Below are 57,671 nucleotides of genomic sequence, written 5' to 3'. Positions count from 1 at the left end.
CCTGCCGCTGCTGGAGAAAAGCAAAGGCAAAATCATCAACATCGCCTCGATGGCGGCGCTGATGCAAGGCCCGGCCATGAGCAACTACAACGTGGCCAAGGCAGGTGTGGTGGCGTTGTCCGAAAGTTTGCTGATTGAACTGGCCCATGAGGAAGTCAGCGTGCATGTAGTTTGCCCGTCGTTCTTCCAGACCAATCTACTGGACTCCTTCCGTGGCCCGACCCCGGCCATGAAAGCCCAGGTCGGCAAATTGCTGGAAAGCTCACCGATCACCGCTGCTGACATTGCCGACTACATCTATCAGCAGGTCGCCGCCGGCGAATTCTTGATCCTGCCTCACGAGCAGGGCCGTATGGCCTGGGCGATCAAACAGAAAGACCCGCAATTGCTCTACAACGAAATGACTGTGATGGCCGACAAAATGCGCGCCAAGGCCAAACAAAACGCAGGCTGAACTTGCCTGTGCGCAACACCGTCGTTAGGGTGGCCGCCAACCGGCCATCCCAACGAGACGTCTGCATGCTCAATTACCTGTGGTTTTTCCTCGCCGCGCTGTTCGAAATCGCCGGCTGCTTCGCTTTCTGGATGTGGCTGCGCCAGGGTAAAAGCGTGTGGTGGGTCATCCCGGCCTTGCTCAGCCTGACGTTATTCGCGCTACTGCTGACCCGGGTCGAAGCGAGCTACGCCGGTCGCGCCTATGCCGCCTACGGCGGCATCTACATCATCTCGTCGGTTGGTTGGCTGGCGGTGGTCGAGCGGATTCGACCATTGGGCTCGGACTGGATCGGCGTGGCGCTGTGTGTACTTGGGGCGACTGTCATTTTGTTTGGTCCGCGCCTTACCGCTTCCTGACGGATCGGTCCTTCATTCAAGCGGTTTGTCAGACACGTCCGTCAGGGTGATGCAGCCTGCATTGTAGGGCGGGACTGTTTTGCGGTCGTTGCATTGAAGACCCGCTCTGCGCAGGGCATCTTCAGGGACCGGTAACCCTGAAGGATGAATGCCATGCTTGTACTCAGTCGCGTTGTGGGCGAATTGATATCCATTGGTGACAACATTTCCGTGCGGGTGCTCGCCGTCAACGGAAGCAGTGTGCGCTTCGGTGTTGAAGCGCCACAGCAGGTCAACGTACACCGCGCCGAAGTCTACGAGCGCATCCAGATCAAACAGGCAAAAGCCAAGGCTCGTTAAGGGCTTCAGTCGAACAGGTGCTTGGGCACGTCGTGCTTGAGCATCAACTGGCATTGCTCGCTTTCCGGATCGAAGACGATCAGCGCCTGGCCCTTGGTCAATGCCTGACGCACACGCAACACACGGGTTTCCAGCGGCGTGTCATCGCCGTTGTCCGTGCCGTCACGGGTCACGAAATCCTCGATCAGGCGGGTCAGGGTGTCGACTTCAAGTTGGTCGTGGGGGATCAGCATAAGGCACCTCGGTTAAACATTGGCGCGATGCTACGGCGGATATGAACACATCACCAGTGTTCGCCTCAGCTTTCTGTGCGCTGTCCCAGCAGGCTATCCACCGACGGTACCCGGGTATCGCTTTCCATCTGCGTCTCGTGCTCGATCTGGTGACTGAACCGCTCCAGCGATCCCGTGGCTGGTTGTGCATCGCTGGCGAATACCGGCGGGCTGAGAATGTAGGCGCCGAGCAAACGGCTGAGAGCGGCAAGGCTGTCGATGTGGGTACGTTCGTAGCCGTGAGTGGCGTCGCAACCGAAGGCCAGCAGGGCGGTGCGAATGTCATGGCCGGCGGTGACGGCCGAGTGAGCATCGCTGAAGTAATAGCGGAACAGGTCCCGACGTGCCGGCAGTTCGTTGTCAGCGGCCAAGCGTAGCAGATGCCGCGACAGATGATAGTCATAAGGCCCGCCGGAATCCTGCATCGCCACGCTCACCGCGTGTTCGCTGGAGTGCTGGCCGGGCGCGACCGGCGCGATGTCGATGCCGACGAATTCGCTGACATCCCAGGGCAGGGCAGCCGCCGCACCACTGCCGGTTTCCTCGGTGATGGTGAACAGCGGATGGCAGTCGATCATCAACTCTTCGCCGCTGTCGACAATCGCTTTCAGTGCCGCCAGCAGTGCGGCAACGCCAGCCTTGTCGTCGAGGTGACGGGCGCTGATGTGGCCGCTTTCGGTGAACTCCGGCAACGGGTCGAAGGCGACGAAATCGCCGACGCTGATCCCCAGCGAATCGCAATCGGCGCGGGTGGCGCAATAGGCGTCCAGGCGCAATTCGATGTGATCCCAGCTGATCGGCATTTCATCCACGGCGGTGTTGAACGCGTGCCCGGAAGCCATCAGCGGCAACACGCTGCCGCGGATCACGCCGTTGTCGGTGAACAGGCTGACGCGGCTGCCCTCGGCAAAACGGCTGGACCAGCAGCCGACGGGCGCCAGGGTCAGGCGTCCGTTGTCCTTGATCGCGCGAACCGCCGCGCCAATGGTATCCAGGTGAGCGGAGACTGCTCGGTCCGGACTGTTCTTCTTGCCCTTGAGAGTCGCGCGGATGGTGCCGCGACGGGTCATTTCAAAGGGAATGCCCAGCTCTTCGAGGCGCTCGGCCACGTACCGCACGATGGTGTCGGTGAACCCGGTGGGGCTGGGAATGGCGAGCATTTCCAGCAGGACTTTTTGCAGGTAATCGAGATCCGGTTCGGGAATTTTGCTGGTCATGGAAACTCCTGATGGTGTTGGTACAGACAACACATCACTAAGGGACTGCCGGCTGACTATGTGCAAACAACAAATCTACAAACCGCTCGGCCGTCGGCTGCGGTTCATGGTTGGCCAGGCCGGCGCGTTCATTGGCTTCGATAAACACGTACTGCGGCTGGTCGGCGGCCGGTACCATCAGGTCGAGCCCGACCATCGGAATATCCAGCGCTCGCGCCGCGCGCACCGCCGCGTCCACCAAGGCTGGATGCAGAATCGCCGTGACGTCTTCAAGGATGCCGCCGGTATGAAGATTCGCCGTGCGCCGTACGAACAAGTGCTCGCCGGCCGGCAGAATGCTGGCGTAGTCATAACCCGCCGCCTGCAAGGTGCGTTGGGTCTCCTGATCCAGCGGGATTTTGCTTTCGCCGCTGGTTGCCGCCTGACGGCGACGACTCTGGGCTTCGATCAGCGCACCGATGGAATGCTGACCATCGCCCACCACTTCCGCCGGCCGGCGAATGGCAGCCGCGACCACCTCGAAGCCGATCACCAGAATCCGCAAATCGAGGCCTTCGTGAAAACTTTCCAGCAGTACTCGACTGTCGAATGCACGGGCGTTTTCGATGGCTTGCTGGACCTCCTCAATGCTGCGCAAATCCACCGCCACCCCTTGACCCTGTTCACCGTCCAGCGGTTTGACCACCACCCGTTCGTGCTCGTCGAGAAACGCCAGATTGTCGTCCGCGCTTCCCGCCAGTTGTTGTGCGGGCAGTTTGAGGCCGGCGTTTTTCAGCACCTTGTGAGTCAGGCTTTTGTCCTGGCACAAGGTCATGCTGATGGCGCTGGTCAGATCGCTCAGGGATTCGCGGCAACGCACCCGACGACTGCCATGGATCAAGGTAAACAGACCGGCTTGCGCGTCATCCACCTGCACCTCAATACCGCGCCGATGAGCCTCTTCGACGATGATCCGCGCATACGGATTGAACTCGGCTTCGGGGCCGGGGCCGAGAAACAACGGCTGGTTGATACCGTTCTTGCGCTTGATCGCAAAGGTCGACAAGTTGCGAAAACCGAGCTTGGCGTAAAGATTTTTCGCCTGACGGTTGTTGTGCAGCACCGACAGGTCCAGGTAACTCAGCCCACGGCTCATGAAGTGTTCGATCAAGTGCCGCACCAGCACTTCACCGACGCCTGGGCGGGAACATTGCGGATCCACCGCCAGGCACCACAGGCTGCTGCCGTTTTCCGGATCGTTGAATGCCTTGTGGTGATTGAGGCCCATGACGCTGCCGATAATCGCGCCGCTGTCCTCGTCTTCGGCCAGCCAGTACACCGGGCCGCCCTGATGATGGGGCGTCAGCAAACCTGCATCGATCGGCAGCATGCCGCGGGCCTGATACAGCTGATTGATCGCCTGCCAGTCCGCCTCGCTTTGCGCCCGACGAATGCGAAAACCGCGAAACACCCGGGTGGCCTGACGGTAATCGCTGAACCACAGGCGCAAAGTATCGGACGGGTCGAGAAACAGTTGCGCCGGTTCCAGCCCCAGCACTTGCTGGGGGGCGGCGACGTACAAGGCGATGTCCCGCTCACCGGGTTGCTCATTGAGCAACTCTTGGGCGAGGCTCGCCGCATCGGGAAAGGTATGGCCGATTAACAACCGGCCCCAACCGCAGTGCACGGCGATGGGCACGGCGCTCAATGCGCTGCCGTCTTCGGCCAGGCGTGCCTGCAAGCGTTCGTAGGAGGGCGCCTGACCGCGCAACAGGCGTTGGCTGTAAGCCGTGGCGTGGGGTTTCATCGATCAGATTCCTTGTTCACTGAGCCACAGGTTCAGGGCCGCCAATTGCCACAGCTTGGAGCCGCGCAACGGCGTTAACTGGCCTTGCGGATCGGTCAGCAGGCGGTCGAGCATGGCGGGGTTGAACAAGCCGCGATCCTGACTCGGATCGAGCAGCAGTTCACGCACCCAGTTCAGTGTGTCGCCCTGCAAATGCTTGAGACCTGGCACCGGGAAGTAGCCTTTTTTGCGATCGATCACTTCGCTCGGAATCACCCGCCGCGCCGCCTCTTTCAGGACTTGCTTGCCGCCATCCGGCAGTTTGAATTTGCCCGGCACCCGCGCTGATAATTCCACCAGGCGATAGTCGAGAAACGGCGTGCGCGCTTCCAGGCCCCAGGCCATGGTCATGTTGTCGACCCGTTTGACGGGGTCGTCTACCAGCATCACGGTGCTGTCCAGGCGCAGGGCTTTGTCCACCGCCGCGTCGGCACCGGGTTGTGCGAAATGTTCCTTCACGAAGTCGCCGGCGGCATCGTTGGCTGTCAGCCATTTCGGTTGCACTGTGGCGGCATAGTCGGCATAGCTGCGGTCGAAAAACGCATCGCGATATGCCGCATACGGATCGCTCGCGCCGTCCACCTGCGGATACCAGTGATACCCGGCGAACAACTCGTCCGCGCCCTGGCCGCTCTGCACCACTTTGCAATGCTTGGCCACTTCCCGGGACAGCAGGTAGAAGGCAATGCAGTCATGGCTGACCATCGGCTCGCTCATGGCGCGGAACGCTGCCGGCAGTTGCTCGATGATCTCTTGTTCGTCGATACGCAGTTGGTGATGCCGGGTGCCGTAGTGTTTGGCGATCAGGTCCGAATACTGAAATTCATCACCGCGCTCGCCACCGGCGTCCTGGAAACCGATGGAAAAGGTCGACAAGTCTTCGACCCCGACTTCGCGTAACAGCCCGACCAACAGACTCGAATCGACACCACCGGACAGCAGCACACCGACATCCACCGCCGCCCGTTGACGGATCGCCACCGCTTCACGGGTGCTGTCGAGCACGCGATCGCGCCAGTCTTCGAGGGTCAGATTCAGTTCGTCGGCATGTGGGCCGTAGGGCAGGGTCCACCAGGTTTTCTGCTCGGTGGTGCCGTCGGCTTCGATACGCATCCAGCTGGCCGGGGGCAGTTTTTCGATGCCCGCCAGCAAGGTGCGAGGGGCCGGGACCACCGCGTGGAAGTTCAGGTAATGATTGAGCGCCACCGGATCGAGGATCGGGTTGATGTCGCCGCCCTTGAGCAATGCCGGCAATGCCGAGGCAAAGCGCAGGCGCTGGCCGGTGCGCGACAGGTACAGCGGCTTCACACCGAGACGGTCGCGGGCGATGAACAGACGCTGGGCGTCACGTTCCCAAATGGCGAAGGCGAACATGCCGTTGAGCTTGGGCAACAGCGCTTCACCCCAGGCGTGATAGCCCTTGAGCAGCACTTCGGTGTCGCCACCGGAGTAGAAGGCATAACCGAGGCTTTCCAGCTCGGTGCGCAGTTCCGGGAAGTTGTAGATAGCGCCGTTGAAGGCCAGGGACAGTCCCAGTTGGTTATCGATCATCGGCTGCGCCGAGCCGTCCGACAGGTCCATGATTTTCAGGCGCCGATGGCCCAGGGCAATCGGGCCTTGGCTGTGGAAACCCCACGCATCAGGGCCGCGAGGGGCCAGGTGATGGGTGATTCGTTCAATGGCTGCGAGGTCCGCAGGTTGATGGTCGAAACGTAATTCTCCAGCTAATCCGCACATAAGTCCTTACCGGTTTTTCCGTTGGGGAGGGTCAATCGATACCCGCCAAAAACGGCGGGTACCCGGAAACTGACCCGGCTGAATCCCTGGAGTTTTAGACCGATAAGTTATAAGTCGGTGTGTCAGACTTTTCCGCGAATCAACTGGCGCAAGGCAAAACGGTTGGGATGGCAGGCCTCGGCCACGGCTTTGGGCAAGGGCAAAGGCTCGTTTTCAAGCCATGCCGCCAGCAGCTCTCCGGACAATTGCGCGGTGATCAAACCGCGAGAGCCATGACCGCTGTTGACGTAAAACCCATCAAGCCACGGGCAGGGCACGTCGGGCACTTGCCGGGCATCTTTGCTCAGCGCGGCATAGGCATTGGCGAAGCTGGTCTGATCGGCCAACGGTCCGACGATCGGCAGGTAATCGGGACTGGTGCAGCGGAACGCCGCGCGCCCTTCAAGCTGCTGCGTGTCCAGGTCTTGAACATGCAGGCGGGTGACCAGGTCGGTGGAGATTTCTTCGAGCAACGCCAGGTTACCGAGGTGCTCGGCGACAGTCGGGGTCAGATCGTCACTCTTGAAATCGAAGCTGGCGCCAAGCGTGTGTTCGCCCAGACGTGCCGGTGCCACATAGCCTTCGGCGCAGACGACGGTCGCCAGGCTCTGGCTTTCAGGGGTTTGCGCCAGTCGGGTGATCTGGCCGCGAATGCGTTTGAGGGGCAGCTCGGCGCTCTGGGGAAAACGCTTGATCTCGGCGGCGCCGGCGAGAATCACCACAGGCGCGCTGGCCAGCAGTGTCTCGCCGTCCCAGGCCTGCCATTGATCCTCCACCTTGCGCAGTTCCAGCACCTCGCGATGGGGCAGCCACTGAATGTTCGTTGAAGACGCCTGCCACTGGCACAACGCAGGAGGATGAACCCAGCCGCCTTCGGGGAAGAACAGGCCGCCGTGCTCCAGTTCGATGCCGGCCCGGGCCTGTGCTTGCGGTTGATCGAGCAGGTGTACCAGGCCTGGCGAAAAAGCCGCGGCCAATTGCGCCTGACGTTCGGCTTCCTTGGCATTGAAGGCCAGTTGCAAGACCCCGCAATCGTCCCAGTCGACGCCGCGCTGCAACTGTTCCAGCAGGCGCCGGGTGTAACCAAAACCGCTGACGATCAATTGCGACAGCGCGGTGCCGTGGGCCGAAAGCTTGAGGTACAGCACACCCTGAGGGTTGCCCGAGGCTTCCTGCGCCAGTGCTTCGTGGCGCTCCAACAGGCTCACTTGCCAACCCCGCGCGGCGAGACTGGCGGCGCTGGCGCAACCGGCCAGCCCGGCACCGATCACCAGGGCGCGGCGCTCGCCGGTCGGCGGGGTTGGGCGAGCGAACCAGGGTTTAGTCGCGGCAGGTGGTGCGGTCTCTTCAGGCCAGCCAAGAAAGGTGCCCCGCAGGATCTCCCACTTGTGACCGATGCCCGGCGTGCGTTTCATCTTGAAGCCTGCGGCGTTCAACAGACGGCGTACCCAGCCGGTGCTGGTGAAGGTGCTGATGGTCGAGCCGGGTGCTGCCAGACGTGCCAGTTCGGCAAACAGCTCGGCAGTCCACATGTCGGGGTTTTTCGCCGGGGCGAAACCGTCGAGAAACCAGGCGTCGATCTGCGCGTCCAGTTGCGGCAACTGCTCCAGTGCATCACCAATCAGCAGGGTCAGTGTGACGCGGCCATTGCCCAGCACCAGGCGCTGGAAACCTTGATGAATCGCCACGTATTGCGCCAGCAATTGATCGGCGAACGGCTTGAGATCCGGCCATAACGCCAGGGCCCGTTGCAGATCGGCGGTGCTCAGCGGGTACTTTTCGACACTGACAAAATGCAGCCGCGCACCGGCCACTGCGTGCTGTTCGAACAACTGCCAGGCACAGAGAAAATTCAGTCCGGTGCCGAAACCTGTTTCGCCAATCACCAGTCGCCCACCCGCCGGCAATGCGGCGAAGCGGTCGCGCAAATCGTTTTGCTCCAGAAACACGTAGCGGGTTTCTTCAAGGCCCGACTGGTCGGAAAAGTACACATCATCGAACACCCGCGAACGCGGGCGACCTTGGTCGTCCCAGTCGAGCTGGGCGTGGGGCAATACAGGTTTCATGGCAGGCTCGGCAACGGCAAGACCGCCATTCTAGCCGATCGCCACGGTGGTGCTTGATCCGTGGCAAGTGGCACATTCGGGGGGCAGGGAGAATCGTCGTTTTGTGGCGAGGGAGCTTGCTCCCGCTCGGGTGCGAAGCAGCCGCAAGTTGGTTGTCTATGTACCCCCGGAGTATAAGTTTTTTGATATCGGGACGGCTTCGCCGTCCAGCGGGAGCAAGCTCCCTCGCCACAGGGTTCGTATCAGTCTCAAAGGTGGATTTGTCCTGCGCATGAGACGTCAATCCGCTAGTCTTGCTCAATCCTGGAAGGAGCGTCTCCATGTTCGAATCCGCCGAAATCGGTCATGCCATTGACAAAGAAACCTATGAAGCCGAAGTGCCGGCCCTGCGTGAAGCCTTGCTCGAAGCGCAGTTCGAACTTCGGCAGCAACACCGTTTTCCAGTGATCATTTTGATCAACGGCATCGAAGGGGCCGGCAAGGGCGAGACGGTCAAGTTGCTCAACGAATGGATGGACCCGCGCCTGATCGAGGTCCGCACCTTCGACCAGCAGACTGACGAAGAGCTGGCTCGACCACCCGCCTGGCGCTACTGGCGGATGCTCCCGGCCAAGGGGCGCATGGGGATTTTCTTCGGTAACTGGTACAGCCAGATGCTGCAAGGGCGGGTTCATGGTTTGTTCAAGGATCCGCGACTCGATCAAGCCATCAACGGCGCCGAGCGGCTGGAGAAGATGTTGTGCGACGAAGGCGCGCTGATCTTCAAATTCTGGTTTCACCTCTCCAAGAAACAAATGAAAGCGCGGCTCAAGGCGCTGAACGACGATCCGCTGCACAGCTGGCGCATCAGCCCGCTGGACTGGCAACAATCCGCGACCTACGACAAGTTCGTGAAGTACGGCGAACGGGTACTGCGCCGCACCAGCCGCGACTACGCGCCGTGGCACGTGATTGCTGGCCTGGATGCGCGTTATCGCAGCCTGGCGGTCGGCAAGATTCTGCTCGAGGGCCTGCAGAGCGCGCTCAAGAGACCCAGGATTCACCCGCACAAAGTCAGTGCCGCGCCCTTGTCTCCCAGCGTCGATCACGTGAATCTGCTCGACAGCCTGGACCTGACCCTGAACCTGGACAAGGACGATTACGAAGAGCAACTGATTACCGAGCAGGCACGGTTTTCCGGGCTGATGCGCGACAAACGCATGCGTCGTCACGCGTTGATCGCGGTGTTCGAGGGCAACGACGCGGCAGGCAAGGGCGGGGCGATCCGTCGGGTGGCCGCGGCACTCGACCCACGTCAGTACAACATCGTGCCGATCGCCGCGCCTACCGAAGAAGAACGGGCGCAGCCGTATCTCTGGCGGTTCTGGCGGCATATTCCGGCGCGGGGAAAATTCACTGTGTTCGATCGTTCCTGGTATGGCCGGGTGCTGGTGGAGCGCATCGAGGGTTTTTGCAGCGAGGCGGACTGGTTGCGTGCCTACAGCGAGATCAACGACTTCGAAGAGCAGCTCGACGATGCCGGGGTGATCGTGGTCAAGTTCTGGCTGACCATCGACAAACAGACTCAGATGGAGCGCTTCCAGGAGCGCGAAGAGATCCCCTTCAAGCGTTTCAAGATTACTGAAGACGACTGGCGTAACCGCGACAAGTGGGACGATTACCGCGCTGCGGTTGGCGATATGGTCGACCGCACCAGCACCGAGGTATCGCCCTGGACCCTGGTGGAAGCCAACGACAAGCGCTGGGCGCGGGTCAAGGTATTGCGCACCCTCAATGAGGCGCTGGAAGCAGCATTCGAAAAGTCCGACAAACGGGAGAAGAAACTGCAAAAGCGCAAGCGCTGAGCCGATGGTTACGCATACGCGGGGTGAATGATTGTCGCGGTCAGTCATGAGTCGGACTTATGCTCGGTCCAACTCCCGACTGACAACAACAATGAGGTGTATGCCATGCGTGAAGTGGTGATCGTCGACAGCGTGCGGACCGGCCTGGCCAAATCCTTTCGCGGCAAGTTCAACATGACCCGTCCCGACGACATGGCGGCCCACTGTGTCAACGCGCTGCTCACGCGCAATGACGTCGACCCGTCCAGCGTCGAGGATTGCATCGTCGGCGCCGGTTCCAACGAAGGTGCCCAGGGTTACAACATCGGTCGCAACGTCGCGGTGCTGTCGCACCTGGGCATCGGCACGGGTGGCATGACCCTTAACCGCTTCTGTTCGTCGGGCTTGCAGGCCATCGCGATTGCCGCCAATCAGATCGCTTCCGGTTGCAGCGACATCATCGTCGCCGGCGGTGTCGAGTCGATCAGCCTGACCATGAAAAGCGTCAACACCGACCACCTGATCAACCCGCTGCTGAAAGAGCAGGTGCCAGGTATCTATTTCCCCATGGGCCAGACGGCCGAGATCGTCGCGCGTCGTTACAGCGTCAGTCGTGAAGAGCAGGATCTGTACGCCCTGCAAAGCCAGCAACGTACCGCTCTGGCGCAGGCCGCCGGGTTGTTCAACGATGAAATCGTGCCGATGGCGGTGAAGTATCGCGTTGAAGACAAGGCCACCGGCCAGGTGCAGATCCTCGACGGCATTGTCGATCACGACGACTGCAACCGCCCCGACACCACCCTGCAAAGCCTGGCGGGATTGAAACCGGTGTTTGCCGAAGACGGCTCAGTAACGGCCGGCAACTCTTCGCAGCTGTCCGACGGTGCTTCGATGACCCTGGTGATGAGCCTGGAAAAAGCCCTGGCGCTGGGGCTCAAGCCCAAAGCCTTCTTTCGCGGTTTCACCGTGGCCGGGTGCCAGCCGGACGAGATGGGCATCGGCCCGGTGTTCTCGGTGCCGAAGTTGCTCAAGGCCAAGGGGTTGCAGATTGCCGACATTGATTTGTGGGAGCTCAATGAAGCGTTCGCCTCGCAATGCCTGTACAGCCGCGATCGGCTGGAAATCGACAACGACAAATACAACGTCAATGGCGGCTCGATTTCCATCGGCCACCCGTTCGGCATGACCGGTTCGCGTCAGGTGGGGCACATCGTGCGCGAGTTGCAGCGACGCAACTTGCGCTACGGCATCGTCACCATGTGCGTGGGCGGTGGGATGGGGGCTACGGGGTTGTTTGAGGCGGTGCGGTAATTCCGTAAGGTCGCCTTCGCGGGCAAGCCTCGCTCCTTGTATGTTGCGCTTACACCCCGCGAGAGCAGTTATGCTCGCGGGTGTTGTCATCTCGATGACATGTTCATGCTCAAAACCTGCATCCGCTCGATATAAGCCTGGATCTCCTTCTCGGCCGTCGCCGGATTATCGAACGGCCCCTCCAGGGTCTGTTCCCGGGTGGTGAAATACAGCTCCCCATTGACACGACACAACCGCTCACAGCGAAAGTGCGTGGCGGGGGCGGTGTCCTGGGCGCGCATGCCGTACATGGGCGATCTCCTGCAGAGGGCGGTTTCAATGAGCTTATGCATGAACCCTTTGCAACGCCTGGCGAGCTGATCGACGGCATCCCATCAATGTCATGGTGCGACCCGCACAGTTTCATTCGCGGCCCGAGGGCAACTGTCCCTGTGTCGCGCTTCGGTCTGAGCCTAGAATGAGCATTCTTGCCAATGGGCTTCGGGGGCAGCATGCATATTTCATCGGGTCGCTGGGTGTACGGTTTATTCCTGGCCTTGCTGACCGCGTTGTTGTGGGGAATTCTGCCGATCAAACTCAAGCAAGTGCTGCTGGTGATGGACCCAGTGACAGTGACCTGGTTTCGCCTGATGGTGTCCGGCGGATGCCTGTTCATATATCTGGCGGCGACCAGACGCTTGCCGAGTCGCAAAGTCCTCGGCCCGCGCGGTGGCTGGTTGGTGTTGATGGCGGTACTCGGACTGGTCGGCAACTACGTGCTGTACCTGATGGGCCTGAACCTGCTCAGCGCCGGCACCGCACAACTGGTGGTGCAGATGGGCCCGATCATGTTGCTGATCGCCAGTCTGTTCGTGTTCAAGGAGCGTTTCAGCGTGGGGCAGGGGATTGGCCTGCTGGTGCTGCTGATCGGCTTTGCACTGTTCTTCAATCAGCGCCTGGGCGAGTTGCTCACCTCCCTGACCGATTACACCGCGGGTGTGCTGATGGTGCTGTTGGCGTCGACGGTCTGGACCTTCTATGCCTTGGGCCAGAAGCAGTTGCTCACGGTGTGGAATTCGTTGCAGGTGATGATGGTGATTTACCTGTTCTGCGCGCTGTTGCTGACGCCGTGGGTGCATCCGCTGGAAGCACTGCAACTGAGCCCGCTGCAAGGCTGGCTGCTGCTGGCGTGCTGCTTGAACACCCTGATCGCGTATGGCGCCTTCGCCGAAGCCCTGGCCCATTGGGAAGCGTCGCGGGTCAGCGCGACGCTGGCGATCACGCCGCTGGTGACCTTTGCCGCGGTGGCCGTGGCGGCCTGGTTATGGCCTGATTTTGTGCATGCCGAAACGATCAACGGTCTGGGTTATGGCGGGGCGGTGCTGGTGGTGCTCGGGTCGGCGCTGGTGGCGTTGGGGCCATCGTTGATCGCCGGGCTTCGTGCCAGAAAGATCAAAATGGCGGTTGAGTGATCGTTCCCACGTAGCGTGGGAAGGATCAGGGATAATCAGCCCTTGGCCCCTGCCTCCAGCATATTCTCCGGCCTCACCCACGCATCGAACTCTTCATTGGTCAGATACCCCAACTTCAACGCCGCCTCACGCAGTGTCAGCCCCTCGCTGTAGGCCTTCTTGGCAATCTCGGCTGATTTGTCGTAGCCGATGTGCGGGTTCAGCGCCGTCACCAGCATCAAGCCTCGTTCCAGATGCTCGGCCATTTTCTCGGCATCCGGTTCCAGGCCGGCGATGCAATGCTGCTGGAAGTTGCTGCAGCCGTCGCCCAGCAAGCGGATCGATTGCAGCAGGTTGTGGATGATCACCGGTTTGAACACGTTCAATTGCAGGTGCCCCTGACTGGCGGCAAAACCTATGGCGACGTCGTTACCCAACACCTGACAGGCCAGCATCGACAGGGCTTCGCACTGAGTCGGGTTGACCTTGCCGGGCATGATCGAGCTGCCCGGCTCGTTGGCCGGCAGTTTCACCTCGGCAAAACCGGCTCGTGGTCCGGAGCCCAGCACGCGCAGGTCGTTGGCGATTTTCATCAGGGTCACAGCGAGGGTTTTCAGGGCGCCGGACAGCGTGGTCAGTGGCTCATGACCGGCCAGTGCGGCGAATTTGTTCGGCGCGGTGACGAACGGCAGGCCGGAGAGGGCGGCCAGTTCGGCGGCGATCGCTTCGCCAAAACCGTGGGGTGAGTTCAACCCGGTGCCGACCGCGGTGCCGCCCTGGGCCAGTTCACAGACCGCCGGCAACGCGCTGCGGATTGCCCGCTCGGCGTAATCCAGTTGTGCGATGAACGCCGAGAGTTCCTGACCGAAGGTAATCGGCGTGGCGTCCATCATGTGGGTACGACCGGTCTTGACCAGTTTCATGTGCCGCGCGGACAGCTCCGCCAAGCCGCCGGACAACTCAGCGATCGCCGGCAGCAAATGCTGTTGCACCGCCTGAACCGTCGCGATGTGCATAGCCGTGGGGAAGCAGTCGTTGGAACTCTGGGAGCGGTTGACGTGATCGTTGGGGTGCACCGGGCTCTTGCCACCGCGCGGGTTGCCGGCCAGTTCGTTGGCGCGACCGGCGATCACTTCGTTGACGTTCATGTTGCTCTGGGTGCCGCTGCCGGTCTGCCAGACCACCAGCGGGAACTGGTCGTCATGTTGGCCGTCGAGCACTTCGTCGGCCGCTTGTTCGATCAGGCGGGCGATGTCGGCGGGCAGGTCGCCATTACGATCATTGACGCGTGCCGCGGCTTTCTTGATCAGGGCCAGGGCATGCAACACAGCCAGCGGCATGCGTTCGTTGCCAATGGCGAAATTAATCAGCGAGCGTTGCGTCTGAGCGCCCCAGTAAGCGTCATCCGGGACTTCCACCTGGCCCAGGCTGTCGGTTTCGATACGGCTCATCATGCACACTCCTGTAGGTCTGATAGCGCAGTTTAGGCTGTGATCGCCGGTCGTGGTTCCATCAGTCTGGAATTTGACCGTTCAACCCCTCAAAATCAGTCGCGACAAGGCTTGGGGTTGAGCGACACACTTTTTTAGGCGCAGAATGGGCGCCCTTGGGGTTATACCTCGCCTGCTAGAAAAGGAAACTCGATGACTCGTCTTCGTGCCATCTGTACCGCGGTTGCACTGGTTTGCGCCAGCGGCCAGGTTTTTGCCGATACCGCCAGCCACAACGCCAGTGCCGAAGCTTTCCTGACCCTGGCGCACGCTGACAAACTGGGCACTCCGGTGTACATGCAAGTGCAGCAAATGTTCGCTCAGCGCTTTGAACAGACCAAAGCCCCTGAGTCGAAAAAAGCCGTTCTGGAAACTTATCAGGCCAAGGCCAACGCAGCGCTGGACGCAGCCATTGGCTGGAACAAGCTGAAGCCGGACATGGTCAAGCTCTACACCACCAACTTCAGCGAATCCGAGCTCAAGGATCTGGTGGCGTTCTACCAGTCGCCACTGGGCAAGAAAGTCCTGGAAAAAATGCCGCAGCTGACTCAGCAATCGGCCCAGATGACTCAAGCCAAGCTGGAAAGCGCGGTGCCTGTGGTCAACAAACTGCTGGCAGACATGACTAACGAGCTGGATCCTAAAGCCGGCGCCGCTGCTCCTGCAGCCAAGAAAAAGCCTTAAGCGGAGCCGGGTATGACCATGCAACAACGCATCGAATCGACGCTGGGGCTGCTACAGCCCGAGCACCTGCAAGTGCTGGATGAAAGCCATATGCACAGCCGTGGGTTGCAGACCCACTTCAAGGCGGTGGTGGTCAGCCGGCAGTTCGAAGGGCTCAATCGCGTCAAGCGTCACCAGAAGGTGTACGGCACTTTGGGCGAACTGATGGGCGAGTTCCATGCGTTGGCGCTGCATACCTACACGCCGGAGGAATGGGCGCAGATCGATGCGGCTCCGGCCTCGCCGACCTGTGCTGGCGGCAGCAAGCATTAACCCTTGGTTTTTTGCTAGAATCCGCAACGCGCCGCTTACCCGGCGCGTTTTTTTTCGCATCCGGTTCACCCCTTACGAGGGTAGCCACCTGGAGAATCACCCATGACACAACAGATTGTCGTGGCGGCACTGTATAAGTTCGTCACCCTGGAAAATTACGTTGATCTGCGTGAGCCACTGCTGCAAGCGATGATCGACAACGGCATCAAAGGCACGCTGCTGATCGCCGAAGAAGGCATCAACGGCACCGTGTCCGGCAGCCGCGAAGGCATCGACGGGCTGATGGCCTGGCTCAAGAACGACCCGCGCATGGACGACATCGACCACAAAGAGTCGTACTGCGACGAACAGCCGTTCTACCGCACCAAAGTCAAACTCAAGAAAGAAATCGTCACCCTGGGCGTTGAGGGCGTGGACCCGAACAAAAAGGTCGGCACCTATGTGGATCCGCAGAACTGGAACGCGCTCATCAGCGATCCGGAAGTGCTGTTGATCGACACCCGTAATGACTACGAAGTCTCGATCGGCACCTTCGAAGGCGCCATCGATCCGAAGACCACCAGTTTTCGCGAATTCCCCGACTACATCAAAGCCAACTTCGACCCGGCCGTGCACAAGAAAGTCGCGATGTTCTGCACCGGTGGCATTCGCTGCGAGAAGGCGTCGAGCTACATGCTCAGCCAGGGTTTCGACGAGGTCTATCACCTCAAGGGCGGCATCCTGAAGTACCTCGAAGAGGTGCCGCAGGAAGAAACCAAATGGCAGGGCGACTGCTTCGTGTTCGATAACCGCGTGACCGTTCGTCACGATCTCAGCGAAGGCGACTACGATCAATGTCATGCCTGTCGTACGCCCGTCAGCGTTGAAGACCGCGCATCCGAGCACTATGTGGCCGGCATCAGTTGCCCGCATTGCTGGGATAAGCTGAGCGAGAAAACCCGTCGCAGTGCCATCGACCGGCAGAAGCAGATCGAACTGGCCAAGGCGCGCAACATGCCGCACCCGATCGGTTACAACTACAAGCAATCCGCTTCCGAGGCTTGAACCATGTCTGCACGCCTGCTCTATGTGATGGATCCGATGTGTTCCTGGTGCTGGGGCTTCGCTCCGGTGGCCAAAGCGCTGGTTGAGCAGGCGCAGGCGGCGGGTGTGGAGTTGCATCTGGTGGTGGGTGGTTTGCGCACCGGCAGTGGCGCGGCGCTGGAGCCGACCACCCGGCGCTATATTCTTGAGCACTGGCAGGCGGTTCACGAGGCCACCGGCCAGCCGTTCAAGTTTGAAGGCGCGTTGCCCGACGGGTTTGTCTACGACACCGAGCCTGCCTGTCGGGCGCTGGTGACTGCGCGCAGCCTGGCGCCGGATTGCGCCTGGACACTGCTCGGGCTGATCCAGCATGCGTTCTATGCTGAAGGTCGCGACGTTACCCGTGCCAGCGTGTTGGTGGAACTGGCGGAGCAGGCCGGTTTGCCACGCATCGAATTTGCCGCAGCCTTCGATCGTGCCGATCAGCACGCTGCGACCGCCGCCGATTTCACTTGGGTCCAGGACCTGGGTATTGCCGGTTTTCCGACCTTGCTGGCAGAGCGCAATGGTCAATTGGCGCTGCTGACCAATGGCTATCAGCCCTTGAGCGAGTTGTCACCGTTGCTCGGCCGCTGGCTGGAGCGCGCTGCCTGTGCATGATCTGCCCGATGATGCAGCAGCTCCCAAACGTGTCGATCGGCTGAGCTGGGCGGAAGTCCGCCGCCTGGCCCTACACCATAAAAAATCCCTGTGGATTGCCAACGGCGTTGCGGTATTGGCAACGCTGTGCAGCGTGCCGATCCCGTTGCTGTTGCCGTTGCTGGTGGATGAAGTGCTGCTGGGGCATGGTGACGTTGCGCTGAAAATCATGAACCACGCGCTGCCCGACGTCTGGCAGAAAGCCGCGGGTTATATCGGCCTGATGCTGCTGGTGACCCTGGCGCTGCGTTGCGCCGCGTTGTTGTTCAACGTGGTGCAGGCGAAATTGTTTGCGGCGCTGGCCAAGGACATCGTGTATCGGATTCGGGTGCGGTTGATCGACCGGCTCAAGCGCATCTCGCTGGGCGAATACGAAAGCCTGGGCAGTGGCACGGTGACCACGCATCTGGTCACCGACCTGGACACGCTGGACAAATTCGTCGGCGAAACCCTCAGTCGTTTCCTCGTGGCGATGCTGACACTGGTGGGCACCGCATCGATCCTGATGTGGATGCACTGGAAACTCGCGCTGCTGATTCTGCTGTTCAACCCGCTGGTGATCTACGCCACGGTGCAGTTGGGCAAGCGGGTCAAACATCTGAAGAAGCTCGAGAACGACAGCACCTCACGCTTCACCCAAGCCTTGACCGAAACCCTGGACGCCATCCAGGAAGTGCGTGCCGGTAATCGTCAGGGTTTTTTCCTCGGACGGTTGGGGCAGCGAGCGCGGGAAGTGCGCGATTACGCGGTGAGCTCGCAGTGGAAAACCGATGCATCGAATCGGGCCAGCGGTTTGCTGTTCCAGTTCGGCATCGATATTTTCCGCGCCGCGGCCATGCTCACCGTGCTGTTTTCCGACCTGTCCATCGGCCAGATGCTGGCGGTGTTCAGCTACCTGTGGTTCATGATCGGTCCGGTGGAACAGCTGCTCAATCTGCAGTACGCCTTTTATGCCGCTGGTGGTGCGCTGTCGCGGATCAACGAGTTGCTGGCCCGTGCCGACGAGCCGCAATACACCGGCAGCGTCGACCCGTTTCAGGGGCGCGACACGGTGGGCATCGAAGTTCAGGGACTGAGTTTCGGCTACGGCGACGAGTTGGTGCTGAACCAAATGAACCTGTCGATTGCCCCCGGTGAAAAAGTCGCGATTGTCGGCGCCAGCGGTGGAGGCAAAAGTACTCTGGTGCAGTTGCTGCTGGGCTTGTACACGCCGCTGGCCGGGACTATCCGTTTCGGTGGTTCGACTCAGCAAGAAATCGGCCTGGAAACCGTGCGCGAAAATGTCGCCGTGGTCCTGCAACATCCCGCCCTGTTCAACGACACCGTACGCGCCAACCTGACCATGGGCCGCGAACGCAGTGACGAGGCCTGCTGGCAGGCACTGGAAATTGCTCAGTTGCAACACACTGTGCGTGAACTGCCCAATGGCCTGGACAGTATCGTCGGGCGATCCGGCGTGCGTTTATCCGGCGGGCAGCGTCAACGCCTGGCGATTGCCCGAATGGTGTTGGCCGAGCCCAAAGTGGTGATCCTCGACGAAGCCACGTCCGCGCTGGACGCGGCCACTGAGTACAACCTGCACCAGGCGCTGGCGCGGTTCTTGAGCCACCGCACCACGTTGATCATTGCGCATCGATTGTCGGCCGTGAAGCAGGCCGATCGGGTGCTGGTGTTCGATGGCGGGCAGGTTGCCGAGGATGGCGACCATCAGCAGTTGATTGCCGATGGTGGTTTGTACGCCAAGCTGTATGGGCATTTGCAGCAGCACTGATAAAGTCGCGAAGTCATTTCCAGGTCACTTGCAGTGCACCAGGGCTACCGTCATAACCAAATTGCTTCATGACGACGGCGCATGAGTCGCAAGGCGCCATAGTGGTGGCTATCGTGATGGAATCAAGATCTTTAGGGTCAGGGTATTTGGTTCGTATGACGCTGATGAGCTTGCTTTCGGTGTCCAGCGAAGTGGGGCGAGATGTGAGCGCAGGCGTGTACGTCTCAATATTGTCGATGGTGTGGGGGATCGCCTGTAGCTTGCCTTGGGGAGTTACGCTAAGTGCCGTCTCCGGGAAGCGCATTCCATTATCTATATTGAAGTAACTCGTACTGCCGACTTTTACTTCATCCATATTTCTGTTTTTGGCAAACAACGGCAAAAAGCCGGTGTCACGCTTGCTACCGGATACGCTGACATACACTTCACGCACCCCTGCCTTGGTCTTGATTTCGACGAACGCAATGTTCCTGGGGTTGTGCAAAGGCCGACCGGTTTTTTGCCTGATAAGTTCTTGTAGTTGCCGCATTGTGTCATCGATTTTTAATGCCTTGGGTCCGCCCTGAACCGACGACTCCAAGGTTATGACGGTTTTCTGAAACAGTGTGTTGAAAACCTCCGCAGTCGTATCCCGCACGCTGTCCGGCGTAGCCTTGGACAAGGACCAGGTCGCGGCGCCATCGGTGGAGTTCCTGATGATCATTCTTGTGGAGTGATCGAACAGGGCCGCTTCTGCTGGGCTGGTATCGACCTTGAGCAATCTGAGCGTATCGGGCGGATTGGCATGGCTACCGATCGAAATGGCAATTTCATCCATGGCTCTCAATGCGCGCTCCACCGCTTCCTGGCCATGGATTCTTACCATGTTATTGGAGTTCAGTGAGCCGGTGTACACCACCATTAACTCTTTCCTCAGTTCGTCAGGAAGGGTGTCGGCTTTTCTGAAGGTCAGGAGGTCTTTAACGCTTTGGCCCTTTGCGCGCGAGGTAACGTAAAAGTCTCCCGCGCTCAGCCGCGTGAACACATAATGTTTTGAGCCGTCGATTGACTCTACGATAGTTGCGCCCACGCGAAATTTATCGACGAGTTTTTGCCCGGATACGGGAACGCTGACCATGACCCGCCCATACATCCCTTTCTGAAACTCCAGTACGGCCTTGAGGGATGAATTGGCAGCTATTGAGGACACTTGCATCGGTGTCCTGCCTGTTGCGGGGGTGTAAATGGCGTCTCCGAACCAGGGGGCCCAGCCTTTGGTTTCATCGAAAGTAGCGATAGCAGGGGTAGGAGCCGGGTCGCGAGTGACGTAGCTTGTTTGACACAGCTCGGGACCAGGGGCGCGACGTACCCGGCAAGGCAAGGATCTGAACATTGCCTGATCATCAATCAAGTCGGCACGGCGCAGTTGGTTGCCGTCCAGACGATAGGGAATGTCATCAACGAACAGCGTGGTTCGACCATCGACCTCAAGTACTTCACGGACATGGGCGTCTTTCGGAAGTTCTACCAGGACGTGGGATTCGGTAGGAGATAACGTTTTGAAGGTTGACCGGCCCTGTACGAGGTTTTTGCTGTGATTGTGCAGGCGGGGGCCGTAGGGCAAGGATGTCACTGGATCGACGGGGTGGAATCGGGTCAGGTCCGATGGGCTGGTATTGCGCACAAGTACATCATCGACACCGTTGACCGTTGCCAGTCGATCACCGCTTGCCAGCGGCTTCCAGCGCCCCGGATCGGTTGTCTGGGGCAGGTTGTGCACCAGTCGGTAGCTGTCGGCGTGTCCTGTCAGTTTCTTGAACCCGCTAACACCAATGCGTCCCGCCGTATGCAGTCCTTTCCACGCACCGCTTCCCAGTGTCTTGAGTAGTGTCGGGACCCCATCCAGCGGATTGAGGTTGCTCAGGGAAGCGGTCAGGAGTTTTCGGGTCAATGTTGAAAAGGAAGGCAGACTTGCTTTGACGGTCATTTGCGAGGCTTTGGCGCCCGCCTTGATCAGCCGCACCGAACCTGACATGAATTTCCCGACAGGGGTGAGGAATGAAGCCAGGTCCAGCACGACTCCGGCTACGCCTATGAGTATCTGCTCAATTTTGCCCGACAAAATGTCCTCGATACTGCCCCAGAAGGGTACAAGCCCTTTGGCTATTTCCAGGGTCGTACTGATCCTTTGTTCGCTTCTGGTCCTGATGGTGTCGAATGCCGTCACGCCGCGAGACTGGGTACGCAACAGCTGTTCGTCGACGAACAGGAAGTTCGTTGCAATGTAGTGGGCCACTGCATTCAAACGGGAGGATGCCAGCGCTGTTACTTCGCTATCGTTAACGGCTGCGATTGGCGATACAACTGTGGGCACGTCGCCTACCACGCCGAGGATCGCCACGCAGTACGCTCTGTCAGCAGGCTGCGTGCCATTTAAGTGAGCGGCCCAATCGAGAAGCAGCGTAGTGCTGATTTCAGGAGTATATGTTTGTCCGGGGATCGAGGCGTGCAATGGAAACGTGGTGCGAACCCCGTTGACTGTTGAAACTCTCAGGTGGGGTCGACGACGAATGACGCCAGCACTCGGGATCAGTTCGTAATAGGTAATTTCATGATTGTGGGTCACCTGTAGAACGAAACCTTTTCTTGGCCGGATGTCTCCCCTTGCCTTGATGAGTTTTTCGTCCAGGTGCAGGCTCAGCAAGCGGACGTCACCCCGTTCAAGGGCCTGGCGGTCGGTCAGTGGCAGTGAGGTCAGCAAACTGGCGATCAGGGGCTGATAGGCCGTCCTGATTTTCGAGAGGTAGTTTGTGAAGTCTGTTTCAAACTGCGTGTTGATATCGGGCAACGTCTTGCCTCCGTATCTGGTAATCACACGCCTTTCGATCCCCTCATGATCCTTGCGAAAGAGTTCCTCATGACGCAGGATTCGCTTGTCGTCGATCTTGATCCAGTGACGGGTTCGTGTTTTTCCGTCGGACCGGGTTACAAACCATTTTCTCTTGTCATCGAATTGGCCGTCGGCATAGACATCCAGGAATGCATAGCCTGGCAGCTTCAATGAGGGCGTGTCTTTGGGGCCGCCGCTCGGTGGATCATCGCGCAGCAACTTGAGCCCGTCCGATTCGAACATGGCCTCGCCAAACAGATCATCCTTTACCCGTTTGGCCATCTTCAATCTTTCAGGGGGTGGCAAGTCCAGTGCCATAATGGCGTTGTTCAGGCTCTTGCTGTGGCTTTCCAGCGCCGCCATCGCCCGCTTCATATCGTCCTCATCGTAATCGGATTTTGTTCGCGATTGAACGATGCCGCAGCAGACCGCCCATTCCAGTGCCGGCCCCATCCTCAGTCGAGTTATCTGCTCAAGTTGTTCGGGCGAGGCGTCGGCGCTCCGGCTCAGGGGCAAGTCGACGAGTTGTTGAAAGGACAGCGCTTGCAATCGATCAAGGCCGAGTTCATCTGCCAGCAGCACGCCGTGCATGAAGTTCACCCACACCACCGAACTTTTGTAAGGAAGGTCGGACGGGATATCGCGCACAGCGAAGTCCTTTGAGAGGCGGGTCTCGAACACCCGCGCGAGAAAGGCCGCCTCTTTTGCATCGGTCACCCGGTTGGTGCGCAGCAAGTGCTGTTCAAAATCGCTGCGCAGGGCCTGGTAGCTTTTGCCCCAGTGAGCCGTGTCTTGCCAGCGGAATCCGGCGACTTCCTGCGGCTCATCCGCTGACGGGGCTTGCAAGTAAAGGCATATGGCTTTGCATACGAGCTGATGGCGCACGGACGCCGAAGTTTGTTCGCCAGGGCCTGCGCCATACCACCTGAGCATCTTGAGCAGCCTGTCCCCCAGCTCTTTCGCTTCGACTGTGTTCAGTATTCGCTGGAGGAATACTGACGGCGTTGCTCGCAGTTGATCCATGGAGGTGGAAGCCAGTACCGAGGCGCCGAGATGACCGATTAACGAACGCTTGCCATTCAGGAAAGCCTTCACGATGTTGGTGATTTGAACATCGATGCGTTTTGCCTTGTAAGTGTCGATGGTCATGTGTTGCGCGAGGTTGGGGGCCCCGCGTTGAATAAGCTTGAACCCTCGTCGATCCTGGGCGGTGGTGCGCAGGCCGAAGTTTTCGATATCCGGGCCGTCGTCGAGTCCCAGAGCCTGTCTGGCGCGAAATTCTTCGTCTGCCGGTGACAGCGCCGGTTGATCGGGTGAAGGTGAAGACGTCTCTGTCATGTTGCACTCCTTTGAAAGGGATCCCGTAACGGATAGGGGGAGCCCGAAGTGCCCAGTAAACAGATCTCCAAACTGGCCTTGGCGGTATATATCTATATGGGGCGCACGTGTACGGCGTTGAGGTCGATCCTCTGCTTGCCGGTTTCGAGAACGCACCCTAGTCTAGCTGTAGCGATCACGTTGGATGATGATCTGGCGGTGCTAAAACAAGGGACCTCATGAATCAAGCGCGGACTCTCGGAACGCCACGGCTGTTGGGCATCGTCTGGCCATTTATTGCCGTTGTGTTGTTTCAGGCACTGTTGGGCGGCGTCAGTCTTTACGTTCTTTCAGCGGTTCGTGGCTACGTCGGCGGTGAGAGCCTGTGGTCCAAGGGCCAGAAAGACGCCATCTATTACCTCAATCTCTACGCCGACAGTCGCGACGAGACGATTTTTCTCAAATACCAGAACGCGATTGCCGTGCCTCAGGGCGGCCATGAGTTGCGTATGGCGCTGGATCATCAGCCACCGAATATCGAGGCCGCGCGGCTCGCGATTCTCAAGGGCGGCAATCACCCGGACGACGTCCCCAGCCTGATTTGGCTGTACCTCAATTTCCGGCATTTCAGTTACCTGGAAAAAGCCATCGAGCTCTGGACGATCGGTGACGCGTATCTGGTGCGGCTCGATGACGTCGCGCGGGAAATGCATCAGGGTATCGTCGATAACCAGGCCACCGATGCCGACATCAAGCGCTGGAAGGTGCAGATTTTGGCCATCAACGATGGTGTGACGCCCCCTGCCAAAGCGTTCAGCGATGCCTTGGGCGAGGGCTCGCGCATGATTCTCCGGCTGCTGCTGGCGACGAACCTCGCCACCGCGCTGGGCCTGATCGTGCTGGCGTTGCTGCGTACCCACAAACTGCTCGAACAGCGGCATGCCTTCGCCGATGCCTTGCAGTTGGAGAAAGACCGGGCGCAGATCACCCTGCAATCGATTGGCGACGGGGTGATCACCACCGACGTCGAGGGCGCGATTGCCTACATGAACCCGGCCGCCGAGGCCTTGACTCACTGGAAGGCCGAACAGGCGACGGGGTTGCCATTGGCGGCGCTGTTCAATCTGCTGGACGAGAACGCTCAGGCCGACGGTTTTACCTTGATCGAACACATTTTGAGCGGCCAGCTCAGCGGCGGCAGCGAACATTCCAAACTGATCCAGCGACTGGATGGCAGCACGGTTTCGGTCACCCTGGTCGGTGCGCCGATCCGTAACGCGGGCAAGGTCAGTGGCACCGTGCTGGTGCTGCATGACATGACCCAGGAGCGGCAGTACATCGCCAATCTGTCCTGGCAGGCGACCCATGACGCCTTGACCGGGCTGGCCAACCGCCGCGAATTCGAATATCGCCTGGAACAGGCCCTGCATGGCCTGATGCGACAAGCGGGACGTCACGCCTTGATGTTCCTCGATCTGGATCAATTCAAACTGGTCAACGACACCTGCGGTCATGCTGCCGGCGATGAGTTGTTGCGGCATATTTGTGCGTTGCTGCAATCAGGATTGCGCGAAGGCGACACCCTGGCCCGATTGGGTGGTGACGAGTTCGGCATTCTGTTGGAAAACTGTGCGCCGGAAGCGGCTGAGAAAATTGCCGAAGTCCTGCGCCAGACTGTGCAGAACCTGCATTTTGTCTGGAAAGGCCGACCGTTCGTGACCACGGTGAGCATTGGTCTGGTGCACGTCACTCAGAGTCCGGCCACCCTCGAGGCCTCGCTGCGAGCCGCTGATATGGCCTGTTACATGGCCAAGGAAAAGGGCCGCAACCGGGTTCAGGTCTATCACGCCGACGATTCGGAACTGTCCCTGCGCTTTGGCGAGATGGCCTGGGTGCAGCGCCTGCACATGGCGTTGGAGGAGGACCGTTTCTGCCTGTACTCCCAGGAAATCGCGCCTCTGGGCCTTGGCGAGCGAGACGGCGGACATATCGAAATCCTGCTGCGCCTGCATGACGAAGCCGGGCGCATGATTCTGCCGGACAGTTTCATTCCGGCCGCCGAGCGTTATGGTTTGATGACGTCGCTTGACCGCTGGGTGGTGCAGAACGTTTTCAAGGTCATTGCCCAGGCCATCGCCCAAGAGGGCGAAGAGCCCCTGGCCATGTGTGCGATAAATCTGTCAGGTATTACTATCGGAGATGAGGCGTTTCTGGACTTCCTTCGTGAACAGTTTGTTGCATATTCAATTCCGCCTGAAATGATTTGTTTTGAAATTACAGAAACCAGCGCGATTTCCAACTTGCCTAGCGCGATTAGATTTATTAATGAACTCAAAGGCTTAGGTTGCCACTTCTCATTAGATGACTTCTGCGCCGGTATGTCCTCATTCGCTTACTTGAAACATTTACCTGTAGACTTCCTGAAGATCGACGGGAGTTTCGTAAAGGATATGCTGGACGACCCGATTAACCGCGCCATGGTCGAAGTGATCAATCACATCGGGCATGTCATGGGTAAGCGTACGATTGCCGAGTTCGTTGAAACACCTCAGATCGAGCAGGCATTGCTGGAGATCGGGGTGGATTACGCTCAAGGGTATCTGATTGAACGCCCGCATCTGTTTACCTGCGACAGTTTACAAAGTCGTCCTGCCAGGCCCCGGCCTTTGTTATTCAAGGCGCCCGGCACGTTCCGTTGAAATCTCTTGTTGATCTGAAAATCACAATCAAAAGGAGCGCGACAGTGATCGACACATTCAACAGAACCGGACCCCTCATGGAAGCTGCAAGTTACCCCGCCTGGGCTCAGCAATTGATTCAGGATTGCAGTGAGAGCAAGCGCCGCGTCGTCGAACATGAACTGTACCAGCGGATGCGCGATAACAAGCTCAGCGCAAAAACCATGCGTCAGTACCTCATTGGTGGCTGGCCGGTGGTCGAACAGTTCGCCTTATACATGGCACAGAACCTGGCCAAGACCCGTTTTGCACGCCACCCCGGCGAAGACATGGCGCGTCGCTGGCTGATGCGCAATATTCGCGTCGAACTGAACCATGCCGATTACTGGGTGCACTGGAGCCGTGCTCACGGTATCAGCCTGGAAGATCTGCAGGCGCAACAGGTTGCCCCTGAACTTCACGCCTTGAGTCACTGGTGCTGGCACACCAGTTCGTCGGACTCGCTGATCGTGGCTATCGCCGCCACCAACTATGCCATCGAGGGTGCTACCGGGGAGTGGTCGGCGCTGGTCTGTTCCAGTGGTGTCTATGCGGCATCGTTCCCCGAGGAAGATCGCAAGCGGGCCATGAAGTGGTTGAAGATGCACGCCCAGTACGACGATGCCCATCCTTGGGAAGCGCTGGAAATCATCTGCACCCTGGCGGGGCTGAACCCGAGCAAATCCCTGCAAATGGAATTGCGTCAGGCAGTCTGCAAAAGTTACGACTACATGTACCTGTTCCTGGAGCGATGCATGCAGTTGGAACTGGCGGCAAAAGCCCCGGTAGTCCGTGAGCGGATGGCGTTGGCCGAGAGCTAAAAGACGCAGCCTACGGCAGCTCGTAGGAGCTGCCGTAGGCTGCGATCTCTTCAAAAATATCTACCCCGCCATCGCCAACCGGTTACGCCCCTCGCGCTTGGCCACATACAGCGCACTGTCGGCTCGTCGCAACAGGCTCTCGGCAGACTCGCCGGGCAGCAGGGTCGAGCAACCCAGGCTGACCGTCAGTTCGATGGTCTTGCCTTCGGCCACATAGTCCTGGGCCTGCGCAGCGAACCGCAGTCGTTCGCCGACCATGGCCGCGGCTTCCCGGCTGGTGTTGGACAGCAGGATCATGAATTCTTCGCCTCCAAACCGGAACACCATGTCCACGTTACGCAACTGGCTTTTGATCGAGGCCGCGACGGCCTTGAGCACTTCATCGCCGGCGCTGTGCCCGTAGGTGTCGTTGATCTGTTTGAAGTGATCGATGTCCAGCATCAGCAGCGACAGGGGCTGTGAGTGTCGGCGCGACATCTCGATTTCCCGTTGCAGCGTCTGATCCATCGCGATGCGATTGCCGGTGTCGGTCAGCGGGTCGCGCAAGGCGCTTTGGGTGGCGGCACGGTAGAGCAGGGCATTGCGCATCGGGTAGAGAAGCGCTGATAACAGCGATTCCAGATGGCCTTGCTCTTCATCGCTGAAACGCTGATTGCGACGGAACACCAGTTCACCCAATTGCTCGCCTTCATGACTGAGGCTGTAGCTGATCGAATGATGACCTCGCTGGCCGAACTGCAGGCGCAAGTCGCTGGGCTGATGCTCATAATTCAAGGCATCCAGCGGTACAAGGCGCTGAATTTCACGGAAGAAAAGTCCGAGAATGCGTTGCGGCTCAAGACTGGTTTGCAGTTGCAGGCCCAGCTCCTGACGCAACTGCGCAAGACTGACGGGCCGCTCCAGAAGGGGAGGCTGCTGACCAAAGCCCAGGCGTTGCAATTTGGCGCTGTCGAAGTCAATTGCGTTGGTCTGGGAAGGCGATTTCATATGGCGTGAGCCCCTAAACAGTAAGACTGTCTTACAGGCTGGGTGAGAGCGGCTTTGGGCTGCGCGTCATACTGGTCCATCAGTCCCGTAGGACATTTGGCACGAGTTTAGTCCGCTTTGCCGAAGATTAGTAACCTCTCGGCTCGAGCTCTGCCCCGTCTGCTTTCACACGGCGTGTCTGAGCAAAATTAGAGCGAAAGTCGTGCCATTCGGTTCAGTCGGTTAAAAAGCGTTCTAAATCAACAAGGTTTGGGAGGTTGCGAAGGATGGTGTCGGGGGTATTGGCATTTATTTGACTTGAAACAGCAACAGTTATCACGGGCTTTGCGTGCCGCGACGGGAAGTCGTCGCGGCACAAAAGCGACGCACGGGCATTACTGAGCGTCGAACGCCTGACCGTTGATGCCGGTACTGTCCGGCCCCATCAAGTAAAGGTAGACCGGCATGATCTCCTCGGGTGTCGGGTTGTTCAGCGGATTTTCCCCAGGGTAGGCCTGAGCGCGCATGCTGGTGCGGGTGGCGCCGGGGTTGATGCTGTTGGAGCGCACGGGGGCGACGGTGTCTACTTCGTCGGCCAGGGTTTGCATCAGGCCTTCGGTGGCGAACTTGGACACGCCGTAAGCGCCCCAATACGCACGACCCTTGCGACCGACGCTGCTGGAGGTGAACACCACCGAGGCGTCCTGCGATAGCTTGAGCAGCGGCAGCAGGGTGCTGGTGAGCATGAACATGGCGTTGACGTTGACCTGCATGACGCGCATGAAGTTCTCGCCGGACAACTGCTCGATCGGTGTGCGTGGGCCGATGATCGACGCGTTGTGAAGCAGGCCGTCGAGGTGGCCGAATTCGGTTTCGATCATGGCCGCCAGTTCATCGTATTGGTGGGGCAGGGCGGTTTCCAGGTTGAACGGGATCACCACCGGTTGTGGATGCCCGGCCGCTTCGATTTCGTCGTATACCTGAGTCAGATTGGCTTCGGTCTTGCCCAGCAGCAACACGGTGGCGCCATGAGCGGCGTAGGTTTTCGCGGCGGCAGCACCGATGCCTCGGCCAGCGCCGGTGACCAGGATGACCCGGTCCTTGAGCAATTCAGGACGGGCGGAATAATCAAACATAAAAAACCTCAACACAATTCAACAGGCAGGCATCGTATTTGTGGCGAGGGAGCAAGCTCCCTCGCCACAAAAGCCTCTGTAATCAGCAACTGCACAAAGCGCTATCCAGCACCAGGCGCAACTCCATTGGATGATCGACCACCACATCCGCGCCCCAATGCCGCGGGTTATCCTCCGGATGAATGTAGCCGTAGGTCACGGCGGCTGTTCTGGTGCCGGCATCGCGGCCGGATTCGATATCGCGCAGGTCATCGCCGACGAACAGCACGCTGGCCGGATCGAGGTCGAGCATCTTGCACGCCAGGATCAACGGCTCCGGGTCCGGTTTGCTGTTCTTCACATGATCCGGGCAGATCAGCAGCGCCGAACGCTCGGCCAGCCCCAATTGCTGCATGATCGGCTCGGCGAAGCGCAGCGGCTTGTTGGTGACCACGCCCCAGATCAGGTTGGCCTTCTCGATGTCGGCCAGCAATTCGCCCATGCCGTCGAAGAGCTTGCTGTGCACCGCGCAACCTTTGACATAGCGCTCCAGAAACTCCAGGCGCAGCTCCTCGAAGCCCGGCGATTCCGGGTCCATCGAGAAAGTCACTGCAACCATCGCCCTGGCGCCGCCGGAGATCTCGTCACGGATGTGCTTGTCGTTCATCGGCGGCAAACCGCGCTCGGCACGCATCGCCTGGCAGATGGCGATGAAGTCCGGCGCAGTGTCGAGCAGGGTGCCGTCCATGTCGAAAAGAACTGCTCTGATACGCATCGGCTTACTCCTCGCGCAGGGTCTGGATCATGTAGTTGACGTCGACATCGGATGCCAGTTTGTAGTGCTTGGTCAGCGGGTTGTAGGTCAGGCCGATGATGTCCTTGACGGTCAGGCCGGCCATGCGACTCCAGGCACCGAGCTCGGAAGGGCGGATGAATTTCTTGAAGTCGTGAGTGCCACGCGGCAGCAGCTTCATGATGTATTCGGCGCCGACGATGGCGAACAGATAGGCCTTCGGGTTGCGGTTGATGGTGGAGAAGAATACCTGGCCGCCAGGCTTGACCATGCGGAAGCAGGCGCGGATCACCGAGGACGGATCCGGAACGTGTTCAAGCATTTCCAGGCAGGTAACGACGTCGAACTGCTCAGGCATTTCTTCGGCCAGCGCTTCGGCGGTGATTTGCCGGTACTCGACGTTTACGCCGGATTCCAGTTGATGCAATTGCGCGACCGCCAGCGGCGCTTCGCCCATGTCGATGCCCATCACGGTGGCGCCGCGCTGGGCCATGGCTTCGCTGAGGATGCCGCCGCCGCAACCGACGTCGAGGACTTTCTTGCCGGCCAGATTGACGCGCTCGTCGATCCAGTTGACCCGCAGGGGGTTGATGTCGTGCAGCGGTTTGAACTCGCTTTCGCGGTCCCACCAGCGATGGGCCAGGGCTTCGAATTTGGCGATTTCGGCGTGGTCGACGTTGCTCATGGTGTCAGTCCTCTAAAACTTGAAAAATTCTGTTGCCCCGGTTTTGGTCCAGGGTGCTTACGATTCGGTGTGGCCGCTGATGCGCCTGCCCCAGGCCTTGGCGGTGGCGCACAGTTGCGCTTCATCCAGGCGGGTCAGGCGGCGGTCGTCGAGCAGTTGCTTGCCGGCGACCCAAAGGTGTTTCACGCAGTCGCGGCCAGTGGCATATATAAGTTGCGAAACCGGGTCGTAGACCGGTTGCTGCGCCAGGCCCGACAGGTCGAATGCGACGATGTCTGCCGCCTTGCCGACTTCCAGCGAACCGGTTTGCGCTTCGATTCCCAGCGCGCGGGCGCCATTGAGCGTGGCCATGCGCAGGGCGCGATGGGCGTCCAGCGCGGTGGCCGAGCCGGCGACAGCCTTGGCCAGCAATGCGGCGGTGCGGGTTTCACCGAGCAGGTCCAGGTCATTATTGCTGGCCGCGCCATCGGTGCCGACTGCCACATTCACCCCAGCCTGCCACAAGCGCTCGACCGGGCAGAAGCCACTGGCCAGCTTCAGGTTCGACTCCGGGCAATGAATCACATTGGTGTTACTTTCTACCAGCAGCGCCAGGTCTTCATCGCTGATCTGGGTCATGTGAACGGCCTGGAAGCGCGGCCCGAGCAGGCCCAGGCGGCCGAGGCGGGCCAGCGGGCGTTCGCCGCGCTGCTCCACCGACTGCTGCACTTCGAAGGCGGTTTCGTGGACATGCATGTGAATCGAGGCGTCCAGCTCTTCGGCGATCACCCGGATTTTTTCCAGGTTTTCGTCACCCACGGTGTACGGGGCATGGGGGCCGAAGGTGACTTTGATCCGTTCGTGATGCTTGAGATCGCCGAATAATTCGACGCCCTGACGAATGGCTTCATCCGCCGTGCTGGCGCCTGGAATCGGGAAATCGAGGATCGGAATGGCGATCTGGGCGCGAATGCCGCTGTTATGTACGCGTTCGCTGGCGACCTTCGGGAAGAAATACATGTCAGAGAAGCAGGTGATGCCACCTTTGATCTGCTCGGCGATGGCCAGGTCCGTGCCGTCGCGTACGAACGCCTCGTCGACCCATTTGGCTTCGGCCGGCCAGATGTGGTTTTCCAGCCAGGTCATAAGCGGCAGATCGTCGGCCAGGCCGCGGAACAGCGTCATTGCTGCATGCCCGTGGGCATTGATCAGGCCCGGGCTGAGCAGCATGCCCGGCAATTCGCGCACTTCGGCTGCGTTAAGCTTCAAGGCTGCTGCGCGTGGGCCGATAAACACGATACGACCGTCGCGGATACCCAGGGCATGCTCTTTAAGGACCACGCCAGCCGGTTCGACGGGTACCAGCCAGGTTGGCAGCAATAATAGGTCGAGCGCAGCGGTGGGGGTCGGCATCGAGAGTCGGTTCCAGTGCTTTTGTAAAGGATGGCGAAGTATACCCGAGCGTCTTCGCGGGGGGATCGCTATAATCGGCGGCTTTTGTTCATGAGTGCGGGGTGTGGGATGCGCGATCGACTGTTGGCTGCGGAGAAGGTGAAGGCCATCGATTGGCGTGATGGCGCACTGTACTTGCTGGATCAGCGTATTTTGCCGTTCGAGGAAACCTGGATCGCCTACACCAGCGCTGCGGGTGTGGCCGAAGCCATTCGCTCGATGGTGGTGCGCGGTGCGCCGGCTATTGGCATCAGTGCGGCCTATGGCGTGGTGCTGGCGGCCCGTACCCGTTTTGCCGAAGGTGGCGACTGGCAAGCGGCGCTGGAAGAGGATTTCGCGCTGCTGGCCGACTCCCGTCCGACCGCGGTCAATCTGTTCTGGGCCTTGGGTCGCATGCGTGAGCGGCTTGAGCGCCTGAGGGAGCACGCCGATCCGTTGTCGGTGCTGGAAGCCGAAGCCATCGCCATCCACGAAAGTGATCGCGAAGCCAACCTGACCATGGCCCAGTTGGGCGTCGACCTGATCCGCAAACATCAAGGCAACGCCCAGGCGATCCTTACGCATTGCAACACCGGTGCACTGGCCACCGGTGGTTTCGGCACGGCGCTGGGGGTGATTCGCGGGGCGTTCATCGAAGGCATGGTCGAGCGCGTCTACGCCGACGAAACCCGGCCATGGCTGCAAGGTTCGCGATTGACTGCGTGGGAATTGGCCAATGAGGGTATTCCGGTGACCCTCAATGTCGATTCCGCTGCCGCGCACATCATGAAAACCAAGGGTGTGACCTGGGTGATCGTCGGCGCCGACCGGATTACCGCCAATGGCGATGTGGCGAACAAGATCGGTACCTACCAGTTGGCGGTCAACGCCATGCACCACGGCGTGCGCTTCATGGTGGTGGCACCGAGTTCGACCATCGACATGAACCTGGCCAGTGGCGACGAGATTCCTATCGAAGAGCGTGATGGCCGCGAGTTGCTGGAAGTTGGCGGCAAGCGGGTGGGGGCAGATGTGGAAGCGTTCAACCCGGTTTTCGACGTGACCCCGGCCGACCTGATCGATGCGATCGTCACCGAAAAAGGCATCGTCGAGCGCCCGGACACCGCGAAAATGGCTCAATTGATGTGCCGCAAGCGTCTGCATTAAATCATTCAGGCTGCACGAAATCGGTGTTTACAAGTGAAAAATACGGTTGAATGCCGGTTGATCACGCCTCTAAGCCCCTCTCGTCTCCTTCAAGCCTGTCACCGGTCAACTAACTATGCTCCATGCGCATCTGGGGGATAGGTGCGTGGCGGCTCTTGTGATAACATCCGGCGGTTTCCAGGGTAGCCTGATGTGGCTGCCTTTACTGCGCAGATCCATGGCATAACTCGTTGATTTGTCGTAAGTCGGTGCATGGCACTCAGTCTGTACCGGCGAGCTTCGTTCGTCCCATATGGATGTGACGAAGTTTCACCAGAAAAAGGAATCAGGCTTCTCATGGGCGAACTGGCCAAAGAAATCCTCCCGGTCAATATCGAAGACGAGCTGAAGCAGTCCTACCTCGACTACGCGATGAGCGTTATTGTCGGGCGGGCACTGCCGGATGCGCGCGATGGCTTGAAGCCCGTGCACCGGCGTGTGCTGTTCGCGATGAGCGAGCTGGGCAACGACTTCAACAAGCCGTACAAGAAATCTGCCCGTGTTGTCGGTGACGTGATCGGTAAGTATCACCCGCACGGTGATACCGCGGTGTACGACACCATCGTTCGGATGGCGCAGCCATTCTCGCTGCGTTACCTGCTGGTGGACGGTCAGGGCAACTTCGGTTCGGTGGACGGCGACAACGCCGCGGCCATGCGATACACCGAAGTACGCATGACCAAGTTGGCGCACGAGCTGCTGGCCGACCTGCATAAAGAAACCGTGGACTGGGTGCCGAACTACGACGGCACCGAAATGATTCCCGCGGTCATGCCGACCAAGATCCCCAACCTGCTGGTCAACGGCTCCAGCGGTATCGCCGTGGGCATGGCGACCAACATTCCGCCGCACAACCTCGGTGAAGTCATCGACGGTTGCCTGGCACTCATCGACAATCCGGAGCTGACTGTCGATGAGCTGATGCAATACATCCCCGGTCCGGACTTCCCGACCGCCGCGATCATCAACGGTCGCGCCGGCATCATCGAAGCCTACCGCACCGGTCGCGGGCGCATTTACATGCGTGCCCGCTCAATCATCGAAGACATCGACAAGGTCGGTGGCCGTCAGCAGATCGTCATTACCGAACTCCCTTACCAGCTGAACAAGGCCCGTCTGATCGAGAAGATCGCCGAGCTGGTCAAAGAGAAGAAGCTTGAAGGCATCACCGAGCTGCGCGACGAGTCCGACAAGGACGGTATGCGCGTCGTGATCGAGCTGCGTCGCGGCGAAGTGCCTGAGGTGATCCTCAACAACCTCTACGCCCAGACTCAGCTGCAAAGCGTGTTCGGCATCAACATCGTTGCGCTGATCGACGGCCGTCCGCGGATCCTCAACCTCAAGGATCTGCTGGAAGCCTTCGTTCGTCACCGTCGCGAAGTCGTGACCCGCCGTACCGTGTTCGAACTGCGTAAAGCGCGCGAACGTGGCCACATCCTGGAAGGTCAAGCGGTTGCCCTGTCGAACATCGACCCGGTCATCGCCCTGATCAAGGCTTCGCCGACCCCGTCGGAAGCCAAGGAAGCGCTGATCAGCACGCCGTGGGAGTCCTCCGCGGTGGTTGCAATGGTTGAACGTGCCGGTGCCGATTCGTGCCGTCCGGAAAACCTCGATCCACAATACGGCCTGCGCGACGGCAAGTACTTCCTGTCGCCAGAGCAGGCGCAAGCCATTCTGGAACTGCGTCTGCACCGTCTGACCGGTCTGGAGCACGAGAAGCTGCTGGCCGAGTATCAAGAGATCCTCAACCAGATCGGCGAGCTGATCCGCATCCTCAACAGCGCCACGCGCCTGATGGAAGTGATCCGCGAAGAGTTGGAAGTGATCCGTGCCGAGTACGGCGATGTGCGTCGCACCGAGATTCTCGATGCCCGTCTCGACCTGACCCTGGGCGACATGATCCCGGAAGAAGAGCGCGTCGTGACCATTTCCCACGGTGGCTACGCCAAGACCCAGCCTTTGGCTGCGTACCAGGCTCAGCGTCGTGGCGGTAAAGGTAAATCGGCTACCGGCGTGAAGGATGAGGACTACATCGCTCACCTGCTGGTCGCCAACAGCCACACCACGCTGCTGCTGTTCTCCAGCAAAGGTAAAGTGTACTGGCTGAAAACCTACGAAATCCCGGAAGCCTCCCGCGCGGCCCGTGGTCGTCCGCTGGTCAACCTGCTGCCGCTGGACAGTGATGAATACATCACCACCATGCTGCCGGTCGAGGAATACACCGAAGGTCACTTCATCTTCATGGCCACTGCCAAAGGCACCGTGAAGAAGACCCCGCTGGAATCCTTCAGTCGTCAACGCAGCGTCGGTCTGATCGCGCTGGAGCTGGATGAAGGCGACGTACTGATCTCTGCGGCCATTACCGATGGCGATCGCGAAGTCATGCTGTTCTCCGACGGCGGCAAGGTGACTCGCTTCAAGGAAACCGACGTTCGCGCCATGGGCCGTACCGCTCGCGGTGTCCGCGGTATGCGTCTGCCGGAAGGCCAGAAGCTGATTTCCATGCTGATCCCTGAAGAAGGCAGCCAGATCCTCACCGCTTCGGCGCGTGGTTTCGGCAAGCGCACCGCGATCACCGAGTTCCCTGAGTACAAGCGTGGCGGTCAGGGCGTTATCGCCATGGTCAGCAACGAGCGTAACGGTCGTCTGGTCGGCGCGGTCCAAGTGCTCGACGGCGAGGAAATCATGCTGATTTCCGACCAGGGTACGTTGGTTCGTACCCGCGTCGACGAAGTGTCCAGCCTGGGCCGTAACACCCAGGGCGTGACCCTGATCAAGCTGGCCAACGATGAAACGCTGGTGGGCCTGGAGCGGGTTCAGGAGCCGTCGGAAGTCGAAGGCGAAGAGCTGGAAGGCGAAGGGCTTGCAGGTGAAGAGGGTGCAGTGTTCGAGGGTGAGGTCGTGATCGACGATGTTGCCGACGACCAGCAACTCGACGCCGCCGCCGACGAAGAGCCGCAGGAGTAAGCGGGCAAGCAGGGGGCGGATGAAGATTCGCCCCCTTGTTGTTTGTCCTCAGGGAGCTGTGGAATTGTTTTTTATGTAGGAGTTGTCGAGCGAAGCGATGCTGCGATCTCTTGATCTGGCTCTTGCTTTCGCTCAGCACTAAAAGATCGCAGCCTCGCTCTGCTCGACAGCTCCTACAGATTTATTGCGTGATACCACCAAATCAGAGCGAGATTGGATGTGAGCAAGAGAGCCTATAACTTCTGTGCCGGTCCTGCGGCGCTTCCCGAAGCTGTCCTGAAGCGCGCCCAGGCTGAACTCCTTGATTGGCACGGCAAGGGCCTGTCGGTTATGGAAATGAGCCATCGCAGCGATGAGTTCGTGTCCATTGCCACCAAGGCCGAGCAGGATCTGCGTGATCTGCTGAATATCCCCTCGAACTATAAAGTGCTGTTTCTGCAAGGTGGCGCGAGCCAGCAATTTGCTCAGATTCCGCTGAACCTGTTGCCGGAAAGCGGCACCGCCGACTATATCGACACCGGTATCTGGTCTCAGAAGGCGATCGAAGAAGCCTCGCGCTACGGCCACGTCAACGTTGCCGCAACCGCCAAGCCTTACGACTATTTCGCTATTCCCGGTCAGAACGAATGGAACCTGTCGAAAGATGCGGCCTACGTTCACTACGCGCCGAACGAAACCATCGGCGGCCTGGAATTCCAGTGGATCCCGGAAACCGGTGATGTGCCGCTGGTCGCCGACATGTCCTCGGACATTCTTTCGCGCCCGGTGGATGTCTCGCGTTTCGGCATGATCTACGCCGGGGCCCAGAAAAACATCGGTCCGAGCGGCATCGTCGTCAACATCGTTCGCGAAGACCTGCTGGGTAAAGCCCGCTCCATCTGCCCGACCATGCTCAACTACAAGGTCGCGGCCGACAACGGCTCGATGTACAACACGCCGCCAACCCTGGCCTGGTACTTGTCCGGCCTGGTGTTCGAGTGGCTGAAAGAGCAGGGCGGCGTCGAAGCCATCGGCAAGCTCAATGAAGTGAAGCAGCGCACGCTGTACGACTTCATCGACGCCAGCGGCTTGTACAGCAACCCGATCAACAAGTCGGACCGCTCGTGGATGAACGTGCCGTTCCGTCTGGCCGACGATCGTCTCGACAAGCCGTTCTTGGCCGGTGCCGACGAACGTGGCCTGTTGAACCTCAAAGGTCACCGTTCCGTGGGCGGCATGCGTGCCTCCATCTATAACGCCGTCGATATCGTTGCGGTCAACGCACTGGTTTCGTACATGGCAGAGTTCGAGAAGGAACACGGCTAATGTCTGAGCAAGAACTCAAGGCACTGCGCCTGCGCATTGATGCTCTGGACGAAAAGGTCCTGGAGCTGATCAGTGAGCGCGCACGCTGCGCCCAGGAAGTTGCGCGAGTAAAGATGGCCTCGCTGGCCGAAGGCGAAGTGCCGGTGTTCTATCGTCCTGAGCGTGAAGCTCAGGTGCTCAAGCGCGTGATGGAGCGTAACCAGGGGCCGCTGGGCAACGAAGAGATGGCGCGGCTGTTCCGCGAAATCATGTCCTCGTGCCTGGCCCTCGAGCAGCCGCTGAAAGTGGCTTACCTCGGCCCTGAAGGTACCTTCACTCAGGCTGCGGCCATGAAGCACTTCGGTCACGCGGTGATCAGCAAGCCAATGGCGGCGATCGACGAAGTGTTCCGTGAAGTGGCGGCCGGTGCGGTGAACTTTGGCGTGGTCCCGGTGGAAAACTCCACCGAAGGCGCGGTCAACCACACCCTCGACAGCTTCCTCGAGCACGACATGGTGATCTGTGGCGAAGTCGAGCTGCGTATTCACCATCACCTGTTGGTTGGCGAAAACACCAAGACCGACAGCATCAGCCGCATCTATTCCCACGCCCAGTCCCTGGCCCAGTGCCGCAAGTGGCTGGACGCCCATTACCCGAATGTCGAGCGCGTGGCGGTGTCCAGCAACGCCGAAGCGGCCAAACGGGTCAAGGGTGAGTGGAACTCGGCAGCGATTGCCGGCGACATGGCTGCCGGCCTCTACGGGTTGACCCGTCTGGCTGAGAAAATCGAGGATCGCCCGGACAACTCCACGCGATTCCTGATGATCGGCAGCCAGGAAGTGCCGCCGACCGGTGATGACAAGACCTCGATCATCGTTTCCATGAGCAACAAGCCCGGCGCTCTCCACGAGTTGCTGGTGCCGTTCCACGACAATGGCATCGATCTGACACGGATCGAGACCCGTCCGTCGCGCAGCGGTAAATGGACCTACGTGTTCTTCATCGACTTCGTCGGCCATCACCGCGACCCGCTGGTCAAAGGTGTGCTGGAAAAGATCAGTCAGGAAGCGGTGGCACTCAAAGTGCTGGGTTCCTACCCGAAAGCAGTTCTCTAAGGGCGGTAGCAAATGAGTGGCAACTTCCTCGCTCTGGCACAGCCGGGCGTGCAACAACTTTCGCCTTACGTTCCGGGTAAGCCTGTGGACGAACTGGCCCGTGAGCTGAACCTCGATCCGGCCAGCATCGTCAAGCTGGCGAGCAACGAAAACCCGTTGGGCGCCAGTCCCAAGGCGCTGGCGGCGATTCGCGAAGCGCTGGCCGAGCTGACCCGCTATCCGGACGGCAATGGTTTTGCGCTCAAAACCCTGTTGGCCGATCAGTGTCGCGTCGAGCTGAACCAAGTGACGCTGGGCAACGGCTCCAACGATATTCTGGAGCTGGTGGCGCGTGCCTATCTGGCGCCGGGCCTGAACGCGGTGTTCAGCGAGCATGCGTTTGCGGTCTATCCGATCGCGACCCAGGCCGTTGGTGCCCAGGCAAAAGTGATCCCGGCCAAAGACTGGGGTCATGATCTGCCGGCGATGCTGGCCGCGATCGATGCCGATACCCGCGTGGTGTTCATCGCCAACCCGAACAACCCGACCGGGACCTGGTTCGATGCCGAGGCGCTGGATGAATTCCTGCAGGACGTTCCGGCCCATGTGCTGGTGGTGCTGGACGAGGCCTACATCGAGTACGCCGAAGGCAGCGACTTGCCGGATGGCCTGGACTATCTGGCGGCCTATCCGAACCTGCTGGTCTCGCGCACCTTCTCCAAGGCCTATGGTCTGGCGTCGCTGCGGGTCGGCTACGGTTTGTCCTCGGCCATCGTCGCCGATGTGCTCAATCGCGTGCGTCAGCCGTTCAACGTTAACAGCCTTGCGCTGGCCGCCGCTTGTGCCGCGCTGCAAGACGTCGAGTACCTGGCTGAAAGCCGTCGCCTGAACCAATCCGGCATGCAGCAGCTTGAGGCGGGTTTCCGTGAGTTGGGGCTGAGCTGGATTCCATCCAGAGGCAACTTCATCTGTGTCGATCTGGGTCGCGTTGCTGCCCCGGTTTTCCAGGGGTTGCTGCGCGAAGGCGTGATCGTGCGTCCGGTGGCCAACTACGGCATGCCGAATCACCTGCGCATCACCATCGGTTTGCCAGCGGAAAACAGCCGCTTCCTCGAGGCGCTGACCAAGGTTATGGCTCGTGGTTGATGTCACTGCACTGCAATCTGCTGAACCTATGATCGGTCGCCTGGTGGTGGTCGGTCTGGGTTTGATCGGCGGTTCGTTTGCCAAAGGCCTGCGTGAAAGCGGTCTGTGCCGCGAAGTGGTCGGGGTCGATCTCGACCCGCAGTCGCGCAAGCTGGCGGTCGAGTTGGGTGTGGTGGATCGCTGCGAAGAAGACCTGGTGGCGGCTTGCCAGGGCGCGGACGTGATTCAGTTGGCGGTGCCGATCCTGGCCATGGAGAAACTGCTCGCGCTGTTGGCGGGCATGGATCTGGGACAGGCGATCCTGACTGACGTCGGCAGTGCCAAGGGCAATGTGGTGCGCGCGGCGACCGAGGCGTTTGGCGGTATGCCGGCGCGTTTCGTGCCAGGGCATCCGATTGCCGGTTCCGAGCAGAGCGGGGTGGAAGCCTCCAATGCTGACCTGTTCCGTCGCCATAAAGTGATTCTGACGCCGCTGGATCAGACCGATCCGGCCGCGCTGGCGGTGGTCGACCGGTTGTGGCGCGAATTGGGCGCCGACGTCGAGCACATGCAAGTCGAGCGTCATGACGAAGTGTTGGCGGCGACCAGCCATTTGCCGCACTTGCTGGCGTTCGGTTTGGTCGATTCATTGGCCAAACGCAATGAAAATCTTGAGATCTTCCGTTACGCTGCGGGCGGTTTCCGCGATTTCACAAGAATCGCCGGTAGCGACCCGGTCATGTGGCACGACATCTTCCTCGCCAACCGCGAAGCTGTCCTGCGCACACTCGATACATTTCGCAGCGACCTCGACGCCTTGCGCGACGCGGTCGATGCAGGGGATGGGCACCAATTGTTGGGCGTGTTCACTCGCGCCCGGGTTGCCCGCGAGCATTTCAGTAAAATCCTGGCCCGCCGGGCCTATGTGGACGCTATGAATTCCAACGATCTGATTTTCCTGGCACAACCTGGTGGCCGCCTGACTGGGCGGATTCGTGTACCGGGCGACAAATCGATTTCCCACCGCTCGATCATGCTCGGTTCCCTGGCCGAAGGCGTCACTGAAGTGGAAGGTTTCCTCGAGGGCGAAGACGCCCTGGCGACCCTGCAAGCTTTCCGCGACATGGGTGTCGTCATCGAAGGTCCGCACCATGGTCGCGTGACCATTCACGGCGTCGGCCTGCATGGCCTGAAGCCTGCGCCGGGCCCGATCTATCTGGGTAACTCCGGCACTTCGATGCGTCTGCTGTCTGGCCTGCTGGCTGCGCAGAACTTCGACAGTACCCTGACCGGCGACGCTTCGTTGTCCAAGCGTCCGATGAATCGCGTGGCCAATCCGCTACGTGAAATGGGCGCTGTGATCGAGACCGCCGCTGACGGTCGTCCACCGATGACCATTCGTGGCGGCAACAAGCTCAAGGGCCTGACTTACACCATGCCGATGGCCAGTGCCCAGGTTAAATCCTGCCTGCTGCTGGCGGGTCTGTATGCCGAAGGCAAGACCACGGTCACCGAGCCGGCACCGACTCGCGACCACACTGAGCGCATGTTGCGCGGCTTCGGCTACCCGGTGACCGTTAACGGGGCGACCGCCTCGGTCGAGTCCGGCCACAAGCTGACCGCGACCCACATTGAGGTGCCGGGCGATATCTCGTCGTCGGCGTTCTTCCTGGTGGCGGCGTCGATTGCCGAGGGTTCGGAGCTGGTGCTCGAACACGTCGGCATCAACCCGACCCGTACCGGCGTAATCGACATCCTGCGTCTGATGGGCGCTGACATCACTCTGGAAAACCAGCGTGAAGTCGGCGGCGAACCGGTAGCGGACTTGCGCGTACGGGCAGCTAAACTCAAAGGTATCGAGATTCCCGAAGCGCTGGTGCCACTGGCTATCGACGAGTTTCCGGTGCTGTTCGTGGCGGCTGCATGTGCCGAAGGTCGCACTGTGCTGCGTGGTGCCGAAGAGCTGCGCGTGAAGGAATCGGACCGGATCCAGGTCATGGCGGACGGTCTGCTGGCGCTGGGCGTCAAGTGCGAGCCCACTCCGGACGGCCTCATCATCGACGGCGGCCAGATCGGCGGCGGCGAAGTGCACGGTCACGGCGACCACCGGATTGCCATGGCCTTCAGCGTGGCTTCACTGCGCGCCACTGCGCCGATCCGCATCCATGATTGCGCCAACGTCGCGACCTCGTTCCCGAACTTCCTCGCGCTGTGCGCGCAGGTCGGTATCCGTGTTGCACAAGAGGCTCAGTCGTGATCAGCATTGCACCGGTCATCACTATTGATGGGCCAAGCGGCTCTGGCAAAGGTACTGTCGCCGGGATTCTGGCCAAGCGCCTGGGCTGGAACCTGCTGGATTCCGGTGCACTTTATCGATTGCTGGCTTTCGCCGCGCATAACCATGGCGTCGACCTGACCAATGAGGAATTGCTCAAGAAGCTCGCCGCTCATCTGGATGTGCAGTTCATCGCAGCGACCGACGGTCAGTTGCAGCGCATTATTCTGGAAGGTGATGAAGTCAGCGATGTGATCCGTACCGAGAGTGTCGGCTCGGGTGCCTCGCAGGTCGCCGCGTTGCCTGCGGTTCGCGAGGCGTTGCTGCAGCGTCAGCGGGCTTTTCAGGAGGCGCCGGGTCTGGTGGCCGATGGTCGCGACATGGGTACGGTGGTATTTCCCGACGCGCCCTTGAAGATTTTCCTCACTGCCAGTGCCGAAGAGCGTGCGCGCCGACGTTACTTGCAGTTGAAGGGCAAAGTCGATGGTGTTAGTCTGTCGAGTCTGCTAGATGAGATACGTGCGCGCGATGAGCGTGACACCCAGCGAGCGGTAGCCCCGCTCAAACCGGCGGCTGACGCCATACAGCTGGATTCCACGGAATTATCCATCGACCAGGTGCTGGAACGCATCATGAGCGAGATCGCCATTCGCGATATCGCCGGGTGACCAAGAGGGCCGCAGGGGACCAGTCATAGTCCTGCGGAGCTTCTTTTAAATGAAACTAACCCACATCGTCTGGGATGTGGAGATGGGCGTATTCTTCGCCCTTATCAACAGGAATTAAAATGAGCGAAAGCTTTGCGGAACTCTTTGAAGAAAGCCTAAAAACCCTGAACCTTCAGGCAGGCTCCATCATCACCGGTGTTATCGTTGATATCGATTACCAAGCTCGCTGGGTAACCGTTCACGCTGGCCTGAAGTCTGAAGCACTCATCCCGCTTGAGCAGTTCTACAACGACGCTGGCGAACTGAACATCAACGTCGGTGACGAAGTTCACGTTGCTCTGGACTCGGTTGAAGACGGCTTTGGTGAAACCAAGCTGTCCCGTGAAAAAGCCAAGCGCGCTGAATGCTGGATTGTTCTGGAAGCAGCCTTCGCAGCCGAAGAAGTGGTCAAGGGCGTTATCAACGGTAAGGTTAAAGGCGGCTTCACTGTCGACGTTAACGGCATCCGTGCGTTCCTGCCAGGTTCTCTGGTTGACGTCCGTCCAGTGCGCGACACCACGCACCTGGAAGGCAAAGAGCTGGAATTCAAGGTCATCAAGCTCGACCAGAAACGCAACAACGTTGTCGTTTCCCGTCGCAGCGTCCTCGAAGCCGAGAACTCCGCCGAGCGTGAAGCTCTGCTGGAATCCCTGCAGGAAGGCCAACAAGTCAAAGGTATCGTCAAGAACCTCACCGATTACGGCGCATTCGTCGATCTGGGTGGCGTCGATGGCCTGCTGCACATTACCGACATGGCTTGGAAGCGTATCAAGCATCCTTCCGAAATCGTCAATGTTGGCGACGAGATCGATGTCAAGGTTCTGAAGTACGATCGCGAGCGCAATCGTGTTTCCCTGGGCCTCAAGCAACTGGGTGAAGATCCATGGGTTGCTATCAAAGCCCGTTACCCAGAAAGCACTCGCGTTACCGCTCGTGTAACCAACCTGACCGACTACGGCTGCTTCGCTGAGCTGGAAGAAGGCGTTGAAGGTCTGGTGCACGTTTCCGAAATGGACTGGACCAACAAGAACATCCACCCTTCGAAAGTCGTACAAGTCGGCGACGAAGTGGAAGTTATGGTTCTGGACATCGACGAAGAGCGTCGTCGTATCTCCCTCGGCATCAAGCAGTGCAAATCTAACCCATGGGAAGATTTCTCTGGCCAGTTCAACAAGGGCGATAAAATCTCCGGCACCATCAAGTCGATCACCGATTTCGGTATCTTCATTGGTCTGGACGGCGGCATCGACGGTCTGGTTCACCTGTCCGACATCTCCTGGAACGAAGTGGGCGAAGAAGCCGTACGCCGCTTCAAGAAAGGCGACGAGCTGGACACCGTTATCCTGTCGGTTGACCCAGAGCGCGAGCGCATCTCCCTGGGTATCAAGCAACTGGAAAGCGATCCGTTCTCCGAGTACGTTCAAGAGAACGACAAAGGCGCCATCGTTAAAGGCATCGTGAAAGAAGTTGACGCTAAAGGCGCCATCATCACTCTGGCCGACGATATCGAAGCGACTCTGAAAGCCTCCGAAATCAGCCGTGACCGCGTTGAAGACGCGCGTAACGTTCTGAAAGAAGGCCAGGAAGTAGAAGCCAAGATCATCAGCGTTGATCGCAAGAGCCGCGTAATCCAGCTCTCCATCAAGTCGAAAGATGATGCTGAAGAGAAAGAAGCAATCCAGAGCTTGAAAGACAAGCCTGCTGCTGACATCGCTGCTGGTCCTACCACTCTGGGCGACCTGTTGCGTGCACAAATGGAAAAACAGAACTGAGTTCTGTCAGACCATAGAAAAAGGGCGACTTCGGTCGCCCTTTTTTGTGTCTGCGATTTGGTGAATCCCAGACGTGCTGACGCTGCAATATTTCTTTCGTGAAACCAATGATCTACATAAGTTGTCTGTAACTTCATACAGGTCAATCGTCTATTCAAGGCTAGGCTTAGTCTGAAGTGAACGACCGCCGGGTTGCGTATCCGGCATAAGGAAGTGAATGAATAAGCTCATTGTCGTGATAGCAGTAATGACATTGGCAGGTTGTACCACCAGCGCCAAGACTCATGTGGTGCGCGGCGTCAGTGGTATAGAGGTCGATTGTTCGGGATTGGGCTCAGGATGGGAGAGGTGTCACAAGCGAGCGGCCAAGGAGTGTAAAGGGGCAGGTTATAAAGTCATCGTAAGGTCTGATGACGCCAAGGAGGAAGATGTATTCCCTTTCGGCTTCAATCCCGCGGGCTATCTGACGCGCACCATGCTGGTTATCTGCAGGTGAGTGTGTGGGTTCGATCAGAGTTCCGGTGCCTTGAAATCGGGCATCTCGCTGCTGGGGACGATATGTCAACACACGGGCTGTTCAAATTACTCGGGGCATGCTAAAACCTTTGAAGCGCTGATCTAGCTGCTTGAAAAAGAAGGGAAAAATATGACGAAGTCGGAGTTGATCGAACGAATTGTCACCCATCAAGGGCTACTCTCATCTAAAGATGTGGAGCTGGCCATCAAGACCATGCTTGAGCAAATGTCCCAATGTCTGGCCACTGGTGATCGAATCGAGATCCGTGGTTTTGGCAGCTTTTCACTGCACTATCGCGCGCCGCGCGTGGGGCGTAATCCAAAAACCGGTCAGTCCGTCAGCCTTGACGGCAAGTTCGTTCCACATTTCAAGCCAGGCAAAGAACTGCGTGATCGTGTGAACGAGGATGAGGAGGAAGGGCTTTGACGGCTGTTGCACTCCAGGGAGCCGCTGATGCGTAACTTCAAGCGCGTACTCCTCGCTGTATTTGTCCTGTTGCTTGTTCTGGCGATCCTGGCGTTCGTTCTTGAGAATCAGCAGGCCATGTCACTGCTGTTCCTGGGGTGGGCGAGCCCGCAGTTGCCAGTGTCGTTGATCATGGTGATTACGTTGCTGATCGGTATGGTGATAGGGCCGGTTCTCGGCTGGTTTCTGGGGCGTACGTCCAGAGCCTCACGCAAGCGCCTTGTCTGATTGCGACAAACCCATGGTGAGCATCGGATTTGCATCACAGCTTGTCTATATCCATTAGTAAAACCTTCATTTAGCTGTAAAATGCTGCGCTTATCCGATAGTGGCATATTCCCACATCGGTTCAGACTGACTCTGTCAGAAGCCTCAGCGAATTTGATGGCTTTTGCATTCATGGATTCGACAGTGCTCGGTTGGCGGCCCTGTCAGCAACTCAAGGGTATGGTTTCGCGTGAAAATTCTAGTTACCGGCGGCGCCGGGTTTATTGGCTCGGCGGTCATCCGTCATATCATCTCCAACACCACTGACGCTGTCGTTAACGTCGATAAGCTGACTTATGCCGGCAATCTTGAGTCCTTGGCCGAAGTCAGCGAAGACCCGCGCTATGCGTTCGAGCGCGTCGATATCTGTGACCGCGATCAAATTGACCGTGTCCTGCGTGAACACCAACCGGATGCCATCATGCACCTGGCCGCAGAGTCCCACGTTGATCGCTCGATCTCCGGCCCGTCCGAATTCATCCAGACCAACATTATTGGCACTTACACCCTGCTTGAAGCTGCGCGCCACTACTGGGCGGCGCTGGATGACGCGCGTAAAGCCAGCTTCCGCTTCCACCACATTTCGACTGACGAAGTTTACGGAGACCTTGAAGGTCCGGAAGACCTCTTCACCGAAACAACGCCATATCAGCCAAGTTCGCCTTACTCCGCGAGCAAGGCCAGTTCCGATCACCTGGTTCGCGCCTGGAGCCGTACTTATGGCTTGCCGACCCTGGTCACCAACTGCTCGAACAACTACGGTCCTTGCCACTTCCCTGAGAAGTTGATCCCGCTGATCATTCTCAACGCGCTGGAAGGCAAGCCGCTGCCGGTCTACGGCAAAGGCAATCAGGTCCGTGACTGGCTCTACGTCGAAGACCACGCCCGCGCACTCTACAAAGTCGTGACCGAAGGTGTTATCGGCGAGACCTACAACATCGGCGGCCATAACGAGAAACAAAACATCGAAGTGGTGCATACCCTTTGTGCACTGCTCGACGAGCTGCGTCCAGACTCCGCTCATCGTCCACACGCCAGCCTGATCACCTACGTTCAGGATCGCCCGGGCCACGACCAGCGTTACGCGATCGACGCCAGCAAGATCCAGCGTGAGCTGGGTTGGACGCCGGAAGAGACTTTTGAAACCGGCATCCGCAAAACCGTCGAGTGGTATCTGAACAACGCTGAGTGGGTCGCTCACGTGAAGAGCGGCAGCTACCAGCAATGGATCGACCAGAACTACACGGACCGTTCGGACAAGGCATGAAAATCCTCCTGTTGGGAAAAAACGGTCAAGTGGGCTGGGAGCTGCAACGCTCCCTGGCGCCTCTTGGTGAACTGATCGCATTGGATCGTCACCCGGTTGATGGTTTGAGCGGTGACTTGTCTGATCTCGATGCGTTGCGCACGACGATTCGTCAGGTCAAACCAGACGTCATCGTCAACGCAGCGGCCTACACGGCGGTCGATAAAGCTGAGTCCGAGACAGAGTTGGCCGACCGCGTGAACGGTCAGGCGAGTCAGGTCATGGCTGAAGAGGCGGCATCTCTAGGGGCGTGGCTGATTCACTACTCGACCGATTACGTGTTCAGCGGTGAAGGCCTGACGCCATGGCAAGAGACAGATGCTGTCGCGCCGGTGAATCACTACGGTGCCAGCAAACTTGCCGGCGAGCAGGCGATTATCGCCTCCGGCTGCAAGCACCTGATCTTCCGCACCAGTTGGGTCTATGGCGCACGCGGCAACAACTTCGCCAAGACTATGTTGCGCCTGGCCAAGGATCGCGAAACCCTGAGCGTCATCGCCGACCAGATCGGCGCCCCTACCGGCGCAGACCTGATCGCCGACGTGACGGCGCTGGCTATTCAGCAAGTCTTGCAGCGTCCTGAGCTGGCGGGCCTGTATCATCTGGCGGCCGCTGGCGAAGTGTCCTGGCACGGCTATGCCAGCCATGTGATTGGTTTTGCCAAGGCCAACGGTGAAGAGCTTGCTGTCACGGCAATCAATCCGATCGACACGACCGCTTATCCAACACCGGCACGCCGCCCTCTGAATTCCCGGTTGAACACTCAGAAGCTGCGCGAAAATTTTTCTCTACACTTGCCGGATTGGCAAAGTGGTGTCACCCGAATGCTTATGGAAGTCCTGAATAAATGACCACGACAAATCGTAAAGGCATCATCCTCGCTGGCGGCTCGGGCACTCGTCTGCACCCGCTGACCCTCGGCGTATCCAAGCAAATGCTGCCAATCTACGACAAGCCGATGATCTTCTATCCGCTGTCGGTGTTGATGCTCGCCGGTATGCGCGAAGTCCTGATTATCTCCACGCCTGAAGACCTGCCATGTTTCCAGAAGTTGTTGGGTGACGGCAGCCTGTACGGCATCAAGCTGACTTATGCCGAGCAACCTAGCCCGGATGGTCTGGCTCAGGCTTTCATCATCGGCGAAGAATTCATTGGCAAGGATCCTTGCTGCCTGATCCTGGGCGACAACATCTTTTACGGTCAACACTTCTCGGACAACCTGCGTTCGGCTAGCACTCAAGAACGCGGCGCGACTGTATTCGGCTATCACGTGTCGGATCCAGAGCGTTTTGGTGTCGTCGAGTTCGACGCTGCCGGCCGTGCCTTGAGCATCGAAGAGAAGCCGCTGAAGCCAAAATCCAGCTACGCGGTGACTGGCCTGTACTTCTACGACAACCAGGTTGTCGAGATCGCCAAGAACATCAAGCCATCCGAGCGTGGCGAGTTGGAAATCACCGACGTTAACCGCGCCTACCTCGAGCAAAACACCCTCAATGTAGAAATGCTCGGACGCGGTTTTGCCTGGCTGGACACGGGGACTCACGACTCGTTGCTCGAGGCCAGTCACTTCGTGCACACGATCGAGCAGCGTCAAGGCTTGAAAGTGGCCTGCCTGGAGGAGATCGCCTACAACAACGGTTGGATTACCGCTGAACAGTTGGGCGCTCAGGCCGATAGGCTGAAGAAGACTGGCTATGGTCAGTACCTGCAAAAACTGCTGGATTTGGATTCCCTCTGAGTCGAGAGGGTTTACTTTCAAACCTAGCGTTTAATCCGAGCAAGCAGGAATAGCATGCCAGTAAAACATCCCAAGGTTGCAGTTTTGCTGGCTGCGTACAACGGAATGCAGTGGATTGAGGAGCAATTGGTCTCGATTCTCGGCCAGTTATCGGTCGACGTTACCCTGCACATTAGCATCGACCCCTCTACTGACGGCACCGAGGCGTGGTGCAGAGCTTATGCGGCTGAGCATCCAGCAGTTGTAGTGCTTCCGGATGCCAATCGCTTCGGCGGAGCATCGCGCAACTTCTTTCGGCTGATCCGGGACGTTGACTTCGATGGCTACGACTTCGTCGCCTTTGCCGACCAGGACGACATCTGGTATCCCGATAAGCTGCACAGAGCAACCCAGGCGTTGCAGGCACGAGGAGTGGATGCCTACTCCAGTAACGTGACGGCGTTCTGGCCAAATGGCAGAACCCTGCTGCTGGACAAGGCGCAACCTCAGGTCGCCTGGGATTTTTTGTTCGAGGCAGCCGGGCCTGGCTGCACCTATGTCTTTAGAAAAAGCCTGATAGAAGCCTTGAAAGGCTCGATGCTCGCCAACTGGCAGCAACTGCAAGGTGTAACTTTGCATGACTGGTATTTCTACGCCTTTGCGCGCAGTCATGGTTACCGTTGGTATATCGACCCGTTACCCAGCATGGATTACCGGCAGCACGAGCGTAATCAGGTGGGTGCCAACACAGGCCTGAGTCCGTTGATCGCTCGTTACAAAACCATTCATGACGGTTGGTGGTTCGGTCAGGTTCACCTGATTGCAGATCTGGTGGGGCAGGGGGCGAAGCCCTTTAAAGGCGTCTTGTTGCAATTACGGCGTACGGAACTGATGAAACTGTCCTTCAGTGCCTGGCAATGCAGGCGCCGGGTGCGGGACAAGATTTTTTTCTTTTTTATCTGTTGGTTCACCGCATTGATGGGAAACAAAGCTCAATGACAGCCCCAAAGGTATTGGTCACGGGGGCAGGCGGTTTCGTGGGTGAGGCGCTGGTTTTCAGGATGTTGGTGGACAAACAGTTCGCTCCGATCGCGGCCGCTCGCAGTCTCACCCGGTTGCAGGGTTTATGCCCGGTTGTACCCTTTGATCTGAATGATCCTGAAGCCTTGCCTGAGTTGAAGGAAGTCAGTGCGGTCGTCCACGCGGCGGCCAGAGTTCATGTGATGAACGAAATCGCTTCTGATGCCTTGGCCGAGTTTCGCAAGGTTAATGTGGAGGGCACTCTTCGGTTGGCAAAGCGCGCCGCTGAATCGGGAGTCAAACGCTTCATCTTCATCAGTTCGATCAAGGTCAATGGCGAAAGCACCCAGCCAGGCAAGCCGTTCAAGGCTGATGATACACCGGCCCCGGCGGATCCTTATGGCGTGTCCAAGCACGAGGCTGAACAAGGCCTGAGAAAACTTGCTCGCGAAACCGGAATGGAAGTGGTGATTATTCGCCCGCCATTGATCTATGGGGCGGGTGTTAAAGCCAATTTTCTGAGTATGCTGCGCTGGCTGAACAAAGGTATTCCGTTACCGTTGGGAGCGGTTCGGAACCAGCGTAGCCTTGTGGCGATCGGAAACCTGGTGGACCTTGTAATCACCTGTATCGATCATCCTGCCGCAGCGAACCAAACCTTTCTGGTCAGTGATGGCCAGGACTTGTCCACAACTGAAATACTACGTCGCCTGGGCAATGCGCTCGGGACGAAGGCCTGGCTCTTGCCACTGCCAAAGTGGTTGCTGGTAATGGCAGCTTCGGCATTGAGAAAGCAATCCGTTGCTCAACGGATCTGCGGGTCATTGCAGGTCGACATCAGCAAAAATCGTGAATTATTGGGGTGGACCCCCCCCATCAACATGGATGAAGCCATGCGCCAAACCGCAGGTCACTATCTGGACGCGCAGACGAAATGACTTTTTTGTGGCTGCTACTAGCAGTATTCGTTGTTTCCTGGGGGCTGACGTTTGTTTTACGTCGTTATGCTTTGGCCAATAGCTTGATGGATACACCAAACGAGCGCAGCTCTCACTCTGTGCCTACTCCTCGGGGTGGAGGTGTAGCTATTGTTGTCTCCTTTCTGTTGGCGCTTCTGATCCTTCGGGGGCTTGATTTGATGAGCCTGGCGACGCTCGTCGGTTTACTGGGGGGCGGCTTGTTGGTCGCGCTTATCGGTTTTGCCGATGATCACGGGCATATCGCCGCAAGGTGGCGCCTATTAGGCCATTTTGCAGCCTCGATATGGGCGTTATATTGGCTGGGAGGCTCTCCTGGCGTCACGCTCTTTGGAGTCACCCTTGATCCAGGGTGGATTGGGAATATTTTGTTTGTGCTGTATTTGGTCTGGATGCTGAATCTTTACAACTTCATGGATGGCATTGACGGCCTGGCCAGTGCTGAAGCGATCAGCGTCTGCCTCGGAATGTTGCTGGTCTATTGGTTTAGCGCAAACCTCGAACTGGCCTGGGGGCCTCTGGCTCTGGTAGCTGCGGTCGCGGGCTTTCTCTGTTGGAACTATCCGCCGGCGAAAATTTTCATGGGAGACGCAGGCAGCGGTTTTTTGGGGATTGTATTAGCAGGGATGTCGATTGAGGCAGCCTCCAAGTCGCCCGAGTTGCTCTGGAGCTGGTTGATCATGCTTGGCGTTTTCATTGTTGATGCGACGTGGACCCTGATGCGCAGGCTTTTACGAGGTGAAAAGGTATATGAAGCCCATCGCAGTCATGGTTATCAATATGCCTCTCGCAAGCACCGTAGCCATAAAGCAGTAACGCTGGCATCGATCACTATCAATTTTGTATGGCTCATGCCGTTATCGATTGCTGTAGCAAGTGGCTGGATTTCCGGATTTTTTGGTATGGTCGTAGCTTATGCGCCACTGCTGTTTATCGCACGTACCTACAAAGCAGGAGAGTCGGAGCAAGTAGTGTAATTAAAAAGCGTCAAAAACACATATCAACACGGGTTTGCATGGTCGCCTCTCTTATAGAGCATCTAGGGATGTACCTGCCGCTGATGTTGTGATATTTGCAGGTCGCTAAGTTGCATTGGTTAGGGAGTTCGATTTGATGAGTGGTTTATTCAGTATGGTTGCTTCAAAAATCTGGCAAGTCATAACGCGTTTTTCACGAGGGCTGCGCTCTTTTTTGGCTAAGTCTAAAGCGTTTATTCGGCCCTTTTACCAAAAGTTTCCTTTCCTTGTGTGGATTCGTGTTCGTATACATTTGTTTTTCAAGCGTTTGCGCGAAAACATAATGTTAGTGATTAATTCGCGGAATAATACCAAGGCTATCCAGGCTATATTGAATCGTCGTTTCTCACGGTTCCAGAGCTCGTCGATCGCTCAGGCGCAACCAGTTATTGATGTGTCGGTGGTGACGTTCAATAGTGGCAAGTGGATTGATGGTTTTTTTGAATCGTTAAGAGCGCAAAATTACCCGCTCAGCAAATTGAATATGTTCTTTGTTGATAACGGGTCTTCGGACAGCACCCTCGAAGCATTGCAGCGTTGGCAGACATTGCTTGGTCAGGAAGTGGCTGGTTTCGACATTATGGAAGGCGACAATGTCGGGTTTGGTGCCGGGCATGAAAAGGCAATCCGTAAAGGACGCTCTGAATATTTTCTTGTTAGTAATGTGGATATCGTTTTTGCCAAAGACTCTATAACCAAAGTGGTGGCTGCTGCTCTGGCTGATGCCAAGGCTGAGGTGGCATCCTGGGAGTTGAGGCAGGCACCTTATGAACACCCTAAATATTATGATCCGGTAACGTTGGAAACCAACTGGTCGTCCCATGCTTGCGTACTTGTAAGAAGGTCGGCTTACGTTGAAGTCGGTGGATACGAGCGCGAGATCTTCATGTATGGCGAAGACGTCGAGCTTTCCTATCGCTTCAGGTCCTATGGATACCAACTCAAGTATTGCCCATCCGCCGTCGTCTATCATTATACCTATGAGCATGAGCATCATATAAAACCGATTCAGTATACCGGCAGCACGCTGGCCAATGCTTATATCAGGCTGCGCTATGGGAATTTGAGCGATAGAGTGGGTGGCTTTATCTTGCAATGCCTGCTTTTGCTCCGTCCAGAACCCTATGCTGGCGCCCGTCGCGATGTGTTCAGAAACTTCGGTGTGATATTCAAGAAGGCTCGGTATTTTATGCGGGGCAAGGGACCGAGTGAAAACTGCTATTTCCCTTTCAGGGGCTTTGATTATGAAATGATCAGGGATGGGGCGTTCTGGGAGGTGGGCGAATCATTGGCTGATTACCCTCTTGTTACTGTGGTTACTCGAACTTACAAGAATCGAGGAGAGTTTCTCAGACAGTCCATGATGTCTGTGTGTAATCAGACGTACCCGAATATCGAGTTGATAGTCGTTGAGGATGGCGGTTCTACGATGAGCTCGGTTGTGTCTGATTTTGAATTTCCGGAGGGAATGAGTGTTAGTTACTACTCCCTCGATAAAGTCGGTCGTTCGGTGACCGGTAATTATGGTTTGGAAAAGGCTGCCGGAAAATATTGCATGTTTCTCGATGATGATGATTTGCTTTTCGCGGATCATGTCGAGGTGCTTGTTGGTGCGTTGGCGAAAAATGCTGACGCGGTAGCGGCCTACTCATTGGCGCTGGAAGTCGGTACTGTTGCCAGTGGCGTGGAAGGGCAATATTTTGAGGTTAGCCATGCGGTACCTCCGATTCTCAAGCAAGAATATGACTATGAGGTTCTGCTGGATCACAACTATATAGCTATCCAGTCTCTCCTTTTTCAAAAGGATCTCTTCTTGCAACGAGGCGGATTTCAAACCGATATGAGCAGTCTCGAAGACTGGAATCTTTGGTTGCGGTATGGTTATGGCAATAAGTTTGTTTATGTGCCAAAAACCACGTCTTTGTTTAGAACTCCAGGTGACCCCACTGTACGGGTAGAGCGGCATATGCAGTTGCATGACGCATATTATATTGCCAAGAATCACGCGCTGAAAACGTGTAAGAGTTATACCTGAGTTCGTGCTTTAGCGGTTTGTGGTATCGAGTTTTTGAATTGAGTCATTCCGAGTGAGTGACTCTTTTTTTGTATTTTTCTACTGATATAGCTCTGGCTCGTTAGTCGAAGTGGTTGGTTTTGTATACGATTTGTTGACTCTTTATTGGTTTTTTGCTCCTCAATATTCTGGCTTTTTTTCAGATGGACGGCGGCAGCCCTTTAAAGTAATCAAATCTGGCTGTTTCGGGAGGGGGCGCAGGTCTGGGCCGGGATGGTTTCGAGCGGTGCCCATCCTCTGTCCCGTCAACGATTCAGTCCGCCGTGTGTCTGCCTGGGGTTGACGTGTTTTTCGCTCTTGGCGGTAGGGGGGAACCTTTTTTGTTGGGGGCTGCAGCTAGACCATAGGTAAGGAACCCGGTATTTCTGAGCTATTTTGAATGTTAAGACCAAAAAATGTTATAAATCAGTTTTGGATGGTTTCGCGCTTGTTTGCTCCGGGTCAGTGACCGCGTTTGAGGTTCACTCGGCCCAAGGGGGCTAACGTCGTCGACGTAAAGTCGTCGTGGAACCAGGGAGTGGTCATTTGCAAGTGTTACCCTTTTATGTAGGGCTATGGTTGTAGCCGTCTTACAGGGTGTTCGTATTAGTGCAGATAATTTACTCGTTTGGAAGTGCGTTGCTGAGAGTCAGCATGCCCATAGGATTTTTTGACGCATATGCTAAATATTAGTGATTTGTCATCAGTGGACAAACAAAAAGTCTTCGACTATCTCAAATGGAACAGTTTCCGTTCCGAGAAGTACAAGGTTTTATACGTTAGTACCCCCAAAGTTGCGAGTACTTCCCTGAAGTGGTGGTTTGCGTCACTGGAAGGTTGCTCGCAGGCCTTGCGCGGCGTCGGTGAGGCTGCGGGAAGCAATTCTGATCAAGTTGTTCACGAGATTCACAAGGTTGCGCCCCATGTCAGCGGGCTGGAAATAGACGACCTTTTGGAACCGCTTCTTGCTGATACATATTTTCGATTTGCCGCCGTACGAAATCCTTATAAGCGCATCTTCTCCGCATGGCAGTCGAAAATACTGTTACAAGATCCGGAGCAGGTCGCATCGTATCCAAAGTTTGAGTTATTACAGCAGCCGGTAAAAAGCGTAGCGGATGTTGCTTCGGCTTTTGAGGCGTTTCTGGAGTATCTCGCAAGTAATAGCGCATCTTCACCTGAAAAAGATTTTTGGGCGCCTCAAGCCACGCTATTGCGTCCGGATTTGATCAATTATTCCCTGTTGGTCAAAATTGAAAACTCCTCTGAACTCCATAAAGCATTATCGGAGCACTTCGGTGAGCAGGCCGCCGATCCTTTCGCAGAGCCTTCGCAAAGTGAAAATGTCATTCCCTTCCTTCCTGCTTTTATAACGGAACGAAGTGCGAGTTTGATTAAAGAGTTGTATGCCGAAGATTTTGATGTCTTCGAATATGATAGGCAAGTACCAGAACGTACAGAAGCGTTTTCGGTAGAGCAGTTGGATCTTGCGTTTGACGCGGCCAGGCTGATTCGGGAAAGTCGTCAACAAATAGGTGCGCGCTCCCTTCAAATTCAGGACTTGACCCAACAGATCGAGGATTTGAATCAGCGAATTGCCTCATTGAACCCGACTCTGTTCGAGCGTGAATCGCAGTTAAAAGAGCTCATGGGTTCTTTGGTTAAACGTGACCGGCATATCGCCAGTCTTGAGCAATCTGTGGGTGTGCTCAATAGGCAGTTAGTCGATCTCAAAGCCGTTTTGGTTGATTACGAAAAAGAGAATGTCAGTCTGAAGGCTGATCTGCTCAAGACGCAGCAGGAACTCCAGGCATTACTCTCTTCGCATTCCTGGCGTTTAATGTCGTCTGTGCGCATGGTTTCAGGGTTTGTGCGAGAGTCCGTCCATAACGTCAGAACGCTGACATGGAGTAAAGTTGTCGACTCGTTAAGGCGTCGTCGAGAGCTTTATAACGAAAATACTCTTCGTGAGATTCAGGAAAGCGGGTTGTTTGATCCGGATTATTACCTGGCCAATAATGCAGAAGTGCGTGCAAAAGGCACTGATCCACTCAAGCACTACATGCTCAAGGGCTGGATAGAAAATCGCAATCCTTGCGCCGCTTTCAGTCCTTCGGATTATCTGTTGGCCAACCCTGATGTTGCCGAGGCTCAGGTTCATCCGCTGCTTCACTACATTCAATGCGGACAGCTCGAAGGTCGCCCAATCAGATTGCCAGTTCGCATTTGCGAAATGACGGCGGTCAAGCGTCGACCCGTCGGGCGCAATGCGGTTTTCAATCCGTATGGTGAATATACACCGATACCGGTTCTCAAGGCTGTGCTCGAGGCACAGATCGAAGCCGTCAAAAAGTCAGGATTGTTCGACGAGAAGTACTACCTTGCGATGTACAGCGATGTGCCAGAGGTCTCGGTCGATCCGCTCAGGCACTACTGTGAACAGGGCTGGCGCGAAGGTAAAAATCCTTCCATGGACTTTGATACGCGCGCCTATCTCGCACTTTACAAAGACATTCAACACATTGGTCTCAACCCGCTTTGGCATTACATTGTCACTGGCGCGGCGGAGCATAGAATAGCGGTACCGGATGCACTCATTAATCACGAAAACGACATCCGTTTTGGTGAGGTTAACAGCGACATCAAGTTGCTCGCGTTCTATGTATCGCCTGACTGGGAGGCGTTGCGTAGTGCCAGATTCGCTGCCAAAGGCAATTCGCAGCGACCACGTCCTGACAAGATGCTTGGGTTGTATGATCCGTTGGATGGGCGTGTGCTCACCCAGCAGGTACTCAGTGCCAAGAGCCATGGCTTTTTTGGCTTTTGCTTTAAACTGAGCGCGGATTCGGTTGTGCAAGCGTCGCCACAGCCTCTGGACATTTTTCTTGCCCACACAGAAATCGACTTTAATTTCTGCGTTCAAATAGATTTGCATCTGGAAGGCCTGGCGAACAACTTGATTACGCCTGTTGTTGCAGTTCTAGCTGATAAGCGATGTGTGCGGGTTGATGAGCGTCCCGTCATCGTGGTTAAGCTCAATGAGTACGACGAAGACATCGTTGATTCAATTCGCAAGCTACGTGAGCGATTGAATGAACTGTGTGACGGCGTGTACCTGATTGCTCAGTTTGGTTTTGCGGGTTCGGAAGAGTTGGCGCAGGACCTGGATGGTTTGTGTGACGCCGTGCTTGATCTTTCTGCAGATCCTGTACCGGGCGAAACTGGCGTATTTACACCGCAAAACAAGAATGGAATAGATACCGTTCCGTATAACCTTGTTGCTTCGCAAGGGATCGTACGAGCGCAGAAAACACATCTTCGTACTACTCCTGTTTTCCACGCTATTTCATTGGGGCGTGATGAAACTGCGCTTAAGCAATATTCTCCTCTTGTGTATTCGCGCTTTCACATTCGTGACTATGGACGTTGGCTTGACGCGGCGATCAGGGGCGCGAGAAAGGCGCTCCCCGAGGATCGCCGTCTACTGTTCGTGAATGCCTGGAACAATTGGCAGGAAGGACTTTTCCTTGAGCCAGACAGTATCACCGGTTTTGGTCGGTTGAACGAAACAACACGCGCTTTGCTGGACATTGATTCCAGTATCGTTATGCCAAAAGTTTCGGTAATTGTTCCAAACTATAATCATGAGAGCTACCTTGCTCGTCGGCTGGATAGTATTTATGGGCAGACTTACAAGAATATAGAAGTTATCCTGATGGATGACTGTTCGACTGATGATAGCCGTTCGGTGTTAACTGGTTATGCGGAAAAGTACCCTGATATAACGCGCTTGTTGTTCAATGAGACGAATTCGGGTGGCGTTTTTCATCAGTGGGCTAAGGGGATCAAGGCGGCCAAAGGTGATCTCGTATGGGTCGCTGAAAGCGATGATTACTGTGATGAGCGTTTCCTGGAGGCGCTTGTTAGTTGTTTTGATGATGAAGCGGTCATGCTTGCGTACTCGAAATGTGAGTTCGTAACGACCGACGAAGTTGTGATGCCGGACCAGTTCCTTAACTATGTAAGTGATCTGGAGTGTGCGAATAAATGGGCGGGTTCCTATGTAAGCACAGCGCATAACGAAGTGCGCTCGGCGTTGGGTATTAAAAACACAATACCTAATGCCAGTGGCGTGCTTTTCAAGCGTCCCGTTGATATGCCACTGTTGGATGATCAGTCGTGGTTATCAATGAAGGTTGCCGGTGACTGGGTCTTCTATTTGCACATCATGCGTGGCGGAAAGATTGCTTACTCCACTGAGGGTACAAACTATTTCCGTCGACATTATGCAAGTACAGCCAACACCACTTATCGCAAAGA

At 57.6% G+C, this 57,671-nt stretch carries 45 protein-coding genes (2 of these 45 cut by a window edge); 32 read left to right on the top strand and 13 right to left on the bottom strand.

The features are described from left to right. The 3 genes from F475_RS24530 to csrA form a co-directional block, all read left to right on the top strand. Window positions 1–454: the 3' portion of an SDR family oxidoreductase gene (locus tag F475_RS24530; RefSeq protein ID WP_018929879.1), read on the top strand. 362 nt of this gene lie to the left of the window's left edge; the window shows 454 of its 816 coding nt (coding positions 363–816); its start codon lies off the left edge, out of view; its stop codon occupies window positions 452–454. A gap of 65 nt (window positions 455–519) precedes the next feature. Then, on the top strand, window positions 520–852 hold the full coding sequence (locus tag F475_RS24525) for a YnfA family protein (RefSeq protein ID WP_111454907.1): 333 nt from the start codon (window positions 520–522) through the stop codon (window positions 850–852). A 153-nt stretch (window positions 853–1,005) separates the two neighbouring features. After that, on the top strand, window positions 1,006–1,191 hold the full coding sequence (gene csrA / locus F475_RS24520) for a carbon storage regulator CsrA (RefSeq protein ID WP_064616631.1): 186 nt from the start codon (window positions 1,006–1,008) through the stop codon (window positions 1,189–1,191). A gap of 5 nt (window positions 1,192–1,196) precedes the next feature. On the opposite strand, the gene F475_RS24515 is transcribed toward csrA, so the two are convergent. The 5 genes from F475_RS24515 to mnmC all read right to left on the bottom strand — a co-directional run bounded on the left by F475_RS24515 (window position 1,197) and on the right by mnmC (window position 8,347). Then, window positions 1,197–1,424, bottom strand: a complete 228-nt coding sequence (locus F475_RS24515; RefSeq protein WP_003199186.1) for a YheU family protein — start codon at window positions 1,422–1,424, stop codon at window positions 1,197–1,199. Between the two features lie 65 nt (window positions 1,425–1,489). Further along, complete coding sequence (locus F475_RS24510; protein ID WP_018929876.1) at window positions 1,490–2,680, bottom strand: osmoprotectant NAGGN system M42 family peptidase; 1,191 nt, start codon at window positions 2,678–2,680, stop codon at window positions 1,490–1,492. Between the two features lie 37 nt (window positions 2,681–2,717). Then, a complete protein-coding gene (gene ngg / locus F475_RS24505) occupies window positions 2,718–4,466 on the bottom strand; it encodes an N-acetylglutaminylglutamine synthetase (RefSeq protein ID WP_018929875.1) in 1,749 nt (582 codons plus the stop codon). Window positions 4,467–4,469: 3 nt separating this feature from the next. Continuing rightward, on the bottom strand, window positions 4,470–6,242 hold the full coding sequence (locus F475_RS24500) for an N-acetylglutaminylglutamine amidotransferase (RefSeq protein WP_111454906.1): 1,773 nt from the start codon (window positions 6,240–6,242) through the stop codon (window positions 4,470–4,472). A 122-nt stretch (window positions 6,243–6,364) separates the two neighbouring features. Continuing rightward, the gene (mnmC, locus tag F475_RS24495) at window positions 6,365–8,347 is read right to left on the bottom strand and encodes a bifunctional tRNA (5-methylaminomethyl-2-thiouridine)(34)-methyltransferase MnmD/FAD-dependent 5-carboxymethylaminomethyl-2-thiouridine(34) oxidoreductase MnmC (protein ID WP_111454905.1); all 1,983 of its coding nucleotides are present in this window, start codon (window positions 8,345–8,347) and stop codon (window positions 6,365–6,367) included. Between the two features lie 320 nt (window positions 8,348–8,667). On the opposite strand from mnmC, the gene pap reads away from it, so the two are divergent. Together pap and F475_RS24480 are read left to right on the top strand one after the other, a co-directional pair. After that, window positions 8,668–10,191: a polyphosphate:AMP phosphotransferase gene (pap, locus tag F475_RS24485; RefSeq protein WP_028938966.1), complete on the top strand. Its 1,524-nt coding sequence runs from the start codon at window positions 8,668–8,670 to the stop codon at window positions 10,189–10,191. Window positions 10,192–10,296: 105 nt separating this feature from the next. After that, window positions 10,297–11,481, top strand: a complete 1,185-nt coding sequence (locus F475_RS24480) for a thiolase family protein (RefSeq protein WP_111454903.1) — start codon at window positions 10,297–10,299, stop codon at window positions 11,479–11,481. A gap of 86 nt (window positions 11,482–11,567) precedes the next feature. Here F475_RS24480 and F475_RS24475 read toward each other — a convergent pair whose 3' ends face one another. Beyond that, window positions 11,568–11,771 (bottom strand): DUF6316 family protein, encoded by a 204-nt coding sequence (locus F475_RS24475; protein ID WP_111454902.1) that lies wholly within the window; start codon window positions 11,769–11,771, stop codon window positions 11,568–11,570. 201 nt (window positions 11,772–11,972) lie between these two features. Between F475_RS24475 and F475_RS24470 the strand changes: the two genes are divergently transcribed. Continuing rightward, on the top strand, window positions 11,973–12,932 hold the full coding sequence (locus F475_RS24470; RefSeq protein WP_111454912.1) for a DMT family transporter: 960 nt from the start codon (window positions 11,973–11,975) through the stop codon (window positions 12,930–12,932). Between the two features lie 35 nt (window positions 12,933–12,967). On the opposite strand, the gene F475_RS24465 is transcribed toward F475_RS24470, so the two are convergent. Continuing rightward, entirely contained in the window at window positions 12,968–14,362 is a 1,395-nt protein-coding gene (locus tag F475_RS24465; protein ID WP_018929868.1) for a class II fumarate hydratase, read from the bottom strand. 192 nt (window positions 14,363–14,554) lie between these two features. Here F475_RS24465 and F475_RS24460 point away from each other — a divergent pair, with 192 nt between their 5' ends. The 5 genes from F475_RS24460 (at window position 14,555) to F475_RS24440 (ending at window position 18,890) form a co-directional block, all read left to right on the top strand. Then, complete coding sequence (locus F475_RS24460; protein ID WP_018929867.1) at window positions 14,555–15,085, top strand: DUF2059 domain-containing protein; 531 nt, start codon at window positions 14,555–14,557, stop codon at window positions 15,083–15,085. A gap of 12 nt (window positions 15,086–15,097) precedes the next feature. Further along, window positions 15,098–15,397, top strand: a complete 300-nt coding sequence (locus tag F475_RS24455) for a BolA family transcriptional regulator (protein ID WP_007939900.1) — start codon at window positions 15,098–15,100, stop codon at window positions 15,395–15,397. A 102-nt stretch (window positions 15,398–15,499) separates the two neighbouring features. Beyond that, window positions 15,500–16,441: a rhodanese-related sulfurtransferase gene (locus F475_RS24450; protein WP_018929865.1), complete on the top strand. Its 942-nt coding sequence runs from the start codon at window positions 15,500–15,502 to the stop codon at window positions 16,439–16,441. Window positions 16,442–16,477: 36 nt separating this feature from the next. Next, window positions 16,478–17,080 carry a DsbA family protein gene (locus F475_RS24445; RefSeq protein WP_172901241.1) on the top strand — a complete coding sequence of 201 codons (603 nt, stop codon included), beginning with the start codon at window positions 16,478–16,480 and terminating at the stop codon, window positions 17,078–17,080. Next, window positions 17,073–18,890 carry an ABC transporter ATP-binding protein gene (locus F475_RS24440; RefSeq protein WP_111454901.1) on the top strand — a complete coding sequence of 606 codons (1,818 nt, stop codon included), beginning with the start codon at window positions 17,073–17,075 and terminating at the stop codon, window positions 18,888–18,890. Before F475_RS24445 ends, F475_RS24440 begins: the two co-directional genes overlap by 8 nt. 13 nt (window positions 18,891–18,903) lie before the next feature. On the opposite strand, the gene F475_RS24435 is transcribed toward F475_RS24440, so the two are convergent. Beyond that, window positions 18,904–23,097: a deaminase domain-containing protein gene (locus F475_RS24435; RefSeq protein WP_111454900.1), complete on the bottom strand. Its 4,194-nt coding sequence runs from the start codon at window positions 23,095–23,097 to the stop codon at window positions 18,904–18,906. 218 nt (window positions 23,098–23,315) lie between these two features. Between F475_RS24435 and F475_RS24430 the strand changes: the two genes are divergently transcribed. After that, a complete protein-coding gene (locus tag F475_RS24430) occupies window positions 23,316–25,775 on the top strand; it encodes an EAL domain-containing protein (RefSeq protein ID WP_111454899.1) in 2,460 nt (819 codons plus the stop codon). Between the two features lie 77 nt (window positions 25,776–25,852). Then, on the top strand, window positions 25,853–26,614 hold the full coding sequence (locus F475_RS24425) for a TenA family transcriptional regulator (RefSeq protein WP_218584820.1): 762 nt from the start codon (window positions 25,853–25,855) through the stop codon (window positions 26,612–26,614). A 60-nt stretch (window positions 26,615–26,674) separates the two neighbouring features. On the opposite strand, the gene F475_RS24420 is transcribed toward F475_RS24425, so the two are convergent. From F475_RS24420 to F475_RS24400, 5 genes are all read right to left on the bottom strand, one after another. After that, window positions 26,675–27,601, bottom strand: coding sequence for a GGDEF domain-containing protein (locus tag F475_RS24420; protein WP_018929860.1), 927 nt, complete (start codon window positions 27,599–27,601; stop codon window positions 26,675–26,677). 374 nt (window positions 27,602–27,975) lie between these two features. Continuing rightward, the gene (locus tag F475_RS24415; RefSeq protein WP_007939907.1) at window positions 27,976–28,716 is read right to left on the bottom strand and encodes a YciK family oxidoreductase; all 741 of its coding nucleotides are present in this window, start codon (window positions 28,714–28,716) and stop codon (window positions 27,976–27,978) included. Window positions 28,717–28,798: 82 nt separating this feature from the next. Beyond that, window positions 28,799–29,470, bottom strand: a complete 672-nt coding sequence (gene mupP, locus F475_RS24410) for an N-acetylmuramic acid 6-phosphate phosphatase MupP (protein WP_018929859.1) — start codon at window positions 29,468–29,470, stop codon at window positions 28,799–28,801. A 4-nt stretch (window positions 29,471–29,474) separates the two neighbouring features. Continuing rightward, window positions 29,475–30,173 carry a bifunctional 2-polyprenyl-6-hydroxyphenol methylase/3-demethylubiquinol 3-O-methyltransferase UbiG gene (ubiG, locus tag F475_RS24405; RefSeq protein ID WP_018929858.1) on the bottom strand — a complete coding sequence of 233 codons (699 nt, stop codon included), beginning with the start codon at window positions 30,171–30,173 and terminating at the stop codon, window positions 29,475–29,477. A gap of 57 nt (window positions 30,174–30,230) precedes the next feature. Then, complete coding sequence (locus tag F475_RS24400; protein WP_086944625.1) at window positions 30,231–31,565, bottom strand: TRZ/ATZ family hydrolase; 1,335 nt, start codon at window positions 31,563–31,565, stop codon at window positions 30,231–30,233. Between the two features lie 108 nt (window positions 31,566–31,673). Here F475_RS24400 and mtnA point away from each other — a divergent pair, with 108 nt between their 5' ends. The 19 genes from mtnA to F475_RS24305 form a co-directional block, all read left to right on the top strand. After that, window positions 31,674–32,750 carry an S-methyl-5-thioribose-1-phosphate isomerase gene (mtnA, locus tag F475_RS24395; protein ID WP_018929856.1) on the top strand — a complete coding sequence of 359 codons (1,077 nt, stop codon included), beginning with the start codon at window positions 31,674–31,676 and terminating at the stop codon, window positions 32,748–32,750. A gap of 336 nt (window positions 32,751–33,086) precedes the next feature. After that, a complete protein-coding gene (gene gyrA / locus F475_RS24390) occupies window positions 33,087–35,756 on the top strand; it encodes a DNA gyrase subunit A (protein WP_018929855.1) in 2,670 nt (889 codons plus the stop codon). A gap of 219 nt (window positions 35,757–35,975) precedes the next feature. Next, entirely contained in the window at window positions 35,976–37,061 is a 1,086-nt protein-coding gene (serC, locus tag F475_RS24385; protein ID WP_111454898.1) for a 3-phosphoserine/phosphohydroxythreonine transaminase, read from the top strand. Further along, the gene (gene pheA / locus F475_RS24380) at window positions 37,061–38,155 is read left to right on the top strand and encodes a prephenate dehydratase (protein ID WP_007899727.1); all 1,095 of its coding nucleotides are present in this window, start codon (window positions 37,061–37,063) and stop codon (window positions 38,153–38,155) included. The genes serC and pheA overlap by 1 nt, the downstream gene beginning before the upstream one ends. Window positions 38,156–38,167: 12 nt before the next feature. Further along, a complete protein-coding gene (gene hisC, locus F475_RS24375) occupies window positions 38,168–39,280 on the top strand; it encodes a histidinol-phosphate transaminase (RefSeq protein ID WP_086944627.1) in 1,113 nt (370 codons plus the stop codon). A 28-nt stretch (window positions 39,281–39,308) separates the two neighbouring features. Next, window positions 39,309–41,516, top strand: coding sequence for a bifunctional prephenate dehydrogenase/3-phosphoshikimate 1-carboxyvinyltransferase (locus F475_RS24370; RefSeq protein ID WP_018929852.1), 2,208 nt, complete (start codon window positions 39,309–39,311; stop codon window positions 41,514–41,516). Beyond that, window positions 41,513–42,202: a (d)CMP kinase gene (gene cmk, locus F475_RS24365; RefSeq protein WP_007939921.1), complete on the top strand. Its 690-nt coding sequence runs from the start codon at window positions 41,513–41,515 to the stop codon at window positions 42,200–42,202. Before F475_RS24370 ends, cmk begins: the two co-directional genes overlap by 4 nt. 119 nt (window positions 42,203–42,321) lie before the next feature. Next, window positions 42,322–44,013, top strand: a complete 1,692-nt coding sequence (gene rpsA, locus F475_RS24360) for a 30S ribosomal protein S1 (protein WP_018929851.1) — start codon at window positions 42,322–42,324, stop codon at window positions 44,011–44,013. Between the two features lie 217 nt (window positions 44,014–44,230). Then, window positions 44,231–44,509: a hypothetical protein gene (locus F475_RS24355; protein ID WP_111454897.1), complete on the top strand. Its 279-nt coding sequence runs from the start codon at window positions 44,231–44,233 to the stop codon at window positions 44,507–44,509. A 150-nt stretch (window positions 44,510–44,659) separates the two neighbouring features. Next, the gene (gene ihfB, locus F475_RS24350; protein WP_003369729.1) at window positions 44,660–44,956 is read left to right on the top strand and encodes an integration host factor subunit beta; all 297 of its coding nucleotides are present in this window, start codon (window positions 44,660–44,662) and stop codon (window positions 44,954–44,956) included. 27 nt (window positions 44,957–44,983) lie between these two features. After that, complete coding sequence (locus F475_RS24345; protein ID WP_064616656.1) at window positions 44,984–45,223, top strand: LapA family protein; 240 nt, start codon at window positions 44,984–44,986, stop codon at window positions 45,221–45,223. Between the two features lie 229 nt (window positions 45,224–45,452). Then, window positions 45,453–46,529, top strand: coding sequence for a dTDP-glucose 4,6-dehydratase (gene rfbB, locus F475_RS24340; protein WP_086944628.1), 1,077 nt, complete (start codon window positions 45,453–45,455; stop codon window positions 46,527–46,529). Continuing rightward, window positions 46,526–47,419 carry a dTDP-4-dehydrorhamnose reductase gene (gene rfbD, locus F475_RS24335; protein WP_111454896.1) on the top strand — a complete coding sequence of 298 codons (894 nt, stop codon included), beginning with the start codon at window positions 46,526–46,528 and terminating at the stop codon, window positions 47,417–47,419. The genes rfbB and rfbD overlap by 4 nt, the downstream gene beginning before the upstream one ends. Next, a complete protein-coding gene (gene rfbA, locus F475_RS24330) occupies window positions 47,416–48,306 on the top strand; it encodes a glucose-1-phosphate thymidylyltransferase RfbA (protein WP_064616662.1) in 891 nt (296 codons plus the stop codon). The genes rfbD and rfbA overlap by 4 nt, the downstream gene beginning before the upstream one ends. A 54-nt stretch (window positions 48,307–48,360) precedes the next feature. Next, on the top strand, window positions 48,361–49,284 hold the full coding sequence (locus tag F475_RS24325) for a glycosyltransferase (protein ID WP_064616664.1): 924 nt from the start codon (window positions 48,361–48,363) through the stop codon (window positions 49,282–49,284). Then, window positions 49,281–50,243, top strand: a complete 963-nt coding sequence (locus tag F475_RS24320) for an SDR family oxidoreductase (protein ID WP_064616666.1) — start codon at window positions 49,281–49,283, stop codon at window positions 50,241–50,243. The genes F475_RS24325 and F475_RS24320 overlap by 4 nt, the downstream gene beginning before the upstream one ends. Next, window positions 50,240–51,259: a glycosyltransferase family 4 protein gene (locus F475_RS24315; RefSeq protein ID WP_064616668.1), complete on the top strand. Its 1,020-nt coding sequence runs from the start codon at window positions 50,240–50,242 to the stop codon at window positions 51,257–51,259. Before F475_RS24320 ends, F475_RS24315 begins: the two co-directional genes overlap by 4 nt. Before the next feature lie 136 nt (window positions 51,260–51,395). After that, window positions 51,396–53,333: a glycosyltransferase family 2 protein gene (locus tag F475_RS24310; protein WP_111454895.1), complete on the top strand. Its 1,938-nt coding sequence runs from the start codon at window positions 51,396–51,398 to the stop codon at window positions 53,331–53,333. A 724-nt stretch (window positions 53,334–54,057) separates the two neighbouring features. After that, window positions 54,058–57,671: the 5' portion of a glycosyltransferase gene (locus F475_RS24305; RefSeq protein ID WP_158538469.1), read on the top strand. 1,336 nt of this gene lie beyond the right edge of the window; the window shows 3,614 of its 4,950 coding nt (coding positions 1–3,614); the start codon lies at window positions 54,058–54,060; its stop codon lies beyond the right edge, outside the window.

This window comes from Pseudomonas sp. URMO17WK12:I6, from assembly GCF_003253625.1.
GTDB lineage: Bacteria > Pseudomonadota > Gammaproteobacteria > Pseudomonadales > Pseudomonadaceae > Aquipseudomonas.
This window is presented reverse-complemented; position numbering and strand designations above follow the sequence as displayed.

Bases quoted from the DNA above. Each gene is read 5' to 3' on its own strand.
- F475_RS24435 (WP_111454900.1), bottom strand. From the start codon at position 23,097: ATGACAGAGACGTCTTCACCTTCACCCGATCAACCGGCGCTGTCACCG.
- rfbD (WP_111454896.1), top strand. From the start codon at position 46,526: ATGAAAATCCTCCTGTTGGGAAAAAACGGTCAAGTGGGCTGGGAGCTG.
- F475_RS24465 (WP_018929868.1), bottom strand. From the start codon at position 14,362: ATGAGCCGTATCGAAACCGACAGCCTGGGCCAGGTGGAAGTCCCGGAT.
- ubiG (WP_018929858.1), bottom strand. From the start codon at position 30,173: ATGAGCAACGTCGACCACGCCGAAATCGCCAAATTCGAAGCCCTGGCC.
- F475_RS24430 (WP_111454899.1), top strand. From the start codon at position 23,316: ATGAATCAAGCGCGGACTCTCGGAACGCCACGGCTGTTGGGCATCGTC.
- F475_RS24320 (WP_064616666.1), top strand. From the start codon at position 49,281: ATGACAGCCCCAAAGGTATTGGTCACGGGGGCAGGCGGTTTCGTGGGT.
- F475_RS24425 (WP_218584820.1), top strand. From the start codon at position 25,853: ATGGAAGCTGCAAGTTACCCCGCCTGGGCTCAGCAATTGATTCAGGAT.
- pheA (WP_007899727.1), top strand. From the start codon at position 37,061: ATGTCTGAGCAAGAACTCAAGGCACTGCGCCTGCGCATTGATGCTCTG.
- ngg (WP_018929875.1), bottom strand. From the start codon at position 4,466: ATGAAACCCCACGCCACGGCTTACAGCCAACGCCTGTTGCGCGGTCAG.
- F475_RS24415 (WP_007939907.1), bottom strand. From the start codon at position 28,716: ATGTTTGATTATTCCGCCCGTCCTGAATTGCTCAAGGACCGGGTCATC.
- F475_RS24460 (WP_018929867.1), top strand. From the start codon at position 14,555: ATGACTCGTCTTCGTGCCATCTGTACCGCGGTTGCACTGGTTTGCGCC.
- F475_RS24445 (WP_172901241.1), top strand. From the start codon at position 16,478: ATGTGTTCCTGGTGCTGGGGCTTCGCTCCGGTGGCCAAAGCGCTGGTT.
- rpsA (WP_018929851.1), top strand. From the start codon at position 42,322: ATGAGCGAAAGCTTTGCGGAACTCTTTGAAGAAAGCCTAAAAACCCTG.
- F475_RS24325 (WP_064616664.1), top strand. From the start codon at position 48,361: ATGCCAGTAAAACATCCCAAGGTTGCAGTTTTGCTGGCTGCGTACAAC.
- F475_RS24355 (WP_111454897.1), top strand. From the start codon at position 44,231: ATGAATAAGCTCATTGTCGTGATAGCAGTAATGACATTGGCAGGTTGT.
- F475_RS24420 (WP_018929860.1), bottom strand. From the start codon at position 27,601: ATGAAATCGCCTTCCCAGACCAACGCAATTGACTTCGACAGCGCCAAA.
- gyrA (WP_018929855.1), top strand. From the start codon at position 33,087: ATGGGCGAACTGGCCAAAGAAATCCTCCCGGTCAATATCGAAGACGAG.
- F475_RS24500 (WP_111454906.1), bottom strand. From the start codon at position 6,242: ATGTGCGGATTAGCTGGAGAATTACGTTTCGACCATCAACCTGCGGAC.
- hisC (WP_086944627.1), top strand. From the start codon at position 38,168: ATGAGTGGCAACTTCCTCGCTCTGGCACAGCCGGGCGTGCAACAACTT.
- rfbA (WP_064616662.1), top strand. From the start codon at position 47,416: ATGACCACGACAAATCGTAAAGGCATCATCCTCGCTGGCGGCTCGGGC.
- mtnA (WP_018929856.1), top strand. From the start codon at position 31,674: ATGCGCGATCGACTGTTGGCTGCGGAGAAGGTGAAGGCCATCGATTGG.
- ihfB (WP_003369729.1), top strand. From the start codon at position 44,660: ATGACGAAGTCGGAGTTGATCGAACGAATTGTCACCCATCAAGGGCTA.
- F475_RS24510 (WP_018929876.1), bottom strand. From the start codon at position 2,680: ATGACCAGCAAAATTCCCGAACCGGATCTCGATTACCTGCAAAAAGTC.
- F475_RS24310 (WP_111454895.1), top strand. From the start codon at position 51,396: ATGAGTGGTTTATTCAGTATGGTTGCTTCAAAAATCTGGCAAGTCATA.
- F475_RS24450 (WP_018929865.1), top strand. From the start codon at position 15,500: ATGACACAACAGATTGTCGTGGCGGCACTGTATAAGTTCGTCACCCTG.
- F475_RS24480 (WP_111454903.1), top strand. From the start codon at position 10,297: ATGCGTGAAGTGGTGATCGTCGACAGCGTGCGGACCGGCCTGGCCAAA.
- mupP (WP_018929859.1), bottom strand. From the start codon at position 29,470: ATGCGTATCAGAGCAGTTCTTTTCGACATGGACGGCACCCTGCTCGAC.
- F475_RS24315 (WP_064616668.1), top strand. From the start codon at position 50,240: ATGACTTTTTTGTGGCTGCTACTAGCAGTATTCGTTGTTTCCTGGGGG.
- pap (WP_028938966.1), top strand. From the start codon at position 8,668: ATGTTCGAATCCGCCGAAATCGGTCATGCCATTGACAAAGAAACCTAT.
- F475_RS24470 (WP_111454912.1), top strand. From the start codon at position 11,973: ATGCATATTTCATCGGGTCGCTGGGTGTACGGTTTATTCCTGGCCTTG.
- F475_RS24525 (WP_111454907.1), top strand. From the start codon at position 520: ATGCTCAATTACCTGTGGTTTTTCCTCGCCGCGCTGTTCGAAATCGCC.
- csrA (WP_064616631.1), top strand. From the start codon at position 1,006: ATGCTTGTACTCAGTCGCGTTGTGGGCGAATTGATATCCATTGGTGAC.
- F475_RS24400 (WP_086944625.1), bottom strand. From the start codon at position 31,565: ATGCCGACCCCCACCGCTGCGCTCGACCTATTATTGCTGCCAACCTGG.
- F475_RS24475 (WP_111454902.1), bottom strand. From the start codon at position 11,771: ATGTACGGCATGCGCGCCCAGGACACCGCCCCCGCCACGCACTTTCGC.
- mnmC (WP_111454905.1), bottom strand. From the start codon at position 8,347: ATGAAACCTGTATTGCCCCACGCCCAGCTCGACTGGGACGACCAAGGT.
- F475_RS24515 (WP_003199186.1), bottom strand. From the start codon at position 1,424: ATGCTGATCCCCCACGACCAACTTGAAGTCGACACCCTGACCCGCCTG.
- F475_RS24370 (WP_018929852.1), top strand. From the start codon at position 39,309: ATGATCGGTCGCCTGGTGGTGGTCGGTCTGGGTTTGATCGGCGGTTCG.
- F475_RS24455 (WP_007939900.1), top strand. From the start codon at position 15,098: ATGACCATGCAACAACGCATCGAATCGACGCTGGGGCTGCTACAGCCC.
- F475_RS24345 (WP_064616656.1), top strand. From the start codon at position 44,984: ATGCGTAACTTCAAGCGCGTACTCCTCGCTGTATTTGTCCTGTTGCTT.